The 43,915-nt window shown below is 59.3% G+C and carries 32 protein-coding genes and 2 pseudogenes; 14 read left to right on the top strand and 20 right to left on the bottom strand.

Annotated elements, in window-relative coordinates; translation table 11 throughout:
* Positions 1-485 precede the first annotated feature (485 nt).
* The 10 genes from H8S59_RS09815 (at position 486) to argE (ending at position 11,886) form a co-directional block, all read left to right on the top strand.
* Positions 486-1,154 carry a haloacid dehalogenase type II gene (locus H8S59_RS09815; RefSeq protein WP_095098580.1) on the top strand — a complete coding sequence of 223 codons (669 nt, stop codon included), beginning with the start codon at positions 486-488 and terminating at the stop codon, positions 1,152-1,154.
* 48 nt (positions 1,155-1,202) lie between these two features.
* Positions 1,203-2,477: an NAD(P)/FAD-dependent oxidoreductase gene (locus tag H8S59_RS09810; RefSeq protein WP_187521291.1), complete on the top strand. Its 1,275-nt coding sequence runs from the start codon at positions 1,203-1,205 to the stop codon at positions 2,475-2,477.
* A gap of 94 nt (positions 2,478-2,571) precedes the next feature.
* Positions 2,572-4,209, top strand: coding sequence for an ABC transporter substrate-binding protein (locus tag H8S59_RS09805; protein WP_095098586.1), 1,638 nt, complete (start codon positions 2,572-2,574; stop codon positions 4,207-4,209).
* Positions 4,210-4,243: 34 nt separating this feature from the next.
* A complete protein-coding gene (locus H8S59_RS09800; RefSeq protein WP_095098589.1) occupies positions 4,244-5,200 on the top strand; it encodes an ABC transporter permease in 957 nt (318 codons plus the stop codon).
* Positions 5,197-6,072, top strand: coding sequence for an ABC transporter permease (locus H8S59_RS09795; protein ID WP_187521290.1), 876 nt, complete (start codon positions 5,197-5,199; stop codon positions 6,070-6,072). The genes H8S59_RS09800 and H8S59_RS09795 overlap by 4 nt, the downstream gene beginning before the upstream one ends.
* Before the next feature lies 1 nt (position 6,073).
* The gene (locus H8S59_RS09790; RefSeq protein WP_187521289.1) at positions 6,074-7,918 is read left to right on the top strand and encodes an ABC transporter ATP-binding protein; all 1,845 of its coding nucleotides are present in this window, start codon (positions 6,074-6,076) and stop codon (positions 7,916-7,918) included.
* Complete coding sequence (locus H8S59_RS09785; protein WP_027901147.1) at positions 7,915-8,223, top strand: (2Fe-2S)-binding protein; 309 nt, start codon at positions 7,915-7,917, stop codon at positions 8,221-8,223. Before H8S59_RS09790 ends, H8S59_RS09785 begins: the two co-directional genes overlap by 4 nt.
* On the top strand, positions 8,205-9,581 hold the full coding sequence (locus H8S59_RS09780; RefSeq protein WP_187521288.1) for an FAD/NAD(P)-dependent oxidoreductase: 1,377 nt from the start codon (positions 8,205-8,207) through the stop codon (positions 9,579-9,581). Before H8S59_RS09785 ends, H8S59_RS09780 begins: the two co-directional genes overlap by 19 nt.
* Positions 9,578-10,732: an NAD(P)/FAD-dependent oxidoreductase gene (locus tag H8S59_RS09775; RefSeq protein WP_187521287.1), complete on the top strand. Its 1,155-nt coding sequence runs from the start codon at positions 9,578-9,580 to the stop codon at positions 10,730-10,732. Before H8S59_RS09780 ends, H8S59_RS09775 begins: the two co-directional genes overlap by 4 nt.
* The gene (gene argE, locus H8S59_RS09770) at positions 10,729-11,886 is read left to right on the top strand and encodes an acetylornithine deacetylase (RefSeq protein WP_187521286.1); all 1,158 of its coding nucleotides are present in this window, start codon (positions 10,729-10,731) and stop codon (positions 11,884-11,886) included. The genes H8S59_RS09775 and argE overlap by 4 nt, the downstream gene beginning before the upstream one ends.
* A gap of 116 nt (positions 11,887-12,002) precedes the next feature.
* On the opposite strand, the gene H8S59_RS09765 is transcribed toward argE, so the two are convergent.
* The 4 genes from H8S59_RS09765 to H8S59_RS09750 all read right to left on the bottom strand — a co-directional run bounded on the left by H8S59_RS09765 (position 12,003) and on the right by H8S59_RS09750 (position 16,461).
* A complete protein-coding gene (locus H8S59_RS09765) occupies positions 12,003-12,929 on the bottom strand; it encodes a 2-hydroxyacid dehydrogenase (protein ID WP_187521285.1) in 927 nt (308 codons plus the stop codon).
* Between the two features lie 261 nt (positions 12,930-13,190).
* Positions 13,191-14,453 carry a 3-phosphoshikimate 1-carboxyvinyltransferase gene (aroA, locus tag H8S59_RS09760; RefSeq protein WP_187521284.1) on the bottom strand — a complete coding sequence of 421 codons (1,263 nt, stop codon included), beginning with the start codon at positions 14,451-14,453 and terminating at the stop codon, positions 13,191-13,193.
* Positions 14,454-14,505: 52 nt separating this feature from the next.
* Entirely contained in the window at positions 14,506-15,459 is a 954-nt protein-coding gene (locus H8S59_RS09755; protein ID WP_095098613.1) for a GGDEF domain-containing protein, read from the bottom strand.
* Positions 15,460-15,462: 3 nt separating this feature from the next.
* Positions 15,463-16,461: a response regulator gene (locus H8S59_RS09750; protein ID WP_187521283.1), complete on the bottom strand. Its 999-nt coding sequence runs from the start codon at positions 16,459-16,461 to the stop codon at positions 15,463-15,465.
* A 489-nt stretch (positions 16,462-16,950) separates the two neighbouring features.
* On the opposite strand from H8S59_RS09750, the gene H8S59_RS09745 reads away from it, so the two are divergent.
* Both H8S59_RS09745 and H8S59_RS09740 read left to right on the top strand, forming a co-directional pair.
* Positions 16,951-18,474 (top strand): sensor histidine kinase, encoded by a 1,524-nt coding sequence (locus H8S59_RS09745; protein ID WP_187521282.1) that lies wholly within the window; start codon positions 16,951-16,953, stop codon positions 18,472-18,474.
* On the top strand, positions 18,464-19,117 hold the full coding sequence (locus H8S59_RS09740; protein ID WP_187521281.1) for a response regulator transcription factor: 654 nt from the start codon (positions 18,464-18,466) through the stop codon (positions 19,115-19,117). The genes H8S59_RS09745 and H8S59_RS09740 overlap by 11 nt, the downstream gene beginning before the upstream one ends.
* Before the next feature lie 244 nt (positions 19,118-19,361).
* Here H8S59_RS09740 and H8S59_RS09735 read toward each other — a convergent pair whose 3' ends face one another.
* The 13 genes and pseudogenes from H8S59_RS09735 to H8S59_RS27275 form a co-directional block, all read right to left on the bottom strand.
* On the bottom strand, positions 19,362-19,733 hold the full coding sequence (locus H8S59_RS09735; RefSeq protein ID WP_095098625.1) for a response regulator transcription factor: 372 nt from the start codon (positions 19,731-19,733) through the stop codon (positions 19,362-19,364).
* A gap of 174 nt (positions 19,734-19,907) precedes the next feature.
* Positions 19,908-23,519 carry a cellulose synthase complex outer membrane protein BcsC gene (gene bcsC, locus H8S59_RS09730; RefSeq protein WP_246475177.1) on the bottom strand — a complete coding sequence of 1,204 codons (3,612 nt, stop codon included), beginning with the start codon at positions 23,517-23,519 and terminating at the stop codon, positions 19,908-19,910.
* Positions 23,507-24,631: a cellulose synthase complex periplasmic endoglucanase BcsZ gene (bcsZ, locus tag H8S59_RS09725; protein WP_095098631.1), complete on the bottom strand. Its 1,125-nt coding sequence runs from the start codon at positions 24,629-24,631 to the stop codon at positions 23,507-23,509. The genes bcsC and bcsZ overlap by 13 nt, the downstream gene beginning before the upstream one ends.
* Positions 24,621-26,894, bottom strand: coding sequence for a cellulose biosynthesis cyclic di-GMP-binding regulatory protein BcsB (bcsB, locus tag H8S59_RS09720; protein ID WP_187521280.1), 2,274 nt, complete (start codon positions 26,892-26,894; stop codon positions 24,621-24,623). The genes bcsZ and bcsB overlap by 11 nt, the downstream gene beginning before the upstream one ends.
* Positions 26,891-29,485 carry a UDP-forming cellulose synthase catalytic subunit gene (gene bcsA / locus H8S59_RS09715; RefSeq protein ID WP_187521279.1) on the bottom strand — a complete coding sequence of 865 codons (2,595 nt, stop codon included), beginning with the start codon at positions 29,483-29,485 and terminating at the stop codon, positions 26,891-26,893. The genes bcsB and bcsA overlap by 4 nt, the downstream gene beginning before the upstream one ends.
* On the bottom strand, positions 29,482-30,204 hold the full coding sequence (bcsQ, locus tag H8S59_RS09710) for a cellulose biosynthesis protein BcsQ (RefSeq protein ID WP_187521278.1): 723 nt from the start codon (positions 30,202-30,204) through the stop codon (positions 29,482-29,484). The genes bcsA and bcsQ overlap by 4 nt, the downstream gene beginning before the upstream one ends.
* Positions 30,201-30,458, bottom strand: coding sequence for a cellulose biosynthesis protein BcsR (bcsR, locus tag H8S59_RS09705; protein WP_095098641.1), 258 nt, complete (start codon positions 30,456-30,458; stop codon positions 30,201-30,203). Before bcsR ends, bcsQ begins: the two co-directional genes overlap by 4 nt.
* Complete coding sequence (bcsG, locus tag H8S59_RS09700) at positions 30,428-32,068, bottom strand: cellulose biosynthesis protein BcsG (protein WP_246475175.1); 1,641 nt, start codon at positions 32,066-32,068, stop codon at positions 30,428-30,430. The genes bcsR and bcsG overlap by 31 nt, the downstream gene beginning before the upstream one ends.
* Entirely contained in the window at positions 32,055-32,255 is a 201-nt protein-coding gene (gene bcsF, locus H8S59_RS09695; RefSeq protein ID WP_187521277.1) for a cellulose biosynthesis protein BcsF, read from the bottom strand. The genes bcsG and bcsF overlap by 14 nt, the downstream gene beginning before the upstream one ends.
* The gene (gene bcsE / locus H8S59_RS09690) at positions 32,252-33,796 is read right to left on the bottom strand and encodes a cellulose biosynthesis protein BcsE (protein WP_187521276.1); all 1,545 of its coding nucleotides are present in this window, start codon (positions 33,794-33,796) and stop codon (positions 32,252-32,254) included. The genes bcsF and bcsE overlap by 4 nt, the downstream gene beginning before the upstream one ends.
* A 445-nt stretch (positions 33,797-34,241) precedes the next feature.
* Complete coding sequence (gene mltA, locus H8S59_RS09685; protein ID WP_187521275.1) at positions 34,242-35,414, bottom strand: murein transglycosylase A; 1,173 nt, start codon at positions 35,412-35,414, stop codon at positions 34,242-34,244.
* A gap of 409 nt (positions 35,415-35,823) precedes the next feature.
* Positions 35,824-36,258, bottom strand: a pseudogene (locus H8S59_RS27280) (methyl-accepting chemotaxis protein); the annotation flags it as partial.
* A 108-nt stretch (positions 36,259-36,366) separates the two neighbouring features.
* A pseudogene (locus H8S59_RS27275) lies at positions 36,367-37,047 on the bottom strand (PAS domain-containing protein); the annotation flags it as partial.
* Between the two features lie 448 nt (positions 37,048-37,495).
* Here H8S59_RS27275 and gmd point away from each other — a divergent pair.
* Together gmd and H8S59_RS09670 are read left to right on the top strand one after the other, a co-directional pair.
* Positions 37,496-38,527, top strand: a complete 1,032-nt coding sequence (gene gmd, locus H8S59_RS09675; RefSeq protein WP_187521274.1) for a GDP-mannose 4,6-dehydratase — start codon at positions 37,496-37,498, stop codon at positions 38,525-38,527.
* Complete coding sequence (locus H8S59_RS09670) at positions 38,527-39,420, top strand: GDP-mannose 4,6-dehydratase (RefSeq protein WP_187521273.1); 894 nt, start codon at positions 38,527-38,529, stop codon at positions 39,418-39,420. Before gmd ends, H8S59_RS09670 begins: the two co-directional genes overlap by 1 nt.
* Before the next feature lie 268 nt (positions 39,421-39,688).
* Here H8S59_RS09670 and H8S59_RS09665 read toward each other — a convergent pair whose 3' ends face one another.
* The 3 genes from H8S59_RS09665 to H8S59_RS09655 are packed head-to-tail and all read right to left on the bottom strand — an operon-like array spanning position 39,689 to position 43,571.
* Positions 39,689-40,903 carry a cytochrome c gene (locus tag H8S59_RS09665; RefSeq protein WP_187521272.1) on the bottom strand — a complete coding sequence of 405 codons (1,215 nt, stop codon included), beginning with the start codon at positions 40,901-40,903 and terminating at the stop codon, positions 39,689-39,691.
* An 11-nt stretch (positions 40,904-40,914) separates the two neighbouring features.
* Positions 40,915-43,107, bottom strand: coding sequence for a xanthine dehydrogenase family protein molybdopterin-binding subunit (locus tag H8S59_RS09660; protein WP_187521271.1), 2,193 nt, complete (start codon positions 43,105-43,107; stop codon positions 40,915-40,917).
* 11 nt (positions 43,108-43,118) lie between these two features.
* Positions 43,119-43,571 carry a (2Fe-2S)-binding protein gene (locus H8S59_RS09655; protein WP_095102653.1) on the bottom strand — a complete coding sequence of 151 codons (453 nt, stop codon included), beginning with the start codon at positions 43,569-43,571 and terminating at the stop codon, positions 43,119-43,121.
* Positions 43,572-43,915 lie beyond the last annotated feature (344 nt).

The following is a 43,915-nucleotide window of genomic DNA, read 5'->3' as shown; positions in this document are numbered from 1 at the left end:
GCAAGCCTGAACACCGCGTCGCAACGGTAGGAGCGAACTTGTTCGCGAGACATCTCGCCTGACACACCGTCTCGCCAACAAGTTGCCTCCTACCTTGAAAGCGGCAAGCCTGAACACCGCGTGCAACGGTAGGAGCGAACTTGTTCGCGAGACATCGCCTGACACACCGCCTCACGAGCAGACTCGGCTCCCAGTGGATCTACGCAGTTTGTGCTGCGCCGCAAGCGCGTTTGCTCTGCCTCAGTACCAAAAATCCCCATAAAGACGCATAAACACGAGGCCCGCCCAAGGCTGGAGCGCTCCGCAAAGTGTGCTGAGGGTGCCCCCTAAAACGGCGTTTTCTATCAACTAGCCGACGCTTTTAACGTCATCTGCTGATTTCACAGTGTTGTAATGAAGGTGTGGTGCTGCGTTGCATCACGCGCTTCAAACCTGAAGCACAGGCAGACCTCGCCTCGACTTAACGAACCTCAGGACCGCACTCAATGAGCTTTCTTCGACCAAAATTCATTACGTTCGATTGCTACGGCACGTTGACCAACTTCCACATGGGCACCATGACTCGCGAGCTGTTCGCTGACCGTGTTCCCGCCGAACGGATGGATGAGTTCGTCAAGGATTTCTCCGCCTATCGCCTGGACCAGGTCATGGGCGACTGGGTGCCTTACGACGAGATCATCAAGACTGCACTGGAGCGCACTTGCAAACGCTGGGGTATCGAATACCGCCAGGAAGGCCAAATCTACTACGACGCCGTTCCAACCTGGGGTCCGCACGCTGATGTACCCGCAGGCCTGGCGAAAATCGCCGACAAGATCCCCCTGGTAATTTTCTCCAACGCCAGCGACAGCCAGATCATGTCCAACGTCAACATGCTCGGCGCGCCGTTCCACAAAGTATTCACCGCTGAACAGGCCCAGGCCTACAAGCCTCGCCTTCGTGCGTTCGAGTTCATGCTCGACAACCTCGGTTGCGGTCCGCAAGACGTGCTGCACGTCTCGTCCAGCTTCCGTTACGACCTGTTCCCGGCCCATGACATGAAGATCAAGAACCGCGCGTTCGTTGCCCGAGGCCATGATGTGCCTGCCAACGAGTCCTACGGCTACCACACCCTCAAGGACATCGGCGGTTTGCCTGCGCTGGTCGGTCTGTAATCTTCATCACCCACGGTTTCCGGCAACGCCACAGGTAAGGACAGCGACATGCGAAGTGAATCCTACTGGCTTGATACCGCACCGGCTTTTACCGGGGCACAGACCGGCGCGGTGCAAGGCCAGGTGGACGTCGCCATTGTCGGGGGCGGTTTCACCGGTCTGTCGGCGGCGCGCGCCCTGGCGATGAAGGGTGCCAGTGTGGTGGTGCTGGAGGCTGACCGAGTGATCGGCGAAGCGTCCGGCCGCAACGGCGGACAGTGCAATACCGGCGTAGCGCAGGATTACTCGGCGCTGACAGCAAGCCTTGGCGCCGACCAGGCTCGCGCGTATTACCTGGCGTATGAAAGCGCGGTGAAGAGTGTCGTCACCTTGGTCGAGCAGGAGCAGATTGCCTGTGACATGACGCGTAACGGCAAGCTGAAGCTGGCTGCCAAACCCATGCATTTCGACAGTATGGCCCGCACCTGCGAGCTGATTCGTCGCGAAGTGGACGCGGATGTCGAACTGCTGTCTGCCCAAGAGACACGCGCCGAGGTGGACTCTGCCGAATTCCACGGCGGTCTGCTGCAGCGCAACGGTGTGCAGATGCATGTCGGGCGATTTGGCGTCGGGCTGGCCGAGGCTGCCGTGCGTCACGGCGCGCAGGTTTTTCAGGGTGCCGCGGTCAAAAACTGGAAAGCCAACGCTTCAGGCTATCTGCTTAATACCACCAAAGGTTCTATTCAGGCCAGGCAGATCCTGCTGGCGACCGGTGCTTGCCAGCATGGCGGCCCAGGCTGGTATCGGCGGCGCATCGTGCCGGTGGGGAGTTTCGTGATTGCCACCGAGGTGCTGCCTCAGGCTTTGATCGATCAATTGCTGCCACAGCATCGCGCCTACGTAACCAGCCGCATGATCGGCAATTACTTCCGCCTGACGCCGGATAACCGCTTGCTGTTCGGCGGCCGGGCCCGCTTCGCCATGTCCAATGCCACCTCTGACGCGAAAAGCGGCAAGGTGCTGCAAGCCGCCATGGTGCAGATGTTCCCGCAACTGGCAAACGTCAAAGTGGATTACTGCTGGGGCGGTCTGGTGGACATGACCTCCGACCGTTTGCCGCGCGCGGGTGAACATGAAGGCGTTTTTTACTCCATGGGCTACAGCGGCCACGGCGTGCAGATGTCCGTACACATGGGCCAGGTCATGGCCGACGTCATGGATGGCAATCCGCAAGCCAACCCGTGGCGCGAGCTGGACTGGCCAGCCGTCCCCGGGCATTTCGGCACCCCGTGGTTTCTGCCGTTGGTGGGCGCGTGGTACCGCTTTCAGGATGCCCGGCATTAGATTTTTTGCTTAACCGTCGTTGTGTGCGTTTCAAGGACGCTCCGGTCAACCGTGGGCAACTCATGCATTCCCTTAATCGACAGGTAGAACTGATATGGCTGACAACAAAGACGATTTCCCATTGATCTCAGGCCAGGACAGCCTGCGCGTATTCGAAGGGCTCAATCGCGGTCTTTCACGTCGTGATGCATTACGTATGCTGGGCGTTGCCGGCGTCGTCGCCAGCGGTGCGACGAGTCTGTTCGGTGCCGCGGGCAAAGTCTTCGCCGACGAAGCGGCAGCGCCAGGCAAGGGCAAACCCGGCGGGCGTATTCGTGTAGCAGGCATGTCCAGTTCTACCGCTGACACCCTCGATCCCGCCAAAGGCGCACTGTCCACTGACTATGTTCGCCACTTCATGTTCTACAACGGCCTGACTCGCTTCGACTCACATCTGGTACCGCAGATGGAACTGGCCGAGCGCATCGAAAGCAGCGACGCCACCCTGTGGACCGTCACCCTGCGCAAAGACGTGACGTTCCACAACGGCAAACCCCTGACCCCGGCTGACGTGGTGTTCTCATTGAACCGCCACAAAGACCCGCTGACCGGTTCCAAAGTCATGCCGTTGATGGCTCAGGTCAGCGAAGTCAAAGCCACTGGCGCAAACGAAGTACAGATCCGCCTCAGCGCCGCCAACGCCGAACTGCCGTCGATTCTGGCGGTGTCGCACCTGTTGATCGTTCCGGAAGGCACCACCGACTTCAATCAGGGCATCGGCACCGGACCGTTCAAGGTCAAGGAATTCAAGCCGGGCGTGCGTTCGATCAGCGTGCGTAACCCGAACTACTGGAAGCCGGGCCTGCCGTATCTGGACGAAATCGAATTCATCGCCATTGGCGACGAGCCTTCGCGGGTCAACGCGCTACTGTCCGGCGACGTCCATCTGATCAACGAGGTCAACCCACGCTCCACCGCACGTATTGCCGCGAGCGCCAAGCACAGCGTGTTCGATGCACCGTCGGGCAACTACACCGACCTGATCATTCGTCAGGACCAGATGCCGGGACAAAACCCGGACTTCACTCTGGCCATGAAGTACCTGCTGGATCGAGAACAGGTCAAATCGGCGGTGTTCCGGGGTTACGCCCGCGTGGGTAACGACACACCGATCTCCCCAGGCTCACGCTACTTCAATGCTGATTTGCCGCAGCGTATGTATGACCCGGAAAAAGCCCGTTTCCACCTGAAAAAAGCCGGTATGGAAAAAATTACGATGGCCGTGGCCGCCTCCCCTGCTGCCACTGGCTCTGTGGACATTGCAGTGCTGCTGCAACAATCCGCCAAGGAAGCAGGCCTGACCCTCAACGTCAACCGCTTGCCCAGCGATGGCTACTGGTCCAACCACTGGATGAAGCACCCGCTGAGCTTCGGCAACATCAACCCGCGGCCGAACGCTGACGTGATCTTCTCGCAGTTCTTCCAGTCCTCGGCTCCATGGAACGAATCGGCCTGGAAGAACGACCAGTTCGATCAGTTGCTGATGCTGGCACGCGGCGAAACCGATGAAGCCAAGCGCACCAAGATGTATGGCGACATGCAAACCTTGGTTCACGACCATTGTGGGATCGGCATACCGGTGTTCATCAGCAACATCGACGGTGTCGACAAGCGCATCAAAGGCTATGGCAGCAACCCGCTCGGCGGCTTCATGGGCTACATGTTCAGCGAGCAGATCTGGCTGGACGCTTGATTGCGGGTAGCTTTTCTTTTGCCGGAGCAATGCCATGAATAGCAACACACTTTGGTTGATCGGCAGACGCTTCGGCGCTGCGATCCTGACCCTGCTGATCGTTTCCATGGTGGTCTTCGCCATTACGGCGGTGCTACCCGGTGACGCGGCTCAAGCAGCCCTCGGGCAATTCGCGACGCCTGAACAGGTCGCGGCATTGCGGATAAAAATGGGCCTGGATCAGCCGGGTGTGGTGCGCTACCTGAGCTGGTTGATGAACCTGCTCAGTGGCAATTTTGGTGAGTCAGCGTCCAACGCCATGTCGGTTGCCGAACTGGTCGGCGGGCGCTTCCCCAATACCTTGATGCTGGCCGGGGCCACGGCGCTGGTGTCCGTGCCGGTCGCGCTGGTGCTGGGTATCGGTTCGGCCATGGGCCGTGGCGGGCGTCTGGACAGCGCGCTGAGTTTCATCACCCTGGCGCTGGTTGCCGTTCCGGAGTTCCTGGTGGCAACCCTCGCGGTGCTGATCTTCGCGGTTAACCTGGGCTGGCTGTCGGCCTTGTCCTATGCCAGTGATACCCACTCCCCTCTGGAATTCATCCGCACTTATGCGCTGCCGGTGATGACCCTGTGCTGCGTGATCGTCGCGCAAATGGCACGCATGACCCGCGCGGCCGTCATCGATCAACTGGACAGCCCTTACGTGGAGATGGCCCGCCTGAAAGGCGTCAGCCCCGTCCGCGTCGTGTTGCGCCATGCTTTGCCCAATGCCATCGGCCCCATCGCCAACGCCATCGCGTTGAGCCTGTCGTATTTGCTCGGTGGTGTGGTCATTGTCGAGACGATCTTCAACTATCCGGGTGTCGCCAGTTTGATGGTCGACGCTGTGACTAACCGGGACATGGCCCTGGTGCAAGCCTGCACCATGTTGTTCTGCTCGGCGTATCTGGGCCTGGTGCTGATAGCCGACCTGTGCGCAATCCTCTCCAACCCGAGGCTGAGAACCCAATGAATAACCTCATTGTAAAATCGACGCCATCCTCTCCTGATCTGTCAGTAGGCAAGGTCGCTCACAGCACATCCTGGCTGGGGCTGGCAGGTGCATTCGTGTGCATCTTCTGGTTGCTGGTGGCGCTGTTCGGGGTATGGCTGGCCCCCCATCCAGTCGGTGAAGTGGTGTCCAGCAACGTCTTCGACAGCATCAGTGGCACCTACCCCTTCGGCACCGACTATCTGGGCCGCGACATGCTCAGCCGGGTGCTGGCCGGGTCGCGTTTCACTGTCGGCCTGGCGCTGATTTCCGCAGTGCTGGCGAGCGGTCTGGGCACCAGCCTGGCGCTGCTCGCGGTGGTGGTGCCGAAATGGCTGGATGAAGTGATCAGCCGCTTGATGGACGCCTTCATTTCGATTCCCAGCAAGATGCTGGCGCTGATCATGGTCTCTGCGTTTGGTTCATCGGTCACGTTGCTGATCACCACGGCGGTGCTGAGCTTTGCGCCCGGCGCATTCCGTATCGCCCGCAGTCTGGCGGTCAACATCGAGGCGCTGGAGTACGTGCAGGTCGCTCGCACCCGCGGCGAGCGCCGCTTGTACATCGCCTGCGTGGAGATCCTGCCGAACATGCTCAACCCGGTCCTGACCGATCTGGGCCTGCGCTTCGGCTTCATTGTATTGCTGCTCAGCGGCATGAGTTTTCTCGGCCTTGGCGTTCAACCGCCCGACGCCGACCTCGGCTCGCTGGTCCGGGAAAACATCGGCGGCCTAAATCAAGGCGCGCCCGCCATCGTGATTCCGGCGCTGGCCATCGGCACGCTGACAATCGGTGTGAATCTGTTCATCGACAGGCTCTCGTCGCGGCGCAGCCGACGTTCCGGAGGGCATTGATATGAGCCAATTGATCAAGGTCCAGGACCTGCGGGTGGTCGCCAGCGCAGACAGCGGCGACATCGAGATTGTCAAAGGCGTGAGCTTCGCCCTGGAAAAAGGTGAAGTGCTGGCGCTGATCGGCGAGTCCGGATCAGGCAAAACCACGATCGCGCTGGCCTTGCTCGGCTATGCCCGACGCGGCTGCCGCCTGGCCAGTGGCACGGTGCAGATCGCCGAGCACAACATGCTCGAATTGCCCGAAAGCACCCTGCAAGGACTGCGCGGCAATCGGGTTTCCTACATTGCACAAAGCGCAGCTGCAGCGTTCAATCCGGCGAAAAGACTGATCGACCAAGTGATCGAAGGCGCGTTGATTCATGGTCTGGGCCAGCGCGCAGAACTGGAAGCCAAGGCCATCGGGCTGTTTCGAGACCTGTCTTTGCCCAACCCTGAACACATTGGTCAGCGCTTCCCGCACCAGGTCTCCGGCGGCCAATTGCAACGGGTCATGGCAGCCATGGCGCTGATCAGCGATCCATTGCTGGTAATTCTCGACGAGCCTACTACAGCGCTGGACGTGACGACGCAGATCGACGTGCTGCGTGCATTCAAACGCGTCGTGCGCGAGCGCGGTGCCACGGCGGTCTACGTGTCTCATGACTTGGCCGTGGTGGCACAAATGGCCGATCAGATTGTGGTGCTCAAGGGCGGCCAGATTGTTGAGCAAAGCGACACGACAGCCTTGCTCAAAAGCCCGGAGCATCCGTACACCCGAAGCTTGCTTGCGGCAGCCCGACCTGACGCGACACTGCGCCCGGCCAGCGAGGTCGCGCAGAATGTACCATTGCTGACAATCACCGAAATGTCGGCCGGTTACGGCAACAAAGACCTGCACGGCATGCCGATGATTCGCGTGCTGGAAGACATTGATCTGACCATTCATCGGGGTCAGGCGATTGGCGTAATCGGTGAGTCAGGCTCGGGTAAGTCTACCCTGGCTCGGGTCGTGGCCGGGCTGCTTGATCCAGCGCGCGGCAATTTGAGATTCGACGGGCAGCCGCTCTCAGGCGATCTGGCCGGGCGTACCGACGATCAGTTCCGGCGCATTCAAATGGTGTTCCAGAATGCCGACACCGCGCTCAATCCGATGCACAGCATCAGCACTATTCTCGGTCGGCCGTTGAAGATGTACTTCAACCTGAAAGGTGCAGCCTTGCGCCAGCGCGTCGATGAATTGCTTGACCTGGTGCGCCTGCCCCGTGACATGGCTGAACGACGTCCCAGTGAACTGTCCGGCGGACAAAAGCAGCGGGTCAATCTGGCCCGGGCACTGGCCGCCAAACCGGACCTGATCCTCTGCGATGAGGTGACGTCGGCACTGGACACTGTGGTCGGTGCAGCGATTCTCGAATTGCTGGGCGACTTACGCCGAGAGCTGGGTGTTTCCTACCTGTTCATCAGCCATGACATCTCCACAGTACGTGCCTTGTGCGACGACATCGTAGTGATGTACAGCGGTCACAAGGTCGAAGAAGGCAGCCGCGAATCCTTCAGCCAGACACCGTTTCATCCCTACACCGACTTGCTGGTGCATTCGGTGCCCGAGCTGCGTCAGGGCTGGCTGGAAACCTGTGGCACGACCACCTGCGGTACGTTGCCGCCCATCAGTGCGCCGACCAACACGCGAGAACTGTGTACCTTTTTGAACCGCTGCCCGCAACGCGTCGAAGGCTTGTGCAACCGTACCGCACCTGGCCGCCGCGAGATCACGGGTGGCAGCCAGGTGCTCTGCCATCTGGACAGCAGCGAGCTGCGGCAACATCAACAGGAACTGGAAAACATGACCGTGGGAGCCTACGCATGAACGGGCGTTTTGTAAGGCTGGGCGAGCGCGACCGAACCACCGTAAACCTGGTGGTGGACGGCGCACCGATTGAAGCGTTGCAGGGCGACACCTTGATGGTCGCGCTGCTGACCCAGGGCGTCTCGCTGCGCCAGTCGGAGTTCGATCCGGGCCGTCGCGCGGGGTTCTGTCTGATGGGTGCGTGTCAGGACTGTTGGGTCTGGACCCGTTCCGGCGAGCGTTTGCGCGCCTGCTCCAGCGAAGCCCGTGAAGGCCTGGATATTGTCACCACACAACCGGAGGCGACATGGCCACTCCACGGGTAGTCATAGTAGGGGCCGGGCCAGCCGGTACGCGTTGCGCCCAAACGCTGCTCGCCGCCGGGATCAAGCCGATCCTGATCGATGAAAATCGCCGCGATGGCGGGCAGATCTATCGTCGTCAGCCTGAAGGTTTCAAGCGCGATTACGCGGCACTGTATGGCACCGAGGCGGACAAGGCGCGTGATCTGCACCAGAGTTTTGATCGCCTGCGCGAACACATCGATTACCGTCCCGATACGCTGGTCTGGAACCTCAGCCAGGGTCAACTGTGCTGCGTCCATCAGGGCCAGCATTCAGTGCTCAACTACGACGCGCTGATTCTCTGCACCGGTGCCACTGACCGGCTGATGCCCATCAACGGCTGGCAACTGGCCGGGACTTACAGCCTCGGCGGCGCGCAGATTGCCCTCAAGGCGCAATCCGTCTCCATCGGCCACAAAGTCGTGTTCATGGGCAGCGGTCCCTTGCTGTATTTGGTCGCCAGCCAGTACGTGAAGGCCGGAGCAGACGTCGCTGCGGTGTTGGACACCTCGCCGCTGAGCAAGCGGATCATGGCCACGCCCAAATTGCTGGCGCGCCCCGGCGTGCTGCTCGAAGGCATGAAACTGATCGCACGCTTGCGCAGCGCCAAGGTGCCGGTGCACCTGGGTATCGAGCCCTTACAGGTACTGGGCGATGCTCAAACCGGTGTCAGTGGCGTGCGTTTCAAAGACGGCAAAGGCAACCCGCAACAGCTGGATTGCGATGCCGTGGCGCTGGGTTATCACCTGCGACCGGAAACTCAACTGGCCGACCTGGCCGGGTGTCGCCTGCGCTTCGACGAGGTTTCCAGCCAGTGGCTGCTGGACGTCGATGAAGCAGGCCGCACCTCGGTCAGCGGTGTTTATGCTGCAGGCGACGGGGCAAAAATTCGTGGCGCGGACGCTGCCGAACAAGCCGGACGTCTGGCTGCACTGGCTGTACTGCAGGACCTGAAACTGCCGGTAGATGTCGCCGTGATGCAAACGCAAACGCGCCAGCTGGCCGTCATGGATCGCTTCCGGGTCGGGCTCGCCGAAGCCTTTCCGTGGCCGTCGGCACAAGCCAGGGCGCTGCCTGACGAAGCGATTGTCTGCCGCTGCGAAATGATCAGCGCAGGCGAACTACGTGGCGTAGTCCGTGAAAAAGGTGCCTGTGAAGTCAACCGCGCCAAAGCCTTCAGTCGGGTCGGCATGGGCCGCTGCCAGGGGCGTTATTGCTCCCAGGCCGGGGCAGAAGTAATCGCCGCCGAAGCGGGTGTTGCCGTGGAGCTGGTCGGCCGCCAGCGCGGTCAGGCACCGATCAAGCCGTTGTCGATGCTTACTGATGAGGTCGTGTCATGAAACAGCAAAAATCCGATGTACTGATTGTCGGCGGCGGCTTCATGGGCTCGGCCACGGCGTTCTTCCTGCGCCAGCGTGGCCAGTCGGTGACTCTGCTGGAGCGCGACATGATTGGCCAGTACGCCAGCGGCGTTAACTTCGGCAACGTGCGGCGTCAGGGCCGCTTCCTCGGTCAACTGGAATTGGCTAATCGCTCCCGTGCGCTGTGGGGCCGCCTGCCGGAGCTGATTGGTGAAGACCTGGAGTTCTTGCCCAGCGGCCACATGCGCGTCTGCTATCGCGAGGATGAAATCGCTGAGCTGGAGGCCTATGCCGCAGCACCCGAGGCCCGTGAGCTGGATCTGCGTATCTACAGTGGCCGCGAACTGCATCAGCGCTTTCCGTTTCTCGGGCCTGTGGTCAAAGGGGGGTCTTACGCCCCGCACGATGGTCACGCCAATCCACGTCTGGCTGCGCCCGCTTTTGCCCGCGCAGCGATCCGGGCCGGTGCGCGCATTGAAGAACGTACCGAAGTCACCGAGGTGCAGAAAGTCGGCAACCAGTTTGAGGTCACCACCGGCGACGGTCGCGTGTTCAGCGCCGATCAGTTGCTGATCACCGCAGGCGCCTGGGGACAAAAGCTGTCCACTCAGTTCGGCGAGCCGGTGCCGCTGGATACCTTCGGCCCGCAAATGGCGGTGACCGAACCGGTGCCCTACGCCCTGCCGACAGTCATCGGCGTTTACACCAAAATCGCCGAAGAGGTGATCTACTTCCGGCAGATCCCACGCGGCAACATCATCATTGGCGGCGGCTTTCGCAGCAAACCGGACATGATCAACAAACGGGCCGTGGTCGAACCACGCAGCACCATCAATCAATTGCAGCAGATGCGGCGCTTACTGCCCGGTGTCGCCAACCTGAATATCATTCGGGTGTGGAGCGGCATCGAAGGCTATCTGCCGGACTCACTGCCCGTCATGGGCCAAAGCGGCACTGTCGACGGCCTGTTTTACGCGTTCGGCTTCTGCGGCCACGGCTTTCAGCTCGGCCCCGGTGTGGGCGATGTGATGGCCGAATTGCTCAGCACCGGCAGCACCAGCACCTCGATTGCGCCTTTCGATATCCGCCGCTTCGCCAGTGCCACCAACCAACAGAGCAAAGCCTCATGAAACCGCGTGTACGGGAAATACTTAACCGTCTCCTGGCGTTCGATACCGTATCGTCCGAATCGAACATGGCGCTCATTGAATACGTGCGGGATTTACTGGCGACCAAGGGCGTCGAGGCGCTGATCGTCAAGGATGAAACAGGCCACAAGGCCAATCTGTTCGCCAGCACCGGACCCAACGATCAGCCGGGCATTCTGCTTTCAGGTCATACCGACGTGGTGCCGGTTGCGGGCCAGGCCTGGACTTTACCGCCGTTCCAGGCCACCGAGCGGGACGGTCGGATTTACGGGCGTGGCAGTTGCGACATGAAGGGCTTTATCGCTCTGGCCATTGATTGCATGCTCGATGCCGCCGACCTGAACCTGACCCGTCCGCTACAACTGGCGTTGTCCCACGACGAAGAAATCGGCTGCGTGGGTGTACGACGCCTGCTGGACGTGTTGCATCTGGCGCCACAGCGGCCGTTTCTGTGCATCGTCGGCGAACCGACCAACATGCAGTTCGCGCTAGGCCACAAAGGTAAAAGCTCATTCCGGACCTTCTGTCGCGGTCAGGAAGCGCACTCGTCTCTAGCACCGCTGGCGGTCAACGCGATTCATCTGGCCAGCGATTTCATTGCCTCGTTGCGCCTCAGCCAAAAGCAGCTGCAACAACATGGCGCACAGGATGCTGAGTACGACATTCCCTACAGCACGGTGCATGTCGGCCGCATCGACGGCGGCAAGGCGCTGAACATCGTGCCGAATCTTTGCACGCTGGATTTCGAACTGCGCAATCTCAATGCGGATGATCCAGGACTGTTTCTGGATCAGTTACGCGAACAGGCTGAAGCCATCGTTCGTGAAGCACGCAAGGTCTCGGCAGTGGCGGCCATCGAGATCGAAACCTTGAACGAATACCCCGGCCTGGATACCCATCCCAGCGTCGAAGCTGTGCGGATGCTGCAAGCGTTCGCGCCGGCTGGCACCTCCCACGTCAAGGTGTCCTACGGCACTGAAGGCGGTCTGTTCGCTCAGCGTCTGAATGTTCCGGTTGTGGTCTGCGGCCCTGGTTCCATCGAGCAAGCGCACAAGCCGGACGAGTTTATCGAGGTCAGTCAAATGATTGCCGGGGAGAAATTTTTAGGCGGCTTGTTGGGGTCGCTGGTGCGCTGAGACAAGGCATTCGTAGGAGCGGCTTTAGCCGCGAGCAGATTGCACACCCGAAATATGTGATGCAGCAAATGACGCCCTCCCGGCTGAAGCCGGTCCTACGGATTAGGTCGGGCTTCTCAATACCCCTGCCCGCGATCCACCTGGCCCAGCATCGGCTCGCCTCGCTCGAAGCGGCGGATGTTTTCCAGCAGGCCGGGGAAGGCGCTGTCTGGCTGGGTCATGGCGGCGATGTGCGGCGTGAGCAGTATCTGCGGGTGACTCCAGAATGGATGCGCCGGGTCAGCAGGTTCCTGTTGCAACACATCCAGCACTGCCGCGCTGATCTGTCCGCTGTCCAGAGCGTGCAACAAGTCCTGCTCAATCAGATGTCCGCCCCGCCCCATGTTCACCAGCGCAGCCCCTTTGGGTAATTGCTCGAACAACTCACGATTCAGGATGCCAGTGGTCTGTTCAGTCAACGGCAGTGCGCACACCAGAATGTCACACTGCCCCAGAAATGCGGGCAACTGTGCGCTGCCCGCATAACACGTAACGCCGTCGACCTGATGCTCGCTGCGCGCCCAACCGGATAACTCGAAGCCGAAATTCTGCAGACTGGCGAGAATCTGCTGCGCTTGTAACCCCAGGCCCATAACACCGACCCGACGTTTGTTGGCGGGCACAAGACGATGCGCCTGCCAGTGGCTTTCAACCTGTTGCTGTCGATAACGCACCATGTCCCGATGCAGGCTCAACACCGCGAAGCACGCGTATTCGCACATCCCCCGACCAATCCCCGGGTCCAGCAAACGTACCACCGGCAACGTCTCGGGAAGGCGGCTCAGATCCAGTTGATCGACCCCCGCCGACAAGGCAAACACCACCTGCAAGTTCGGCAGCAGGGTTTGCAGGTCATCCGGGGCCAGCCAGGCGGCCAGGTAAGTGATGTCCTGCGGATCGCCAATGTCCGGCCAGGCTCGCCACTCGATATCCGGGGCATGTTCGGCAAACAGTGCTTTCCACTGTTCGCCCCGTGCGGGATCAGCTTTGTAGAGCAGCGCCATGAATGAGTCCTGAACATGAAGGGGCCATTCATGATGCCTGAGATGCAAAGCAGCATTGGCTGAAAGCACGATGGCAACGGCTTAGCGTGCTGTTTACGGGAAGTGATGCGACAGATTCAATGTGCCCGCTTCCGCACTGGTCTATCGCGCTGTTTGTTGGAGCGAGGCTTGCCCGCGAAGCAGTCGATGAGGTTCATCAGATGCACCGCTTCATCGTTTTTCGCGGGCAAGCCTCGCTCCAACAGACAAAATCATTCCTGCTCAATCCTGCCGCTGAAGCTTGACTCCCAACGACTGCAACGCATCCCAGTAACCGGGATAGGTCTTGCCGACGCAATCCGGGTCCTGAATTCTGATGCCGGCGATTTTCAGTCCGGCGAGGGCAAAGCACATGGCGATGCGGTGATCCGCGTGGGTGTCGATCAATGCATCCACAGTGCGACCTGCCAATTGAGGATCGGCATGGACGATCAGGTCGTCACCCTCTTCCACCGCCAGCCCCGGCGCAATGGCACACAGGCCCTGGGACAACGCGGAAATACGGTCACATTCCTTGACCCGCAGGTTCGCGATGCCAACAAAGCGAACCGGCTGATTATTGAAAGCGGCGAGTACCGCCAGTGTCGGAATTGCGTCCTGCATTTGCGAACCATCGATGACTGAAGGCATGTCAGGGAAACGCTCGATCAACTGGCTGGCCAACGCATCAGGCTGAGTGAAGTCTTCGGTGGCCACGCCGAGATCAATAGCGCCGCCGGTAATTGCCTGCGCCGCCCACAAGTAAGTCGCTGCCGAAGCATCCGGCTCGATATGAAAATCTGTTGCCTTGTAGCCAGTAGCCAGGACTTTCCAAGCGGTGTCGCTGATCGCTTCGACCTCAGCACCAAAGGCTTTCATCGCGGCCAGTGTCAGATCGACATAACCGCGCGCGCCGATATCACTGCCGGTCAGCGCCACTTCAATCGGACCTTTGCCACACGCGCCCGCCATCAACAGTGCCGAGACGTATTGGCTCGAGAGGTTGCCGTCGATTTCGATACGCCCCGCCGCCAGCCCGCCCTGCCCTTTGATGGCCACCGGTGGGCAGCCCGTCGGCGAGCTGACCTCGACGCCCATGCGCTGCAAGGCATCAACGAGCGGACCGATGGGACGCTTGCGCATGTATTCGTCGCCATCAACGACAAATTCACCGTCAAAGTTAGCCAGCGCCGCGGTCAGAAAACGCGTCGCTGTGCCTGCATTGCCCAGAAACAGCGCTTGCCCGGGCGCATGCCAATGGCCGCTGCTGGTGACCACAAAGGTGCTGTCGTCCGGCTCATCCACCTGCACGCCCATGAGGCGCAAGGCTTCTGACATCACTCGCGTGTCATCACTCTTGAGCGCACCGCTCAAGCGACTGGTGCCTTTGGCCAGGCCAGCCAGCAAGAGCGCGCGATTGGTGATGGATTTCGAGCCCGGCGGGCTCACGCGCCCGATCAATGGCTGGTCTACAGGGGTTACGGTGAGTGTGGATTGTGGTCGCATGATGTCCGTGATCGTCGCCGGAAAAACATCGATGCTACCAGCAATCGGCGCCTTATTCGTCCACCGAAGCCTGATTGCGACCGTTTTTCTTCGCCTGATGAAGTGCCTGGTCGGCCCATGTAATGACAGTGCTGTACTCAGTGGTCGGCCTGGAGAGGTCGGCAACACCCAGGCTGATCGTGCACTTGATTGCGTGCCCTTCGTAATTCACGGTCTCAGCCTCGACCGCCAGACGCAGCCGCTCACAGAACACTGCCGCACCGGCCTTGTTGGTATCCGGCATCAGCACAGCGAACTCTTCGCCGCCATAACGCCCGGCGATATCCGCATTACGTATATGGCTGCGCAAGACCTCGGCAACACGCTGAATCACTTTATCGCCGGCCTGGTGGCCATGCGTGTCATTGATCCGCTTGAGATGGTCGATATCACAAATCACCAGCGAGGACACCGCGCCGTATCGGCTATGGCGGGCGTATTCGAGCTTGAGCAGCTCTTCCCAGTGACCACGGTTGTAGAGGCCGGTGAGGCGGTCGGTGCTGGAAAGTTTCTGCAGTTCGCTGTTGGCCGTCTGCAACAGATGCCGGTTACTGGCGACGTCTGTCACGTCGTAGATCACCAGGCAGATATGGGTAATCTCACTGGTGGTCGAGCGCAGCGGGAACATCGTGGTGTTCTGGTACATGAAGTCTTCCCGGCCAGTGATTGGCTGGTAGTTCTTGAACCGCACCAGATAAGGCCGCTGCTCCCAGATGGTGAACGCAGGCGTGCCCAGGGTAATCACGTTGTCGACTTTTTTGCTGAACCACATCGGGTTAAGTTCAGGGAACAACTTGAAGATCGACTGCCCGGCCGCGTCATATGGCACCACGCCGGAGCGGTTTTCCATGAACGTATTCCAGACCTGGACGCGGTAGTCGCGGTCGAGCACTACGATCCCCACGTCGATGTTCTGGGTGACCGTCAGTAACCAATGAAGCTCTTTGATATCGATCTGATTACTCATGGGTCAGCTCATCAAGTACGCAAGTTTTTTCGTCAGGCGATCTACCGAATCCTCGGTAAACAGCATGAGCAAATCGAAGTTGATGCTATGCCCTTCTACGCTGTAGCTGATCTCCACGGCCAGGGTCTTCTGCCAGCGGGTCTGGTTGATCCGGATCAGATCGTCAATCCCGCCCTGAGAACCGAGCATTTGCGGGTGCCCTTGGGAGAACTCCACGTCGATCTGCTCGGCAATACCGCTCAGGCAGGCACCGATGAGGATCGTGGACAGATCGAGGAGCATTTCCTCGTCGGTGTAATCCGCCGAGTCGCGATGCATCAGCGAGCCCATGTCGGCGATGTCCGAGTCATGGAAGATCAACAACGCTTCGCCAGCGATGCCGCCACCGATGTACCCCTGACAGATAGCGGTCAGTCGTTCACTGGTGTGTGCGTCAGCCAATGCCATGTGCAGCTCACCCACCTCGAACATGTTGACGGTGGGAACCGGCAACTGCACGAACACGCCCAGCACCTTGGCCAGCAATGCTGCGGCCCGGCCCATGGCAACGTTGATGGTTTCGCGGAAGGCGTCCTGAAAGCTGATGACCGCGCCGGTCATGGCGGGCGCAATAGTCGGCACGGGGGCAGGCTCGCCCAGCAAGCCCAATCGGGCCAGGGTATTTTTCAGTTCATCCGGATCAGCCGGCTTTTTGATAAATGCCAGCGCACCCAATTCCATGACGCGGCGCACCGCCTCGTCCTGCACGTCACCGGAAACGACGATGATTTTGGCATCGAGATTCTCTTTGCGAATCGCCGCCAAGGTCTCATAGCCATCCATGACCGGCATGGTCAAATCCAGCAGCATGACCTGGCCCAGTCCACGGCGCACCGCTTCAAGGCCTTCGAGCCCATTGGTCGCCTGCGTGACCGACACGCCCCACTCGGCAGGTAAAGCCCTGAGCAATTGCTTGCGGGCCATGTTCGAGTCGTCGCAAATCACCAAGGGAATCATCGGCATTGCATTGTTTCTCACTGCAAAAGAGTTCTGGCGCAAGTATCAGCGGGCTTCATTTCACTCGCGAGAAAAGTGAACCTTATTGAACACTTCCTTGTGAAACAATCACTTGGATCATTTAATCGGCGCCCAATAATACGTTCACTCGCTCACGCAACATTACAGACACTGTGTTATCCGTGCTCATGTATTCATACATCGGCAGTGGATGATAAATCTGCAATTAACCGGCCATAGAAACAGCCCCTTGAAAGTTTGACGACTTGAGCGCCCGCGGGGCCTGCAACGCCGCATGACTGCCCGCCAAAGCACAAGCAAAAGCACAAGCGTTCCAAAAATAACCATTCTGACTATAGGTTGAAACAACCGCGCCGCTTAAAATTCGTCTCACACCGGCACGCGGTCCTGATTATTTTTACCGCTGCGCCCATTCAAGGATCAGAGCTGTCCAGTGCGGTTGTCGGCCAGCATTCAAGGGCATGAAGCGTCCATATGAATACACCCGCTACGTTGTCTGCCGGGCACGGTGCGCCTCTCGACACCCGCGCCTCATCTTTGCTGCTTCGCCTGGGCGCTGTCGCCATTACCACTGCGGTGTTCATCGTCGATACGGTGACTTCGCTGGACGTTGCGGTGGCAGTGCTCTATGTCACGGTCATTCTGTTGTCGGTGAACATCTTCAGTCGCCATGGTTTGACCATCGTCGCCTTGAGCTGCCTGTTTCTGACGATCATTTCCTTTTTGCTGACCCACGGCCAAGACGCCGAGTTACCCGCCGTGGCCCGTTGCCTGGTGAGCATCGCTGCGATCGGGATTACCACCGTGCTGGCGCGCAGCAACAAAGCGGTCAATGACCGGTTGCAGGAGCAGATTTGCCTGCTCGCCGAGGCGCACCAGGCACTGCGTCGCAACGAAGCCTTTCTGATCGATGCCCAACGCCTGAGCCAGACCGGCAGCGTCGGCTTTCGGGTGCCAGATCTGGAGATGCACTGGTCGGAAGAAACCCAAAGGATCTTCGAGTACGAAACGGGTGCTCATGCATCCATGGACCGGGTCCTGCAAAGAACCCACCCCGATGACCTGGTGATCGTGCTGGATTCCATTGCTCAGGCACGAAAACTGACCCCAGACCTGAGCGTCGAGCATCGTCTGCTGATGCCTGACGGACGTATCAAGCATCTGCACATGCTCGCGCACCTGACCTACGATCAGGATGGCAGCTGCGAATACGTCGGGGCCTTGATGGACGTGACCGCGTCCAGGCAGGCCGAAGAAGCGCTGCATCGCTCGCAGGCCGAGCTGGCCCATGTCACCCGCGTCACCACCCTCGGCGAACTGGCCGCATCGATCGCCCATGAGGTAAATCAACCTCTGGCGGCGGTCATGACCAACGCCGAAGCGTCGCTGCGCTGGCTCAATCGCAGAGAACCGGACATCACCGAAGCCGCGCAGGCACTGGAGCGCATTCTCAGTGAAACCTTCAGGGCCAGTGAAGTGATCCGGCGGATTCGTGCTTTGTCGCGCAAAGCCGACCCGCAACGCGCCCCCGTGGATCTGCAGGAAATCATCGAGGACTCAGTGAGTCTGGTCGCTCGGGAAATTCAACGGGCACGGGTCGAAGTGATCCTGGACATCGACCGGGATGCACCCAGGGTCATGGGGGACCGCATTCAGTTGCAGCAAGTCCTGATCAATCTGTTGATCAACGGCATACAGGCCATGGGCGGCAATCAGGGCTCCCTGCGCAAGATGAACGTGCGCTTGCACCATGAGCCGCAAAACGAACTGGTGGTGGAGGTACGCGATAGCGGACCGGGTATTCAGCCGGACGACATGGGACGCCTGTTCAATGCGTTTTTCACTACAAAACCTGAAGGCATGGGAATGGGATTGTCTATCTGCCGCTCGATCATCGAAGCGCACGGTGGCCGGATCTGGGCCCAGAGCCAGCCAGGCGAAGGAGCCGCGCTGCTTTTTGCCCTCCCCCGAGAAACAGAGGCAATTCATGAACGATGATCATCCGATGAACCTCAGCGCTGCCAAAATCAGCCACGATCCGATCGTGTTCATCGTTGATGACGACGCAGCCCTGCGCGATGCGTTGAGCAGCCTGCTGCGCTCCATCGGCCTGCGGGTCGAGACCTTCCCTTCCGTGGCCGACTTCACGCGGTTTCAGCGGCCCGATGTACCCAGCTGCCTGATACTTGACGTTCGCCTGCAAGGCACCAGCGGCCTGGATTTCCAGAACGAATTGGTGCGCGCCAACGTCAATCTGCCCATTGTGTTCATGACCGGCCACGGCGACATCGCCATGACGGTCCGCGCCATGAAAGCCGGTGCAGTGGACTTCCTTGCCAAGCCGTTCCGTGAGCAGGACTTGCTGGACGCGGTGATAGCGGCGCTGGAAAAAGACAAAAGCGGTCGGCAGGCCAACAAGAACGCCCATGAAATACGCACCCGCTTCGAAAGCCTGACCCCACGCGAGAAAGAAATCATGGCCCTGGCGGCTTCTGGCCTGATGAACAAGCAGATTGCCGGTGAAATCGGCCTGAGCGAAATAACCGTCAAAATCCACCGTGGGCATGCCATGAAGAAAATGAATGCCAAGTCATTTGCGGAGCTGGTGCGCATGGCAGAGACGCTGGAATTGGGGAAGTGATCTGCAGATGGGTGCCCATCAAACAAAGCATGCCCCGCTGGATCGACACGCACATCCTGAGGAAGTCACCCCAGTGTCGCTGACACCACGCTGTCGCGAAGCAAACACAAGACCTGTAGGAGCGAGCTTGCTCGCGAATTCGGTTTTTTAATCGACGAACTGGTTGCCTGAACTGACGCTATCGCGAGCAAGCTCACTACAGAGTCCACTGTTTGCTGGGCGACAGCGTGTCATTTATCGGGAATCAAGCCGCAGGAAACGTCGACTCGATACAGTCGATCAGCACCCGGGCGTTGAAGGGTTTGCTTAAAAAGCCCACTGCGCTGCCAGTCATGGCGCGTTGGCGTACGGACTCTTCGGGAAAGGCGGTGATGAAGATAGTAGGGATCTGCAGACCCTGACCCGTCAGGTGCTCGTGCAACTCAACGCCGCTCATGCCGGGCATTTGCACGTCGGTGATGAGGCAATCAGCCGTTTTCAGAACGGGCGAGATCAGGAACTCCTCCGCCGAAGCAAACAGGCATGCGACGAACCCCAGAGAGCGAACAAGACTGTCGATGCCAGTGCGGACTGCCGCGTCGTCGTCGACGACTGCAATCACCGGGGATTTTGCCAAAACCAGTTACCTTCAATACCCATGAGTAGAAGTGCCGATGATCTGCGCACTCATGGCCTGCACGGTAACCAGCGCGGCACGTTTCTGAAATCATACCCATGTATAAAGCATGGTTTGAAGCGACCGACGGGCGAAATACTGACCGTCTGGACAGCTATCTCGCCCGCCGACTTGTCAGCGCATATCCGCGTAAGGTGTTACGGCTTCGATAGGCATCGGCAGATTTCCCTGCCATACATCGAAGGTATAACGCAGATAAAGCATGGCGCGGCTCGGTGCGTAACCTTCGCTGTGTTGCAGCGCGACACCGGAGCCAAGCACCAGGTGATCACTCAAACGTCGCTCAAGCGATGCCTGCAAGCGAACACTTGCACCGGAGCTACTGCTCGCGGCCTTGGTCAGCGTGGTACTGCCATCAATATCCAGTCCGGCGTCCGAGGCCTGATTGAAGAACTTGCCGGCCGGGCCATCCAGCGGGTACAGATCGCTGCTGTCAGTTTTCGAAAATGACCAGCCCACTGAGCTGTCCAGCTGGACGGACCAATTGGCGTTACGCCAGGCATAACTGAACGGCACACCGATCGAGTAGTACTGCTGAGGGCTGTAGTAACCACCCTGCCCCAGTGTGTACTCACTCAAATCCTTGTCGTAGCCCCAGTACATCAAGGTCAGGCCGGTACGCATACGCTCGTCGGCACGGTCCATCAAGCGGTAGTAATAACCGGTCATTGCCGAAAGCCGCTGATTGTCGACCACATTGGTGCCACGCAACCAATGGCTGCCAAAGCTGGCCCATACGCCATCAACGCCACCTTCATCATGGCTCAGGCTCAGTGTCAGGCCATTGCTGGTCACACCGCCCCAGCGGGTCCCGGTCACAGGATCGACAGCACCTGCATAGGACACGACGGAGTTGCTCACCGGACGGCGCGAGGCAGTCAGGGTCCAGCCGATGGATTGCCAATCGCTGCTGTAGGCGACGCCACCCAGCCAATTGCCCACTTCGAAGCCTTGCGGCGTATGACCCAGATCAATGGCCCACTGAGCGTTTTTCCAGCCCACCGCCAGGCTCGGCCCGGAGGTGCTTTGTGAGGTGCTGCGACAGCCGTTGGCGGCCAGCGCCCCGGTGGTTCGGTCACGAAACTGAACCGCACAGGTGCCGAATGACTCCCGATGCAGGCCATCGGCATCGGTGTCGAAAGCAGTGGCCTGCAGATCGACCTGCTCAGCCTGCACAAAACCCTGCCCCGCAGCAAAGGGAGAGTCAATGCGCAAAATAGTGGTCTGGGTAGTCAGGTCGGAAATCCCCGGCGCGGTATTGTCGGTGCGCCAGGCGAAGTCGCGGTACACATTGACCGTTGGATTCTGCTGCTTATATAGCTCATCGACTTCACTGCGCAGACTGCGTGGCAACCAGTCATCGGCGTCCTTGGCACGACTGGCCTCGGTCATCGCCAGGTTATCCCGCGGACTGCCTTGCGCAGGTGAAATCAAACCAGCCGAGGCCATGCTCAGGGCGTAATTATCCAGTGCCTGTTGGGGATGATCCCTGGCCATCAGGCGGGCGGCATCGCGGTACAGCAAAGGATCGGTCTGCGGGGTTTTCAGCAGTTGGGCGAAGATCGCATTGGCCTTGTCCTTTTCGCCCACGGCAGCCCACGCATTGGCCAGACGGCGTTGCCAGCTCACCGGAGCGGCCGGGGTCATGACGATGCCGTTCAGCGCTGCGTGTGCCTGGGGTATGCGCGCCGTTGCGATCTGCACTTCGATCAGCCCCAACTGTGCTTCTGCATTCTGTGGATCACCTTTAAGCACTTTGCGGTAATTGCTTTCAGCCTCGGAATAGTCCCCACGCTGCATGGCCCAATCGGCCAGCGTGGCGAAATCGTCCTGGGTCGGATTGGCCCGCAGCAAGGCAATGGCCTGCGGTTCGCGCCCGGCATCACGCAACTGCTGCGCTTGGGCCAGCAATTGCCTGCGTTTGATCCGCGCGGCAAGTTCGCGCATGTTGTCCGTCCAGGCCTTCGCGGGAATCTGCCCGAGGCTGCTCAACACGTCACTGTCGCGATTCAGGTTGGCCAGATACAGACCGTGTGCGTAACGCGCTTCAGGATTGCTGCCTTGGCGTGCCAACAGTTGGCGAAACGCGTCATCCGCTTCAACCGGTTTATCCAAGGCGATTTCGGCGGCTGCAAGGCGATAGGTCAGCCACGGATTATCCGGGTCCAATTGACGGATTTTTTTCAGCACCGGCACCAACTGCTCCCAATCGGAACGTTCACTCAGCACGTCAGCCTGCAGATTCAAACGCTCGATTTCGAAGCTCTGACGCAAAGCGGCGAACTCGGACTGGTTACTGGCGGGCAAGCTATCAATAAATGCTTCGGCTTTGGCGCTGGACTGCCCGCGGTACAAGCGCACCAGAGCACGCAGCACGCTGGTGTTGTCCGGTTCAGCCTTGCGCGCTTGCAGTAACAGCGCTTCGGCACCGATATCATCGGCTTCGCCGAGGGCCACGGCTGCCAGCCCCATCAAGGGTGCAGCGGCCTTGGGGTTGAGGATTCGCGCCTGCTGATACGCCTTGCGCGCCTTCTCGTAATCCTTGCGCTGCAAGGCTTCGTCGCCTTGCTGAAGGATCATCCAGTTGCGGGTCAGCAACTGCAGGTCCTGCCACTTGCTGATGTAATAGGTGTCTTGCTCTTTGGTCAGCGCAGTGGAAAACGCCTCAAGCGCTGCCGGGTATTTATCCTGGCGCATCAAGGCTGTGCCCAAGGCACCATGGAAACTCGAATCTTGCGGGTAAGCTTTAACGGCGCGCCGCAACAGGACTTCGGCCTGAGCGCTGTCGTTACCCTTGTCTCGTTCCAGCAGACGCTTGGCCTGGGCTCCCGCCTGCCATGCAGGATCGGCAAGCAATCGTTGCTGTTCGGCCAGCCGCTGGGTAGCGTCCTTCCGGAATGGCGAATAAGGATAGGAATCGAGAAAGACCTGCCAGCTTCGGGCCGTTTCAGGGCTCACCGGCAACGTATTCAGGTAGATGAGCTCCCGCTCCGCTGCATTGTTGCTCGCTTGAGGATCCGCTGCCAATTGATGCAGCACCGCCAGCGCCTGATCATTACGGCCTTCGGCAAATAACAGACCGACCAGCATCTGCCGTACGCTGGCATTGCCCGGATAGTCACGATCAAGCTCTTTTAAATGCTCGATGACGGCCGCCCGCTGACCGCTGATGCGACTGCGGGCACTCCAGTATTCCAGCGCCGAAGGCAAGTCCGGCGGCTCTTTGCCGAACAGTTGCTCAAACGCCTCACTCGCTTGATCGAAACGTCCGGCAGCAGCAAACAACCGCGCTTGCTGCAACTGCCCCGCCCCTTCCTGGCTGTTAAGCCGGATCAGCGCACTTGCCTGACGCAGCGCCGCCGAGTCGGGCCCCTGCTGACGCAAACGGGCCATGAGTTGCTCAATCCAGGCGGTGTTCTGCGGCGCACTTTTATCAGCCAGGGCCTGGCGAATCTTACCCACCAGAACCTGCGGATGATTGGGATCAATCAGCTCCAGCCTCGCCAGGGCATCACGCACCAGATCGTCGCGATACAAGGCTTCGCCAATGCGCGCCTGTTGCAGCAGCCACTGCTGTTGATCCTGAGGAGCAAACGCTGCGGTGGCGCTGAGCGCCGTGCCATACCAGCAGGACAAGGACAATGCGCCGCACATCAACAAGGCTTTGAGTGTGCCTTTGTGCAGCAGCCGGTAGCCGGAAACGGGTGGTGGATTCACTGTTTGCATGAAGACGTCCAGCCCGGCTGCAAACGCCCATCCTTATCGAATCGATACCGCTGTTCGTCCCAGCCTTGTCCGAACATCAGCAGCGATTGATTGTAATAAGCGTCAGCCAACGGCGGCGCTGTACGTAGCCGCTCACGCTGGGCACTCAACGCCGCACTGTCGCCGGTCAGCAACGGCAGGAGGGCCGCCGAAAAACCGACAGGCCCCGTGCCGGTGGACTCGCCAGTTGCGACGGCGACCTGCTCAGGCACAAAACCCGATTGCTTCGTGGCATCGATCATGGGTTTGAAGTGCGCAAGCAACGAAGCACGCTCCGGCGCATCGGGCGCCAGCATCCCCAACCAGAGATAGACGCGAATGGCGTCGTAACTGCCTTTTGCGCCTTGCTCTTGGGCCACTGCGCCTTGCCCCGCTTGCCACACCAACCAATCTGGCGCGAAGCCTTTTGGCGAGCCCTCGATCCACAGACGCCGGGCGTTTTTCGCCACTTCCTCCCAGACGGGTGCGATCAGCGCAAAGCGAGCCAAGAGCTGCGGCGGCGTATAGCTGGGGTTCAGACGCCAGCCCTGGGGCGACTCGAACCCTTTATCTCCCGGCAGCAGCATTAGCCCCAGGCCCGGCAGTGTGCGCAAAGTCTGCGCGGCGCTGCGCCAAAGCAGGTGATTGCCCAGCTGCACATAATCCGGCCTGCGCCAGAGCCGTCCCGCTTCCAGCAGGCTGTATGCGATCCACAAATCAGCGTCACTGGCATTGTTGCTGTCGAGCACCTGCCACTTACCGTCTGCCTTGAGGCCCCACTGCCAGGCGGGCAGACGAGCGTCGAGATCACCACCTGCGAGATTGCCGTGCGTCCAGTTCAGCAAACGCTCGAAGCTTTCCCGGTCGTTGGCCACAAGAGCGAAAAACAGTCCGTAGCTCTGCCCTTCCGACGTGGTGATCTGTTGCGCAGAGGAGCGGTCGATGACCCGGCCATCGGCGCTGATCATGTGTTGCTTGTAACTCTCCCAGGCGGGCCATGTGCACGCGGGCGCACCTTCGGCCTCCTGAGTCAGGAATGACAACGCAACAGTGGCCAACAAAAACCCGACGCCGTTCACTGACTTATTCCTCATAAGCCAGACGGCGACGAGCCGCCCACTGCAGCATGCGCCAGATCAGGAAAGCACTGAGCAGAACGCCGCCAACGGCCATGAAGGCCAACAGCACGGGATGCTCGGAAAGCTTGAACCAGAGCATCAGCCACCACGGCAGCTCGCCGACGAAATAACGATCGCCGACCACCTGGCTGTTGACGCCACTGCTGCGGATCAAGGCGACAGAACCAGCCACGGCGTCCATCTTGCCGCTGTCATTAAGCGTCTCGCGCAGCAGGCTGAAATCAGCATCAGTGGTGGCCAGCAACGCGACGATGCTGCGCTGGTCATGGTAAGGCGACTGCAAGCCGACGATTGCAGCAATCGGTCCCTCAGCCGACACGTCGACACGACTGGCAACCGGGCTGCTCTCACCTTTTATGGCTGACGCATAACCTGGCCCTTGCTGGTTAGCCTTGAGCAACCAGTTACGCGAGCGCTCAAGCAGTAGATTCATGTCGCGGTTGTCGCGCATATCGGGTGCGAACGAGCCGAGCACCAGCAGGTCCGCGTCGTATTTAGACGCCTCCTCCCAGTTATCGCTGAGCTTGAGGTTCATGGCGGGCAACCCCGAACGTGCCGAAATCCCTGCGACCGCTTCCAGGTAGGTACTCAGTTGTACAGCACTCGGCCGGGACGGCAGCAGCACCATGGTTTCGGACAGATCCGCCATGCGGCTGTACGGGAAACCACTGCGCGCGAAAGCCGCCAGATCAGGCATCGCCATGTAATGGTGGTAACCCGACAGGTCGATGGTCGACTGGTCATCGATGACGGCCTGGGTGTCCACCGGCAACGATGTCTGGCAGCGGTCACGCTGGGAGCCGCTATTGGTCGTCGCAAAACTGAAATTAAACTTCAGGGTATTGCGGTCACCGATCTTCAGGGCCGGTACCGAGAGGTTTTCATTGACGTTGGCTGACTCGCTGGACATCACCGCAAGGCGCAACTCTTCAAGCCGGTCATTACTGTTGACCTGCAACGGCAGGCTGGTGATGAACTGGTTGTTGAGGCTGATGTTGAGACGCGAACCATCGTTATACGCGGGCGGCGTGTAGCGGTATTTGGTTTGCAGCGGGATGCCCTGATTGCGCCAGACGAACAGGTCAGGCGGCAGGTTGATGTCCAGGCTGATCGGCAAAGGCTGCAGGCCGCTGGCACGCAACTGTTCGGGGTACTTGATCAACTCGGCGAAACGTACCGGGCGATCAGTGCGCATCCAGTTTGGCGCGTCATAGGGCACACGCGGTTTGATCTGTTGCAACTTGTCGATAACCACGCGCTCGCCACGAAACAGATCGCCGCCCAATGCCAGCGCCTGAGCAGCGGTGACCAGGTCTGCGTCGTCACGCCCCAGCACCAGCAAAACCTTGCTGAAGCGATCTCCAGGGTTATCGATTACCTGCACCACGGGCGCATCCACCGCCGGGAATTTCTGCAGGTCTGCCAGAAACGCCGGACGATGGGTGTTGGTGGCGAAGACAACGGATGATGTCACTTGATCAGCGCTGGCGGCAGGCAACTGATCTGACAATACCGGGAAAGACATGGGACGCCATGAAGACAGGCTGCCGAAATACGAGGCCAGAATCCCGGCGGCGCGCTGCTCGCCAAGCGTAGGCTCGGCAGCGAACACCATGTTCAACACCGGTTTTTCATACCCGCGGGCATCGAAGAAAGGCATCGGGAAGTAGGACAGATCGTTTTTTACGATCAACGCCTGCTCTCTCAGCGCGATCTGGCTGGTGCGTCCGATATTGACCCACAGTGCGCTGTTGGACGGTTCTTCACAGATATCGGTGTAGTGCCCTACAAACTCCAGCCGGACCCGATTGAAGTCGGTGATCAACCGGGGATCAAGCTGAACCGGGCGAACCACTTTCTTGCCCAGTTGGTCCTTTTCAATGGGGATCACGCTCATCAACACGTCATTGAGGTAAACCCTCAAGTGCGACAGCGTCGGCAGTAGCGCCGGTGACGGGGTGTATTCCAGTTGCAGCCTGGCATCGCTGGCGATGCGGTCGCGGCGCATGGTGAACTCGAACTGATCGGTAGTGTGCGTGCCCAGCAAAAGACTGTCCGCAGGGCGGCCCAGTTGCAAAAAGCTGCGCGTGACATCCCAGCCTGGCGTGGCGCCAGCCGTCGTGAGGTCCGGAGTGGAAACCACCGCAGCCCCGGCTTGGGCACAGGTCATGGCCACCCACAGCAGACTCGCCAGGGTTAGATTAAAAGAGCGAATCATGGGGCACTTACCGATCGGGAGGATGAGGAATAAGGTTCGGATCTGGCAAAACGCGGCACATAGCTGAGCAGCCACGCACACGCACTTACAAAGGGCCGCGCAATCGTACGGAGCCAGGCAGGCAGGTACTGATAAAGGCGGTAATAGCCGCGAGCACCCAGGCTCAGCACATCAATGAAACTGTGCAGCGGGCGATCCGGGGCGAAGTCTTCGCTCCAGTTCAACCAGGCATCAGCGCGGGCAAAGGTGCATTGCACATAATCGATTTTCTGTTGCGCAGACAGTTCGTTAAGCGAGATACCGATGAAGTTCTTGTGGCTGCGACTGACAATTCCGGAGAACAGAAACTCGCGCTCGCCACGCTGCATCAGCAAGCTGACACGCTCGCCCATTGGCAGACTCAGTTGTGCGTCCAGTTCGATGCCTGCGCCGCCGTCGGAGTAGTCCACCAGCATGCCAGGGTAAAAACGTCCGTTCGGCAAACGCACGGCGGCAGGCAGTTGGGCCTGGACGCGATGGGTTTCACGCACCTGACGCACCTCGGCAGCAATCGCCACTGCAGCGCCGACAATCAGCAGGTTGTAGAGCACCCACAGACTGCTGACCAGAATCGTGCCGATCTCATTCGACGGGCCGGTAAACAAGCGCCATACCGCAAAACCCAGGCCAAGAATATTGAGCGCCGCCAGCACCAGATAAGGCCTCGCGATCCCCCAGTCGAACTGGTTCTCGCTGATCAACCCACCTTTGGCGGTGACGTTGAACGTGCCTTTCTTCGGGTTGAACAACGCCACAGTCGTAGGCCGGGCGATGTACCAGGCGAGCACGGTTTCATAGACTTCGCCCCAGAAGGTCAGGCGATGTTCGCCCTGCATTCTGGAGTTGGTCAGGCTGGCGTGAACCATGTGCGGGATCACATACAGAACGATCATCAGAGCCGGGGCATAGATGATGTAGGCGTGCAGCAGGAGGAACGCCAAGGGGGCGGTGAGAAATATCAGCCGCGGCAGTCCCGCCAGAAAGTGCAGCATGGCGTTGGCGTAACAGATCCGCTGAAAGATCGTCAGGCCCTTGCCCAGCAACGGATTGTCCGTGCGGAAGATCTGCGCCATGCCCCGCGCCCAGCGAATCCGCTGACCGATATGCGCTGACAGACTTTCTGTTGCCAGCCCCGCTGCCTGAGGAATTCGCACATAGGCCGAGTTCCAGCCCTGGCGATGCAGCCGCAAGGCAGTGTGCGCATCTTCGGTAACGGTTTCCACGGCAAAACCGCCGATGTCATCAAGGGCAGAACGACGCAGTACGGCGCATGAGCCGCAAAAGAATGCGGCGTTCCACATGTCGTTGCCGTCCTGCACAAGGCCGTAAAACAGCTCGCCTTCATTGGGACGCTGCCGGAAAGTGTCGAGGTTGCGCTCGAAAGGGTCAGGCGAAAGAAAGTGATGCGGCGTCTGTACCAACGCCAGCTTCGGGTCGCGCAGAAACCAGCCCACGGTCAGTTGCAGGAAGGAGCGAACCGGCACGTGATCGCAATCGAATATCGCCACCAGCTCGCCATCAAGCTGCTGCAACGCATGATTGAGGTTGCCAGCCTTGGCGTGTTTGTTGTCGGAACGGGTGATGTAGTTCACGCCCGCCTGCTCGGCAAACAGCCGAAACGCATCACGCTTGCCGTCATCGAGAATCGATATACGCAGCTTGTCATGCGGCCAGTCGATACCCAGTGCGGCGTATACCGTGCCCCGCACAATGGACAGATCTTCGTTGTAGGTCGGGATCAGCAGATCCACGGTCGGCCATAAACGCGTGTCTCGCGGCAGCTGCGCGGGTGGCCGCCGCAAAGGCCAGCAGGTCTGGACGTACCCAAGCAACAGCACCAGCCAGGAATAGGTTTCGGCGATGAGCAGCATGACGCCGCAGGCAAGATCCAGTGGGCTGTCCCAGTTCAGGGTTGCGGTGTAACGCCACCAGAGATAACGGCACGAAACAATGACCGACAGCATGATCAGCAGCAGTGTCGGAAAACGACCTGGCACACGACGGATCAGCATCGCTACCGCCCACAGCAGAATCACGAACAACAGTTGCGAGAAATAGCTGAAGGGTTCAGTGATGCAAACTGCCACAAGCAGCAAGGCCACGGCCGCGCAGAGATAGCCCAAGCAACGCTGCTGGCGAGCGCTCAGGGTTTGCCACCACTTGGCACTGCCGTTCACCGGCTGGCTCTGAGTCACTTGCATTGGCAAGCCATCCAGCAAAATCCCGAGGCGCCTCCAGACGCGCTGATTAACCTGTCTGGTCGTGTGCAGCCACTGCGGTATTCCCCGGTGGCGATAGCTTGGCCAAGGCCGGAACACCAGCAACCAGAGGCTTTGCAGGGCGATACGTAACGGATCCCCGGCACTCGGCTGTTTGCCCGCCAGATGCGGATACCAGCGTTGACGTTGTTCCAGAAGACGTTGCCAGACCGGAGATTCCAGTCGCAAAAACAGCCAGCTCAAGCTGATCAAAGACGCCAGCAAGAATGCCGTCGGTGGATAACAATCGTACTGGCGACGCAGCTGCACGTAAGGGAAGTAACGCGCAATCATGCCAGTTCACCACGGCGCGTCAGGCACCAGGTCGCCAGGCTTAACGCGTCCTGGGCAGCCAGACTGTCAGGTGCGTATTGGCCGACCGGTTGCTTGAACGCCAACGACTCACTCAACGCCTCATCAGCATGCACTGTGAGCGGCAAAAGACGCGACGCGTGATTCTTGCGCCAGATCAGCAGCAAGTCGCGCTGTAACTGGCTACCCGGATCAAAGCGATTGACCAGCACCGGTATCGGGTGAGCCGACGGCTGGAGCAACAGCACATGGCAGGCCGCATCCGCCTGCACGACCTGGATCGGGAACTGACACGGACCGATCATCGCGTGGCCTGTCAGGCGTTGCGGCAGGTCGAACAGAATCCAGTCGTAGTGGGCGGCCAGATTCGCCTGACGTCGACTCCAGATGAACGGATCATCGATCAGTTGCCCCTCGACCCGCATGCTCTCTTCATGGGTCAACTGCCCATAGGGCAAGAGCTGCAATGTCGGTGACAAACTCCAGGCCTGACCATACCAGTCCTCACCGTCCAGCATGGCCCGGGCCCACCCGCCACTCTCCGCGACGGGCAGATTGAAATGCAGGCGCAGCATGTTTTCCGGGCACATATCGATCATCAATACCCGCTCGCCCAGGCTTTCAAGGGCATACCCCACTGCCGCCAGCAACGAGCTGGTGCCGACGCCGCCGCGAATGCCGCGCAAGCTCAGGGTTGTCACGATTGCGCCCCGAACCTGTTTTTGCGGATCGGTTGATGAGCAGGCAAATCTTGCGTCGGCTCGCCAGAAGTCGTCAGATCAACCAGCAACGGCCAACGCTGCAAGGCACGGCTCAGTTCCATCTGCGCAGAGATATCGATGTACTCAAGACTCGGCAGACTCAGTTCGACTTTGAGCCGGGCAATGTCATCGGCTCGCTCATTGCGCGAAACCGCCTGCTTTTTCACTTGAACCTTTGCGGGTAAGGCAGCCATGCGCCCTTCTCCTTGATCCGAACGTAAGGCTTGCCGGCGTAGTCGAGCACTACGGTTCCGGAGTTTTCCGAGACCATCGGGGTCTCTGGCAGATTGGCTAACAGGACTTTCCAGTCAGGTATCAGCCCGTCCCCTTGAGGCGGTGCGGCATACAAGCGCGAGATGATTTCCGAGACCGCCAGGTAGCTGCTCGGGCCGGAGATGTGCAACGGTTCCGTGCGAGGATTCTTGCCCATGCCAATCAGCTTGATGCCGACCGGCACATGGGTAATCGACGGGCTTGGGATTTCACGCATGCCGTCGATCTGCATCCGGTCGCCGTGCAACGCCGCGCCGTGCTCAGGGACGATCACCACCGCGACTCTGCGGCCACTCTTTTCCAGTTCCTTGAGGAACGCGGCAAGGTCGTCGATCAGGGTCTGAGCACGGGGTTTGTACTCGGCACTTTTCGTCCCGCCATCAGCGGTTAGCGCACGGTTGCCGTCATGCAAGGTCGTGGTGTTGTAGAACAGCGCCACTCGGGAGTCAGCCTGACCCTCACGGTGCTTCCACCATTTATCCAGCACGTCCCGGTCACGCCATACCGGCGAGCCGTCAAAGCCCACTAACGTGCGCGGAAGATCCGAAGTGCTGACCGCCGGGCCAGGCATTGATCCCTGGGCACGAACCTCGTCCATAAAACCTTCGAACTGCCCGGTGTGATTGAGCATGACTTCACTGTCGAAGCCCAGCTTGCGCAGATCATCCATCAACAGGCATTGCTCGGGGGCCACGCCGTACAGCTTGTTGTGGGGTTGCTGACCGCAACTGGCACGCAACAGTCGGATGGCAGCGGGACCGCTGTAGGAAGTGGCCGAGTTGAAGTTGTCGAATACCACGTCCATCTGCTGCAGCAACTTGTTGTCCCGCATGCCTACGGCGTCCAGATCATCCCAGGCCATTGAGCAGATGTTGATCAACAGCAGATCGAACGGCTGGGCGGCCGATGCCGAAGGGACAAACGCCACCTGCCGCCCTGCCTCAGTGCTGTAGAACTTCTGCAGATAGGTATCGAGCGTCGGGCTGTCCGGTTCCACCGCGCTGATGGTGGCTGCTGGTCCGGCCACTTGATTGACCGGCTGCGGAGCGGGCGCATGCATCGCCAACAAGCCTGAACCACCCAGCCAGGCAAAACCGGCCAGGGTCAGGGTGGTCAGACGCAGCCAATGACGGACGAAGAAATACCCCACCATCAGCAGCAATAATGCGCCGCACAGGTTCCAGTCGATAAAGCGACCCGCCAGCTCAAGCAGGTAGTCACCGGTGAAGTTCAAGACGCCAGGTTGATCCAGCAGACGACTGAATGGCGGTAGCCAGGTGTCCTGATACAACAACGCTACGCCTACCGGTATCGCAATCACCGTGCGCAACAACCTCAGATAGCGATTGCTCAGCGGCACCAGCAATACGGCGGCGAAAACCAGGTTCGGCAGGATTTGCAGATTCAGATAGCCAGCCCAGAGCAGCGCAAGCTTGATAATGAAATACAGGTTCCACAGCCCCAGACCCTGCCAGGTCCAGACAGTATTCATACGCGCAGGGGCAGCGCTGACGCTCTCAGGATGGATCATGAGCGTCACTCACCGTTGGCGCAGCGGATACGCGTCGGCGCACACCACGGGGTTTCAGATAACGCGGCGGCAAGTAACGCTGGAACCACAGTTTGAGGCTCAAGTGAAAACGGCCCAATACCAACATCAAGGCCACAGTCATCAGACACGTCGCCGCGATCACCTGCAACAGCTCGGCATAATTCATGAGCAGTGCTCCGACAACGTCAAGGTGATCCGCTGCGGTGCATAGCCCACCTGGATAATGGCCTGAGTCAGATCTGCAGTGACCTGCTCCGTGGCAAGGCGGGAAGTTTCGAGAAGCTGCGAGGCGTCGAGGAAGTCCTGACGCGGCAGCATGTCTACCGCAGAAAGCGACTTGCACTCAGTAAACAGGTCTCGCCAGGGCAAACGGCAAATATTGCCCAGCGCCGGTTCCAGGCCATCGCCACGACAGGCGAACAGGAACAGGTAAAACACGCCGTTGACCACACAGGCCACGTCGCCAAAACGCCGAAGGCTGATCTGGTTCAGGTACTGATCAATGTTCAGATCACCCCGTGGCCGAAGGCTCAGCAGCTGGTGAACCAGTTCGCCCGAGGCACCGCTATAGACTTGATCCAGCAACGCGATGAATTCTTGCGGCGGCAAAAGGCCGCGCTGGGCGGGCGGGCGCAGTCGTTCGAACAGCGACTGGAAGTCGGGCGTCTGACGATAATGCCAAGTCTGGCCCTGTGCGCTATCGACCATGCTGAGGAAGTTCGCCAGTTGAGTATTGGCCGGCACAATCAGGTTGGCCCCGCACGCCAGCAACAGGCGCTCATCCCGGTAGCGCAGGCAAGGCTCCATCTCGCGCACAACGATTTTGAGGGCCACGCCGCAGTGGTCACGCAAATGGTGCAACTGCCGGGCAAGCGGCTCCACTTCGCTGTTGCTCTCCAGCGCCACGATGACGCTGGCGGCCCGAGCGTGTGCCGCCTGTTCCAGCAAGTCACTGCGTGTTTCAAACAGACGCCACTGCTCCGACAACGGTGCAGTGCCCTCAAGTACCGCGCGTTGCGTTAGGTAAATGCGTTGGTCGTCAGTGCGCACCTGCACAGGGCTGGACAATGGCGACTTGCTAAGGGCAAACGCACCGTCTGTCACGTTCAGATCGAAAGCCTGCGCGGCGCAGACTCCCAGACCGCTGTGCCAGAAGTTGAGCTGATAACGCACGCCTCCGTCCTGGCGATATAACTGCGCCAGACCGGAAATCTGCTCGTTGAGATCAAGCAGTTTTTCATGCAACTGCGGAGCCTGATCGCTGCACAGCACCAGCAGTGTGCAATTACGTTTGACCAGCCACTGGCGAGTACTTTCGCACCAGCGTTGCAACTCCAGCCCGGTGAAGTTCTCCAGGCTGTCAGCCGACAACATCAGGACCAGATAGCTATCACGTGCCAGATTGATTCGGTGCAGATCTGCAGTCAGCGACCTGAGAAATGTGCGTGCACGGGCAGCTCCGGGAACGGCAAACAGGCGCACCGCCGAGGGGCCACAATCTGCGCCCATGGATTCGACGACTGTTTGAGGATCAATCTCGGTGCTCACCAGGGTTGCAAGATGCTCTTCGGTGAGCGCGGACAAGAACTGTCGGGCCAGAATGTCAGCATCCGATGCCAGATCCAGAGCGATCCAATACAGACCTCCCTGGCGCAGCAACATGTTCTCATCCTGCATACGCCGGATGGCTAATGTGACATGACCCAAACGCGCTACCCCATCAATTCGAATGCATAGGCAACCCTCAGACCGAAATGGCTGAACGTTGGCAGAACTACCAGAACTTTGAACAACAAAAAAACGAGGCAAGCGCTCGTCAAGGCGGCGCGTTTGATACGCGTCGAGCCTCAATATTCAGAGCGTGTAAATGAGTGCGATCATCCCCACCGCGCGATCTGATTCCTTCAACAAACCAGCCATGGCAGTGAACATTCATTCCGTGTGGCGCGAATAATGTGCCATCAAAGTGACACTGTCAATAATTTGAAAAGGTTGTTACAGCCACCGGACGAACGGTAGTGATATGCCGTTTTTTTGGCGATACAAAACCGTTGCAAACTGTTGCAAAACCCCAGGAAAAGCTCAAATCCGTGACTCGGAGCGACTTCAGGCAATAAAAAGGGCGCCTATGGCGCCCTTGGTTTTTGTGACTTTATTCTTGAGGCGGTGCCATACCTTTCGGCCAGAGCAACCAGATATTGCCCTTCTGTTTCATGTCGCCCGCCAGGTGACCCGCTTCATCGCCCGTGCCCCAGAACAAATCGGCACGAACCTCACCGGCAATCGCGCCCCCGGTGTCCTGTGCAGCAACCGGACGTACCAGAGCCGTGCCATCAGGCCGGGTAGTCGATAGCCAAAGCAGGCTGCCCAATGGGATGACTTTGCGGTCGATCGCCACGCTGTAGCCCGATGTCAGCGGCACATTCAACGAGCCCCGTGGCCCTTCGTTGCTATCAGGATTGCGGGTGAAGAACACATAACTGGGGTTGCTCGCCAACAGCTCGGGGATTCGCGTGGGATTGGCTTTGGCCCATGCAGCGATGCTGCCCATGGTGATGTCTTCCTTCGGTATCGCGCCTTGCTCTACCAACCAGCGACCGATGGCCCGGTAAGGTCTGCCGTTCTGATCGGCGTAAGCGATACGCAGCTGTTTGCCATCCTCAAGGCGAACCCGGCCAGAGCCCTGAATCTGCAGAAACTGCAGGTCCATCGGATCGGTCAACCAGGCAATCACGGGAGCGTTCAGGCCCTGCGCACCAATTGTTGCGGCGTCATCGTAAGGCTTGAGCACGCGCCCTTCGAGACGTCCGCGCAGGCGTTTGCCTTTGAGCTCGGGGTAGATGCTTTCCAGATTGACGATGATCAGATCATCGGGTACGCCGTAGATCGGCACCGAGGCTTTGGCAGTTTTGGTCAGGCTGCCGGGGTAGACCGGCTCGTAATAGCCGGTGATCAAACCGTCCGCGCTGCCGGTGGCCGAGCGCAAGCTGTAGACCTGAAGGTTGGTCTGCAGGAAGCTGCGGATCTGTGCAGCGTCGGCATCCACCGGCACTGTAGCGGCAGCAGCACAGGTCGCGCCCCAGACCGCATCGGCCTTGAGTCGCACACAGGCGCTGCGCCAAGAAGCGAAACCGGCTTGCAAGTCTGCATCGGACACCGCAGGCAGGGCATCCCAGCTCGCCTGGGTGTAAGTGGTATGCGGCGGTGGCGGTGGTTCGGGTGGCGGGGCGGGCTGTTTGTCTCCGCCATCGCAACCGACGAGCAGAACGGCCAACGGCACGGCCCAGACCAGGCCTTTTCGCCATTGCTTGAAAGATAGGTTCATGAGCACTGCGGCTCCCCTGGAGCGGTGTGGGCCGCAAGGGTACTCAATGCCCGCACGCGTGTCCAAAGGGCAAGGTGTCAGCTCAGGAATTACGGGTGATGACTGAAGAAATACAGTGTCATGTGTGACACAAATCCTGTGGGAGATTCTATGTTTGCCTGCAAGCGAGTTCTTGATCTTGTAGGACCGGCTTTAGCCGGGAGAGCGGCATGTCGCCAAAGAAAATTTAGCGAACATTCGGACTTCCTCCCGGCTAAAGCCGGTCCTACGCAATAGCGCGGTCTATGTGGGAGCGAGGCTTGCCCGCGTTAGGGCTGGACACCATCTAAAGTGAACCGCGTCCAGCCTTGTCGCGGGCAAGCACCGCTCCCACAGGACCCTATTCCAATTCAAGAAACTGCGCTTAACCTCACTTCAACTGATTGGCAAACCGGCTCACAGCGCCCACCACCTGTCGAGCGCCCTCCTGGATTTCGACGATCACTGAGCCTGCATCGTTTGCCAGCCCCAACCCCTGCTCGGCCTGACCCCGGCTGTTGGCCATTCCGCGAACGGCGGCATCCACCAGATTCTGGTTTTGTTGCACCACGCTGACGATTTCCTCGGTGGCGGTGCTGGTGCGCCCTGCCAGTTGCCGGACCTCATCGGCTACCACCGCAAAGCCTCGGCCCTGTTCACCGGCCCGGGCAGCTTCAATCGCTGCGTTAAGCGCCAGCAGGTTGGTTTGCTGCGCGATGCCGCCGATGGTCTGAACGATGGAGCTGATCAGCAGCGACTGCTTGCCCAGTGCTTCGATACCTTCTGACGCCGACTGCATTTCGTCCGATATCTTGCGCATGGTGTCCACAGTGTCCTGAACCACCGTCGCGCCGCGCTGGGCGCTCAAGTCCGTACGCTGGGAAATCTCGAAAGCAATGCCGGCCGCTTCACTGACTTCCACCTCGCGCTCGACCTGATCCGTTACCACGGTGGCAAACTTCACAACCTTATAAAGTTTGCCCTGAGCGTCATGCACCGGGTTGTACGTTGCTTCCAGCCATACCACACGACCACTGGCGTCAACCCGCTTGAACCGGCTGGCAACAAACTCGCCACGATTCAAGGTCGCCCAGAACTCTTTGTACTTGGATGAAGAGGTTTCTTCAGGCTCGCAAAACATACTGTGATGCTTGCCCTTGATCTGCGAAAGGCTGTAACCCATGCCGCGCAAGAACTGATCGTTGGCCGTGATCACATGCCCACTGAGATCGAACTCGATGACCGCAGTCGAGCGCAGCAGCGCCTGTATGAAACCGGCGTTTTCCGTGGCCAGCTCGATCGTTTCGGTGATGTCGCTACCGAAGCAACGGACCTCGGACAACTTGCCATCCGCGCCCATGATCGGATACCAGATCGCCCGCACCCAGGCCAGACCGCCGTCCGCCTTGATGAAACGGTAGTTGTCGATGACGGATACGCCATTGTCGACCGCCGCAATGAGGTTGCGGTAGCACTCCAGTTGTCTGACATAGGCCGGAACGAGATCATCCAGCGGTCGGCCCAGAACGCGTTCGGAACCATAGCCCAGTATTTTCAGAAAATTGTCGTTGATTCGGGTAATGCGATAGTTGGAATCAAGGGTGATGGAAAGCATCTGCGCATTCATGCCGACTTCCATCTGCCTGTAGATTGCCAACTCGGCTTGTTGCGCCTGTAATTCCTTTTTCAAGCGAGTGTTGAACATTTCGCCACCGGTCGATGTGTTGAGTATTTTCGGTTATCGGCAAAGGGTGAAAAGGGCTTATGACCCTTGGTCAGATTTCACGCAACGCGCTACACGCCGCCAAATGCGTGAGGTCGAGCCCGTTTCCACTCACTACTTACCCGCACATGAGTAAATAAAGCAGACTTTCCAATCGTGCGCGTGTTTTTTGCAAGATGTTGCGAGCCGGCTTTACTTGGCCGATGTGTCGTCTAGCATGTGAAGGGTCTCGCGTAGCATCTCCCCCGCAGTATCAAGGATGGTCAGCCATAGCGTTGTGGTCATGAAGATCCCGACAGGCGACCGCTCTATCCTCATGAACGGAGTTGAAAGCCACCGTATGAAAGCAATCGTCACCGGCATCACAGGACAGGATGGCGCTTACCTGAGCGAGTTATTGCTCGAAAAGGGCTACACGGTTTATGGCACCTACCGACGCACCAGTTCGGTGAACTTCTGGCGCATAAACGAGCTGGGTATACAGAATCATCCCAACCTGCACTTGATCGAATACGACCTGACGGATCTGTCAGCCAGCATTCGGCTGCTGCAGAAAACCGAAGCCACGGAAATCTATAACCTGGCAGCGCAAAGCTTCGTGGGGGTGTCCTTCGACCAACCGCTGACCACCGCCGAAATTACCGGCGTGGGCGTGGTCAATCTGCTCGAAGCCATACGCATCGTTAACCCGAAAATCCGCTTTTATCAGGCATCCACGTCGGAGATGTTCGGCAAGGTGCAAGCCATCCCGCAAATTGAAAGCACGCCGTTTTACCCGCGCAGCCCTTATGGCGTTGCCAAACTTTACGCGCACTGGATGACCATCAATTACCGGGAGTCGTACGGGATCTTTGGAACCAGCGGCATCTTGTTCAACCACGAGTCGCCCCTGCGCGGGCTGGAATTCGTGACCCGCAAGATCACCGACTCAGTGGCCAAGATCAAATTGGGTCAGCTGGACGCGTTTTCTCTGGGCAACATGGACGCCAAGCGTGACTGGGGGTATTCCAAGGAGTACGTCGAGGGCATGTGGCGAATGCTTCAGGCTGACGAGCCGGACACCTTTATCCTCGCCACCAACCGCGTGGAAACCGTGCGCGACTTCGTCACCATGACGTTCAAAGCCGTCGGCATGGACATCGAATGGAAAGGCACAGGTGAAGATGAGCACGCGCTGGATGCTGCATCGGGCAAAGTGCTGGTGACGGTCAACCCGAAATTTTACCGACCGAACGAGGTCGAACTGCTCGTCGGGGACCCGGCCAAGGCGAAGAAAATCCTTGGCTGGGAATCCAGAACCACGCTAGAGGAGTTGTGCCGCATGATGGTTGAAGCAGATTTGCTGCGTAATGAAAGAGGCATTAGCTTCTGATGACTATTGCTGGCAAGCGCGCGTTGATTACCGGCATCCACGGTTTCACCGGCCGCTACATGGCCGCGGAACTCCAGGCCCAGGGCTGCGAAGTCATCGGCATTGGTCGTCAACCTTCTGCAGAGGCGGGCTATTACCAGGTCGATCTGGCGGACACTGCAGCGCTGCAAAAGCTGTTGGCCGAAATCCAGCCCGACATTGTGGTGCATCTTGCCGCAGTGGCCTTTGTCGGGCATGGCGTGGCGGATGCGTTTTATCAGGTCAACCTGATCGGCACTCGCAACCTGCTGGAGGCCATCGATGCATGCGGCAAAACCCCGGAATGTGTGCTGATCGCCAGCAGCGCGAACGTCTACGGAAATGCCTCCGAAGGTTCGCTGGATGAAACAACGCCAGCCTCCCCTGCCAATGATTACGCGGTCAGCAAATTAGCCATGGAACACATGGCTAATCTCTGGCAGGCCCGCTTACCTCTCATCATTGCCCGCCCGTTCAATTACACCGGCGTGGGGCAGGACGAAAACTTTCTGCTGCCCAAAATCGTCGCGCACTTTTTGCGCAAGGCGGACAGGATCGAGTTGGGTAACCTTGATGTCTGGCGCGACTTCAGCGACGTCCGGGCGGTTGTCAGTGCGTATCGGGGGTTGCTGGAGGTTCAGCCTGTCGGGCAGACCATCAATGTCAGCTCAGGCGTCACTCATTCGCTGCGCGAAGTGATCGACATGTGCAGCGAAATCACCGGCCATGAAATCATCACCGAAGTGAATCCGGCGTTCGTCCGGGAGAACGAAGTGAAGACGTTGTGCGGGGATAACTCACGCCTGCGCGGGCTGGTACCAGAGTGGCAGACACCGCCGTTGAAAGAGACGTTGCGGTGGATGTTGGAAGGCTGATGCACGTATCAGCGGCCTTCAACACCGTAGGACCGGCTTTAGCCGGGAGAGCGGTATTGCTGGCGAAGAGTATTTGGTGAATGTCCCGACGCCCTCCCGGCTAAAGCCGGTCCTACGGGATAGCGCAGATTCCTGTGGGAGCGGTGCTTGGCCTGGGCGGCATTCCGACGATAGGGCTGGACGCGGTTCGCTTTAGATCGCATCGTTTCTATCGCGGGCAAGCACCGCTCCCACAAGGGGAGAGCATTTCAATTCCAATGATCAATGATCAGTGCAACGAAGCCTCTCTCGATTTCGCGACATCCTCTGCCTTCACTTCCCCATTGCTCTGTCCAAAACGGCGCAGTACAAATGTGCTGACTGCTGCCAGCTCGGTGTCGTTATAGGCGCGGGCGAAGTCCGGCATGCGTTGGTCGGCGCGGAGCATGCCCTGGGTGTGACCTTCCAGCAACGTCGCCATCAGGTTGGTGCCTGCGGGGTCGTTGACGGTTTTCAAACCAATCAAGGTCGCGATTGCCGACTGATTACCCGTGCCGTCCAGACGGTGGCAGCCCACGCAGGAATCGGTAAACACCTTGCTGCCCAGGCCTTTCTCAGCCTTGTCGTTGACCGCAACAGACGGTCGCGGCACACCCTGGCTGCGTGCAGGCGTTGACTTGAGGTAAACGGCAATTGCGTTCACGTCTTCCGGCGTCAGGTAGCGCAGGCTGTGCTCGACTGCATCCGCCATCGGCCCGCCAGCACCGCCATAACCCGGCGCGTAACCTTTGGACAGGTAGCTCACCAGCGCCTCTTGCGGCCAGGCACCGATCCCGTGTTTCGGGTCAGAGCTGATGTTGTAAGCACGCCAGTTGCCAATTTCACCACCGGCCAGGGATTTACCGCTGCTCATGGCCTGGAAGATATTGCGCGGGGTGTGACATTCGCCACAGTGACCCGGCCCCTGCACCAGATACGCGCCACGGTTCCATTCGGCAGACTGTTTGCTGTCCGGCACGAAGCGTTCGTTATCGGCGAAGATCGCGTTCCAGAAGAACATGCCCCAACGCTGGTTGAACGGGAAAGCCAGGTCATTTTCTTTGGGCTTCTGACTGATCGGCTCAAGGCTGAACAGATACGCTTTGATCGCCAGAATGTCCTCGCGCGGCATTAGCGTGTACGAGGTATACGGGAAGGCCGGATAGTAATGCTTGCCGTCCTTGCCGACGCCCTTTTGCAACGCGCTGACGAATTCATCGTCGGTCCAGTTGCCAATCCCGGTTTCCTTATCGGGGGTGATGTTCGGCGAATACAGCGTGCCAAACGGCAGCTTGAATTCCAGCCCGCCCGCATAGGGCTTGCCGCCAGGTGCCACGTGACATGCCACGCAATCAGCCGCACGAGTCAGGTACTCGCCTTTGCTGATGAGGCTTTGATCAGCAGCCTGAGCCGTCAGCCCAAAGCTTGCACCCAGCACGGCGAGCGCATAATTCAACGTTTTCATGACAGCGCTCCTCAAAGAGTGAAATAGCCGAAACGGCTCAGTGGCAGACGACGCTCGCGTACTTTCGACGCGGCGAACACGGCGTTGACCAGGGCTGCAGCAGCAGGCACTGCGCCGGTCTCACCGACACCACCGGGGCTTTCTTCACTCTTGATCACATGCACCTCCACAGGCGGTGCATCACTCATGCGGATCTGCCGATAGGCGTGAAAGTTGGTCTGCACGACCTGGCCTTTCTCGATGAGGATTTCATTGAACAGCGCAGCCGACAGGCCGAACAGCGTGCCGCCTTCCATCTGCGATTCGACAGACCGTGGGTTGGTGGCAAAGCCGCAATCCACCACCGTGATCAGACGCTTGATCCGCATCCCTTTGTTAGCCTGCACTTCCAGCTCGACGATGGTCGCCACGAAGCTGCCAAACACGGCGCTGACCGCGACGCCACGACCGTGGCCAGCGGGCAGAGGGGTTTTCCAGTCGGCGATCTCTGCAGCCTTCTTCAAGACTGCCTGAGCGCGGGGTTGCTCCTGCATCAGGCTCAGGCGGTATTCAACCGGATCAATTTTGGCGTTGTGCGCCAGCTCGTCGATGAAGCTTTCGACGGCGTAAGTGCTGCGCAACGGGCCCACGCCACGCCACCAGGAAACCGGAATCACGTCCGGGTCCTGGCGGATATAGCGCACTTGGAGGCTGCCGAGTTTGTAAACCGGGTCGATGGCCACTTCGACGGCGTCAGCATCCACACCGCTTTCCGGCAGCTTGCCGACGTACGCAGCCATCACTGAAGCGCCCGCGATTCGGTGTTCCCAGCCAATCGGTTTGCCATCCTTACCCAGCGCCGCATTCATGCGGTCCACATAATGCGGACGGTACTTGTCGTGGGTCATGTCTTCTTCGCGGCTCCAGATCAACTTGATCGGGTAGCTGAGCTGGCGGGCGATGTCCACGGCCTGGAAGATGAAGTCCGACTCCAGGCGACGACCGAAGCCGCCGCCGATGAGCTGGTTGTGGATAACGACTTTATCCACAGGCAGACCGGCGACCTTGGCCGCGCCCATTTGCGCGAAGCCCGGTGCCTGGCAACCCACCCACAGCTCGCACATATCAGGGCGAACATGGGCAACACAGGTCATGGGTTCCAGCGGCGAGTGAGACAGGAACGGCTGCTGGTATACGGCTTCGAACTGACTTGAAGCGTTCTTCAGCGCCGCGCCGATGTCACCGGTCTGCTTGGCGAAAACGCCGTCCTTGGAACTGGCGTCCAGCAGCTCTTTGTCCAGCTGTGCGGAGTCAATCGACGCATGAGGACCGAAGTCCCATTCAATTTCCAGCGCCTTCAGCGCTTGCTGGCAAGACCAGAAATTGGTTGCAGTGACGGCGACGGCATTCTCCAGACGGATCACGTCGCGAACACCGGGGACTTTGCGCGCGGCTTCGTCTTTCACACTGCGCAGCTTGCCGCCGTGGACCGGGCAGGTCAGCGACGACGCGATCAGCATGTCGGGGATTTTCACGTCGATGGTGAACTGCGCCGAACCGTTGACCTTGTGCGGCGTGTCCAGACGTTGTGCGGAAGTGCCCAGCAATTTGAAGTCGGCAATAGCCTTGAGCGGCACGTCCTTGGGAACCGGGAGCGCAGCAGCGGCTTCTACCAGTTCGCCATAGGACAAGGTCTTGCCGTTTGGCCCGACCACCTGACCGTTTTCGGCACGGCACAGGCTTGGCGCCACGTTCCAGCGAACGGCGGCGGCTTGGATCAGCAGAACGCGCGCGGTTGCGCCGGCTTTGCGCAATGGCTCCCAGGTGTAGCGGGTCGATGAAGAACCGCCGGTGGCCTGGAATTGCAGAATGTTGTCGGTGTACAGCGCCGCGTCGGGCGGCGACTCTTCGATCCTGACCGAGCTGAGCGGGACTTCCAGCTCTTCGGCGACCATCATTGCGATCCCTGTCTGAACGCCCTGACCCATTTCGATTTTCGGCGAGATCAAGGTGACTTGCCCGTCGAGGGCTACGCGCACAAAGGCACCAAAACCCGGCGAGGCTTTGTCACCCAGACGGGCAGCGCTGACCGCTTCGGCCGCCATGCTGCGTGTGGCCATCGGCGGCAGCCAGGTGCTGATCACCAGCCCTCCCAGCGAAAGCGCTCCACCCTTGAGCAGTCCGCGACGTGACACCGTCGCAGCAGATCCTTTTACTTCTGACATGGTGTCTTCCTTCAGGCCTGACTGACGCTTTTGATGGCGGCACGAATCCGCGTATAGGTCGCGCAACGGCACAGATTCCCGGCCATGGCCTCGGTGATCTGTTCATCGTTGGCGTCCGGATGCGCCTGCAGCAGCGCCACGGCAGACATGATCTGCCCCGGCTGGCAGTAACCGCATTGCACGACTTCATGGGCGAGCCAGGCTTTTTGCACTTCCTGACCGACCGGCAATTCGCCGACGGCTTCAATGGTAGTGACTTTGCGTCCGCCGACAGCACTGACCGGCAACACGCAAGAGCGTACGGCCTGACCGTCCAGATGCACCGTGCACACGCCGCACTGGGCGATGCCGCAGCCATATTTGGTACCCGTCAGGCCCAGCACATCGCGCAGGACCCAGAGCAATGGCATGTCTTCAGCGACATCCAGCTCATGCTCCTGACCATTGATCAGTAGTGTTTGCATCGTAAAACCTCTGGCATTCATCACGGTTAACCGCTGATGCGTCGGGTTGGCGACGCTGGTCCACAGCGGTTTCGGTTCGGTTCGGTATAGTTTTGTGATCACCCGGATCGTTGCCGGGTAATTTAAAAGTAGCGCGCCTATGAAAACGCCGGAGGATTTAATCCGGCAGGCAGAAACAAAAAAGAAAGACAGCAGGTATGGCAGCCGCTCTTTGGCGTGACTTGCGCAATACCTTGACGAGGATCGTCAGCAATACGGTCGTGCGCGGATAGTACGCGTGTGCTGCCACGGGACGACATGCCTAGAACTCCGGGGTTCGTGCCTGATTCCATGCTATTCCTGAT

The organism is Pseudomonas folii (assembly GCF_014357575.1).
Classification (GTDB): domain Bacteria; phylum Pseudomonadota; class Gammaproteobacteria; order Pseudomonadales; family Pseudomonadaceae; genus Aquipseudomonas; species Aquipseudomonas folii.
The sequence above is the reverse complement of the archived record's forward strand: the minus strand, read 5'-3'. Positions and strand labels throughout refer to the sequence as shown.

Excerpts from the sequence above, each read along its gene's own strand:
- H8S59_RS09815 (WP_095098580.1), top strand. The coding sequence starts at position 486 with ATGAGCTTTCTTCGACCAAAATTCATTACGTTCGATTGCTACGGCACG.
- H8S59_RS09810 (WP_187521291.1), top strand. The coding sequence starts at position 1,203 with ATGCGAAGTGAATCCTACTGGCTTGATACCGCACCGGCTTTTACCGGG.
- H8S59_RS09805 (WP_095098586.1), top strand. The coding sequence starts at position 2,572 with ATGGCTGACAACAAAGACGATTTCCCATTGATCTCAGGCCAGGACAGC.
- H8S59_RS09800 (WP_095098589.1), top strand. The coding sequence starts at position 4,244 with ATGAATAGCAACACACTTTGGTTGATCGGCAGACGCTTCGGCGCTGCG.
- H8S59_RS09795 (WP_187521290.1), top strand. The coding sequence starts at position 5,197 with ATGAATAACCTCATTGTAAAATCGACGCCATCCTCTCCTGATCTGTCA.
- H8S59_RS09790 (WP_187521289.1), top strand. The coding sequence starts at position 6,074 with ATGAGCCAATTGATCAAGGTCCAGGACCTGCGGGTGGTCGCCAGCGCA.
- H8S59_RS09785 (WP_027901147.1), top strand. The coding sequence starts at position 7,915 with ATGAACGGGCGTTTTGTAAGGCTGGGCGAGCGCGACCGAACCACCGTA.
- H8S59_RS09780 (WP_187521288.1), top strand. The coding sequence starts at position 8,205 with ATGGCCACTCCACGGGTAGTCATAGTAGGGGCCGGGCCAGCCGGTACG.
- H8S59_RS09775 (WP_187521287.1), top strand. The coding sequence starts at position 9,578 with ATGAAACAGCAAAAATCCGATGTACTGATTGTCGGCGGCGGCTTCATG.
- argE (WP_187521286.1), top strand. The coding sequence starts at position 10,729 with ATGAAACCGCGTGTACGGGAAATACTTAACCGTCTCCTGGCGTTCGAT.
- H8S59_RS09765 (WP_187521285.1), bottom strand. The coding sequence starts at position 12,929 with ATGGCGCTGCTCTACAAAGCTGATCCCGCACGGGGCGAACAGTGGAAA.
- aroA (WP_187521284.1), bottom strand. The coding sequence starts at position 14,453 with ATGCGACCACAATCCACACTCACCGTAACCCCTGTAGACCAGCCATTG.
- H8S59_RS09755 (WP_095098613.1), bottom strand. The coding sequence starts at position 15,459 with ATGAGTAATCAGATCGATATCAAAGAGCTTCATTGGTTACTGACGGTC.
- H8S59_RS09750 (WP_187521283.1), bottom strand. The coding sequence starts at position 16,461 with ATGCCGATGATTCCCTTGGTGATTTGCGACGACTCGAACATGGCCCGC.
- H8S59_RS09745 (WP_187521282.1), top strand. The coding sequence starts at position 16,951 with ATGAATACACCCGCTACGTTGTCTGCCGGGCACGGTGCGCCTCTCGAC.
- H8S59_RS09740 (WP_187521281.1), top strand. The coding sequence starts at position 18,464 with ATGAACGATGATCATCCGATGAACCTCAGCGCTGCCAAAATCAGCCAC.
- bcsC (WP_246475177.1), bottom strand. The coding sequence starts at position 23,519 with ATGCAAACAGTGAATCCACCACCCGTTTCCGGCTACCGGCTGCTGCAC.
- bcsZ (WP_095098631.1), bottom strand. The coding sequence starts at position 24,631 with ATGAGGAATAAGTCAGTGAACGGCGTCGGGTTTTTGTTGGCCACTGTT.
- bcsB (WP_187521280.1), bottom strand. The coding sequence starts at position 26,894 with ATGATTCGCTCTTTTAATCTAACCCTGGCGAGTCTGCTGTGGGTGGCC.
- bcsA (WP_187521279.1), bottom strand. The coding sequence starts at position 29,485 with ATGATTGCGCGTTACTTCCCTTACGTGCAGCTGCGTCGCCAGTACGAT.
- bcsR (WP_095098641.1), bottom strand. The coding sequence starts at position 30,458 with ATGGCTGCCTTACCCGCAAAGGTTCAAGTGAAAAAGCAGGCGGTTTCG.
- bcsG (WP_246475175.1), bottom strand. The coding sequence starts at position 32,068 with ATGATCCATCCTGAGAGCGTCAGCGCTGCCCCTGCGCGTATGAATACT.
- bcsF (WP_187521277.1), bottom strand. The coding sequence starts at position 32,255 with ATGAATTATGCCGAGCTGTTGCAGGTGATCGCGGCGACGTGTCTGATG.
- mltA (WP_187521275.1), bottom strand. The coding sequence starts at position 35,414 with ATGAACCTATCTTTCAAGCAATGGCGAAAAGGCCTGGTCTGGGCCGTG.
- gmd (WP_187521274.1), top strand. The coding sequence starts at position 37,496 with ATGAAAGCAATCGTCACCGGCATCACAGGACAGGATGGCGCTTACCTG.
- H8S59_RS09670 (WP_187521273.1), top strand. The coding sequence starts at position 38,527 with ATGACTATTGCTGGCAAGCGCGCGTTGATTACCGGCATCCACGGTTTC.
- H8S59_RS09665 (WP_187521272.1), bottom strand. The coding sequence starts at position 40,903 with ATGAAAACGTTGAATTATGCGCTCGCCGTGCTGGGTGCAAGCTTTGGG.
- H8S59_RS09660 (WP_187521271.1), bottom strand. The coding sequence starts at position 43,107 with ATGTCAGAAGTAAAAGGATCTGCTGCGACGGTGTCACGTCGCGGACTG.
- H8S59_RS09655 (WP_095102653.1), bottom strand. The coding sequence starts at position 43,571 with ATGCAAACACTACTGATCAATGGTCAGGAGCATGAGCTGGATGTCGCT.